Annotated in this window: 29 protein-coding genes, 1 other RNA gene and 1 CRISPR repeat array; of the genes, 22 read left to right on the top strand and 8 right to left on the bottom strand. The window is 64.0% G+C overall.

The window, feature by feature from the left end:
* The 4 genes from ftsY to BFAL_RS08135 form a co-directional block, all read left to right on the top strand.
* Positions 1-955: signal recognition particle-docking protein FtsY (ftsY, locus tag BFAL_RS08120; RefSeq protein WP_055427901.1), on the top strand; the 955-nt coding region annotated here is incomplete at its 5' end.
* A 199-nt stretch (positions 956-1,154) separates the two neighbouring features.
* Complete coding sequence (locus BFAL_RS08125; RefSeq protein WP_055427902.1) at positions 1,155-2,441, top strand: ammonium transporter; 1,287 nt, start codon at positions 1,155-1,157, stop codon at positions 2,439-2,441.
* A gap of 1 nt (position 2,442) precedes the next feature.
* Positions 2,443-2,781: a P-II family nitrogen regulator gene (locus BFAL_RS08130; protein WP_034529718.1), complete on the top strand. Its 339-nt coding sequence runs from the start codon at positions 2,443-2,445 to the stop codon at positions 2,779-2,781.
* A 281-nt stretch (positions 2,782-3,062) separates the two neighbouring features.
* Positions 3,063-4,964, top strand: coding sequence for a nucleotidyltransferase domain-containing protein (locus BFAL_RS08135; RefSeq protein ID WP_055427903.1), 1,902 nt, complete (start codon positions 3,063-3,065; stop codon positions 4,962-4,964).
* 62 nt (positions 4,965-5,026) lie between these two features.
* On the opposite strand, the gene BFAL_RS08140 is transcribed toward BFAL_RS08135, so the two are convergent.
* Positions 5,027-6,361: an MATE family efflux transporter gene (locus BFAL_RS08140; protein ID WP_055427904.1), complete on the bottom strand. Its 1,335-nt coding sequence runs from the start codon at positions 6,359-6,361 to the stop codon at positions 5,027-5,029.
* Positions 6,362-7,141: 780 nt separating this feature from the next.
* Between BFAL_RS08140 and BFAL_RS08145 the strand changes: the two genes are divergently transcribed.
* The 5 genes from BFAL_RS08145 to cas2 all read left to right on the top strand — a co-directional run bounded on the left by BFAL_RS08145 (position 7,142) and on the right by cas2 (position 13,525).
* Positions 7,142-7,906, top strand: coding sequence for an aspartate kinase (locus tag BFAL_RS08145; protein WP_055427905.1), 765 nt, complete (start codon positions 7,142-7,144; stop codon positions 7,904-7,906).
* A 72-nt stretch (positions 7,907-7,978) separates the two neighbouring features.
* The gene (locus BFAL_RS08150) at positions 7,979-8,545 is read left to right on the top strand and encodes an ACT domain-containing protein (RefSeq protein WP_055427906.1); all 567 of its coding nucleotides are present in this window, start codon (positions 7,979-7,981) and stop codon (positions 8,543-8,545) included.
* 220 nt (positions 8,546-8,765) lie between these two features.
* The gene (gene cas9 / locus BFAL_RS10725; protein ID WP_174514768.1) at positions 8,766-12,281 is read left to right on the top strand and encodes a type II CRISPR RNA-guided endonuclease Cas9; all 3,516 of its coding nucleotides are present in this window, start codon (positions 8,766-8,768) and stop codon (positions 12,279-12,281) included.
* Positions 12,282-12,290: 9 nt separating this feature from the next.
* Positions 12,291-13,196 (top strand): type II CRISPR-associated endonuclease Cas1, encoded by a 906-nt coding sequence (cas1, locus tag BFAL_RS08155; protein WP_055427907.1) that lies wholly within the window; start codon positions 12,291-12,293, stop codon positions 13,194-13,196.
* Complete coding sequence (gene cas2, locus BFAL_RS08160; RefSeq protein ID WP_055427908.1) at positions 13,193-13,525, top strand: CRISPR-associated endonuclease Cas2; 333 nt, start codon at positions 13,193-13,195, stop codon at positions 13,523-13,525. The genes cas1 and cas2 overlap by 4 nt, the downstream gene beginning before the upstream one ends.
* A 50-nt stretch (positions 13,526-13,575) precedes the next feature.
* A CRISPR array of direct repeats spans positions 13,576-13,996; the repeat unit is 36 nt; unit sequence CAAGCTTATCAAGAGGGGTGAATGCTAATTCCCAAC.
* A gap of 21 nt (positions 13,997-14,017) precedes the next feature.
* Here cas2 and BFAL_RS08165 read toward each other — a convergent pair.
* A complete protein-coding gene (locus BFAL_RS08165; RefSeq protein ID WP_082440474.1) occupies positions 14,018-15,235 on the bottom strand; it encodes an ATP-binding protein in 1,218 nt (405 codons plus the stop codon).
* A gap of 713 nt (positions 15,236-15,948) precedes the next feature.
* Entirely contained in the window at positions 15,949-17,043 is a 1,095-nt protein-coding gene (gene asd / locus BFAL_RS08170; protein ID WP_055427910.1) for an aspartate-semialdehyde dehydrogenase, read from the bottom strand.
* 180 nt (positions 17,044-17,223) lie between these two features.
* On the opposite strand from asd, the gene BFAL_RS08175 reads away from it, so the two are divergent.
* Together BFAL_RS08175 and BFAL_RS08180 are read left to right on the top strand one after the other, a co-directional pair.
* Complete coding sequence (locus tag BFAL_RS08175) at positions 17,224-17,844, top strand: DUF5701 family protein (RefSeq protein WP_055427911.1); 621 nt, start codon at positions 17,224-17,226, stop codon at positions 17,842-17,844.
* Between the two features lie 309 nt (positions 17,845-18,153).
* Positions 18,154-18,420, top strand: a complete 267-nt coding sequence (locus BFAL_RS08180) for a hypothetical protein (protein ID WP_055427912.1) — start codon at positions 18,154-18,156, stop codon at positions 18,418-18,420.
* A gap of 368 nt (positions 18,421-18,788) precedes the next feature.
* Here the strand turns inward: BFAL_RS08180 and BFAL_RS08185 are convergent, their stop codons facing one another.
* The gene (locus BFAL_RS08185; RefSeq protein WP_055427913.1) at positions 18,789-20,186 is read right to left on the bottom strand and encodes a metallophosphoesterase family protein; all 1,398 of its coding nucleotides are present in this window, start codon (positions 20,184-20,186) and stop codon (positions 18,789-18,791) included.
* A gap of 225 nt (positions 20,187-20,411) precedes the next feature.
* On the opposite strand from BFAL_RS08185, the gene leuA reads away from it, so the two are divergent.
* On the top strand, positions 20,412-22,331 hold the full coding sequence (gene leuA, locus BFAL_RS08190; protein ID WP_055427914.1) for a 2-isopropylmalate synthase: 1,920 nt from the start codon (positions 20,412-20,414) through the stop codon (positions 22,329-22,331).
* A gap of 218 nt (positions 22,332-22,549) precedes the next feature.
* Here the strand turns inward: leuA and BFAL_RS08195 are convergent, their stop codons facing one another.
* The gene (locus tag BFAL_RS08195; RefSeq protein ID WP_082440475.1) at positions 22,550-24,916 is read right to left on the bottom strand and encodes a transglycosylase domain-containing protein; all 2,367 of its coding nucleotides are present in this window, start codon (positions 24,914-24,916) and stop codon (positions 22,550-22,552) included.
* Positions 24,917-25,126: 210 nt separating this feature from the next.
* Here BFAL_RS08195 and ffs point away from each other — a divergent pair.
* From ffs to BFAL_RS08215, 5 genes are all read left to right on the top strand, one after another.
* Positions 25,127-25,223: signal recognition particle sRNA small type (gene ffs / locus BFAL_RS10730), an RNA gene on the top strand.
* 47 nt (positions 25,224-25,270) lie between these two features.
* Entirely contained in the window at positions 25,271-26,521 is a 1,251-nt protein-coding gene (locus BFAL_RS08200; protein WP_055427915.1) for a phosphatase PAP2 family protein, read from the top strand.
* 158 nt (positions 26,522-26,679) lie between these two features.
* Positions 26,680-29,814 (top strand): type I DNA topoisomerase, encoded by a 3,135-nt coding sequence (gene topA / locus BFAL_RS08205; RefSeq protein WP_055427916.1) that lies wholly within the window; start codon positions 26,680-26,682, stop codon positions 29,812-29,814.
* A 126-nt stretch (positions 29,815-29,940) separates the two neighbouring features.
* Positions 29,941-30,645, top strand: coding sequence for a dTMP kinase (gene tmk / locus BFAL_RS08210; RefSeq protein ID WP_055427917.1), 705 nt, complete (start codon positions 29,941-29,943; stop codon positions 30,643-30,645).
* On the top strand, positions 30,642-31,793 hold the full coding sequence (locus BFAL_RS08215; protein ID WP_055427918.1) for a DNA polymerase III subunit delta': 1,152 nt from the start codon (positions 30,642-30,644) through the stop codon (positions 31,791-31,793). The genes tmk and BFAL_RS08215 overlap by 4 nt, the downstream gene beginning before the upstream one ends.
* 133 nt (positions 31,794-31,926) lie before the next feature.
* Here the strand turns inward: BFAL_RS08215 and BFAL_RS08220 are convergent, their stop codons facing one another.
* Together BFAL_RS08220 and BFAL_RS08225 are read right to left on the bottom strand one after the other, a co-directional pair.
* Complete coding sequence (locus tag BFAL_RS08220; RefSeq protein WP_055427919.1) at positions 31,927-32,937, bottom strand: LacI family DNA-binding transcriptional regulator; 1,011 nt, start codon at positions 32,935-32,937, stop codon at positions 31,927-31,929.
* Between the two features lie 211 nt (positions 32,938-33,148).
* Positions 33,149-33,412: an HPr family phosphocarrier protein gene (locus BFAL_RS08225; protein ID WP_055427920.1), complete on the bottom strand. Its 264-nt coding sequence runs from the start codon at positions 33,410-33,412 to the stop codon at positions 33,149-33,151.
* 250 nt (positions 33,413-33,662) lie between these two features.
* On the opposite strand from BFAL_RS08225, the gene ptsP reads away from it, so the two are divergent.
* The 4 genes from ptsP to BFAL_RS08245 all read left to right on the top strand — a co-directional run bounded on the left by ptsP (position 33,663) and on the right by BFAL_RS08245 (position 39,603).
* Positions 33,663-35,318, top strand: a complete 1,656-nt coding sequence (gene ptsP, locus BFAL_RS08230) for a phosphoenolpyruvate--protein phosphotransferase (RefSeq protein WP_055427926.1) — start codon at positions 33,663-33,665, stop codon at positions 35,316-35,318.
* 268 nt (positions 35,319-35,586) lie between these two features.
* Entirely contained in the window at positions 35,587-36,141 is a 555-nt protein-coding gene (locus tag BFAL_RS08235; RefSeq protein WP_055427921.1) for a YbhB/YbcL family Raf kinase inhibitor-like protein, read from the top strand.
* Positions 36,142-36,336: 195 nt separating this feature from the next.
* Entirely contained in the window at positions 36,337-37,956 is a 1,620-nt protein-coding gene (locus BFAL_RS08240; protein WP_055427922.1) for a C69 family dipeptidase, read from the top strand.
* Positions 37,957-38,085: 129 nt separating this feature from the next.
* On the top strand, positions 38,086-39,603 hold the full coding sequence (locus BFAL_RS08245; protein WP_055427923.1) for a formate--tetrahydrofolate ligase: 1,518 nt from the start codon (positions 38,086-38,088) through the stop codon (positions 39,601-39,603).
* A gap of 261 nt (positions 39,604-39,864) precedes the next feature.
* Here the strand turns inward: BFAL_RS08245 and BFAL_RS08250 are convergent, their stop codons facing one another.
* Positions 39,865-40,215 (bottom strand): phenylpyruvate tautomerase MIF-related protein, encoded by a 351-nt coding sequence (locus BFAL_RS08250; RefSeq protein ID WP_055427924.1) that lies wholly within the window; start codon positions 40,213-40,215, stop codon positions 39,865-39,867.
* A 266-nt stretch (positions 40,216-40,481) separates the two neighbouring features.
* Between BFAL_RS08250 and BFAL_RS08255 the strand changes: the two genes are divergently transcribed.
* Positions 40,482-41,018 (top strand): GtrA family protein, encoded by a 537-nt coding sequence (locus tag BFAL_RS08255; RefSeq protein ID WP_055427925.1) that lies wholly within the window; start codon positions 40,482-40,484, stop codon positions 41,016-41,018.
* Positions 41,019-41,120 lie beyond the last annotated feature (102 nt).

The following is a 41,120-nucleotide window of genomic DNA, read 5'->3' on the forward strand; positions in this document are numbered from 1 at the left end:
CCCCCCCCCCCCGGCCGTCGAGAAGCCGGAACCCATCGGCGGTCGACTCACCCGCCTCAAGGCGAAACTCGCCAAGTCGAACAATCCGTTCGGCAAGGCCCTGTTCAACATCCTCGCCAAGGACAACCTCTCCGAAGCGGACTGGGAGGATGTCGAAGACACGCTCCTGCTCGCCGACGTCGGCGCCGAGGCGTCCGAACAGCTCGTCGACGATCTGCGCACCGACGCGCGCGTCACCGGCAAGGCCGACCCGGCCGAGGTACGCGCCGCCCTCAAGGAGAAGCTGCTCGACCTGGTCGGGCGCGACACGGACCGTCGCCTCAACGCGGACAAGCCGGGCGCGAACACGCCGGGCGTCATCATCATGGTGGGCGTGAACGGCACCGGCAAGACCACCACCGCCGGCAAGCTCGCCCGCCTGTTCGTCTCCGAGAACAAGAAGGTCGTCATGGGCGCGGCGGACACGTTCCGCGCCGCGGCCGCAGACCAGCTCGAAACGTGGGGCGCGAAGGTGAACGTGCCCGTCGTCCGCTCCGACAAGGACGGCGCCGACCCGGCGTCGGTCGCGTTCGAGGCGAGCGCCAAGGCCAAGGAGGCGAACGCCGACGTGCTCATCATCGACACGGCCGGCCGCCTGCAGAACAAGGCGAACCTCATGGACGAGCTCGGCAAGATCCGCCGCGTCACCGAGAAGAACCTGCCCGTCGACGAGGTGCTGCTCGTGCTTGACGCCACCACCGGCCAGAACGGCATGACCCAGGCGAAGGTGTTCGCCGAGGCGATCGGCATCACCGGCGTGGTGCTCTCCAAGCTCGACGGTTCCGCGAAGGGCGGCATCGTGATTTCCGTGCAGAAGGAGCTCGGCGTGCCGGTCAAGCTCGTCGGCCTCGGCGAAGGCCCGGACGATCTCGCGCCGTTCGATCCGGAAAGCTTCGTGGACGGGATTCTCGCCTGACCCCGATGCCTGCTCCCAGGCGGTTTCGCGGGCCGTTTCGCGGGCCGCGATTAACAATCGCGTAACCTGCCGTAACGCAATCAAAACCATCCGGGCGTTCACTATCGAACCGTTAGCCCCCATGAGGGGGACGACGAACGGAACAGAGCCGGGCTGCTCCCAGCGGCCCGGCATAGATGTGAAAGAGAGGGAGGTAGACATGGATTCCGGAAACACCGCATGGATATTGACTTCCGCGTCCCTGGTTTTCCTCATGACACCCGGTGTCGCGTTCTTCTATGGTGGCATGGTCCGTGCGAAGGCCGTGTTGAACATGCTGATGCTCGAGGCGGCCGCGCTGTCGGTCACGATGGTCATCTGGACCCTGTGGGGCTGGTCCATCGCCTACGCCGGCTCTGACGTCGCCGGCATCTTCGGCGATCCGGCCTCCGGCTTCCTGCTGAAGGATTCGATGGTCGCCAAGGACGGCGTGTTCACCACGACCGGCCTGAACGCCAACAACTACCCGGTCTCCGTGGACGTGGCCTTCCAGGTCGCCTTCGCGATGATCACCGTCGGCCTGATCTGCGGCGCCATCGCCGAGCGCGTCAAGTACAGCACGTGGATGATCTTCGTGGCGCTGTGGCTCACCTTCGACTACGCTCCGCTGGCGCACATGGTCTGGAACAAGGGTCTGCTGTCCGGCACGGGCGCGATCTCCACCGCCATCGGCGCGGCCGCGCATGACTTCGCAGGCGGCACCGTCGTCCACATCAACGCCGCAGTCGCCGCGCTGGTGATCGTGCTCATCATCGGCAAGCGCAAGGGCTTCGCCACGCAGCCGTTCCGCCCGCACAACATCCCGTTCGTGATGCTCGGCGCGTTCCTGCTGTGGTTCGGCTGGTTCGGCTTCAACGCCGGTTCCGCGTTCGCCGCTAACGGCACCGCCGGCTACGCGTGGGTCTCCACCTCTGCCGCTGCTGCCGCCGCCATGCTCTCCTGGGGCTTCACCGAGAAGATCCGCTCCGGCCACTACACCGCGATGGGTGCCGCCTCCGGTATCGTCGCCGGTCTGGTCGCCATCACTCCGGCCGCCGATGTCGTCTCCCCGCTGTGGTCCATCGTGCTCGGCGCGATCGCCGGTGTCCTGACCTGCCTCGCCTGCGGCCTGAAGTTCAAGTTCGGCTACGATGACTCCCTCGACGTCGTCGGCGTCCACGGCGTCGGTGGCTTCACCGGCACCGTGCTCATCGGCTTCTTCGGCGAAGGCACCGGCCTGTTCGCCGGCGGCGACTGGAAGCAGCTCGTCGTGCAGGTCCTGATCGCGCTGTGCGCCATCGTCTACTCCGCCGTGATCACCGGCATCATCGCCTTCGCGCTGGAGAAGACCATCGGCTGGCGCGTCACCGAGGCCCAGGAGGTCGGCGGCATCGACCTCGCCGATCAGGGTGAGCGCGCATACGATTTCGCTGGCACCGCCAGCTCCGTCCTCAAGGAGGTGAGGTGAGATGAAGCTCATCACCGCAATCATTCAGCCCCATAAGCTCGACGACGTCAAGGAGGCCCTCGCGGCCGCCGGCGTGCACGGCCTGACCGTGTCCGAGGCGAACGGCTACGGCCGTCAGCGCGGCCACACCGAGGTCTACCGCGGTGCCGAATACACCGTCGACCTGATTCCGAAGATCCGCGTCGAGGTGCTGAGCGACGACGCCGACGCCGAAACGCTCGTCGGCGTGATCGTCAAGGCCGCCGGCACCGGCACCATCGGCGACGGCAAGGTCTGGGTGGCCCCGCTCGACTCGGTGACGCGCGTGCGCACCGGCGAGTCCGGTTCCGCCGCGATCTGACCGGTACCGTCGGTCCGATCGGAACCGACGGTTCGCTCGGACCCGACGGCCGGATCCGATGACAGACGTCCCTCCTTCACCGGTGTGTGTCGCATTGCCGGGAAGGTCGGGCCATCAATAGAGCCAGGTCCCCGCACGCCGCCCTCGTGGCCGTGCGGGGACCTGTCGTATAAGGCTCGTCATGCGGTTTTCGGGGAGCCGACCGCGGTTGACGTTTCACGGAACGCACGGCTGCACACACCACATCACATCACACTCCCGCAACAGAAAAGGATGGCGGCATGGCCAGCGCGGTCGATGGTTTGAAACAACGGTTCATGGCGATGAGCCAGCCGGACGCGGACGGCGTCTACCGCGACGGTGCGGGCAAACGCAAGGCGCGCACCGCACTCGCGATGGACTGCCTCACCCGCCTGTGGGGCGAGGCGAAGAGCGGCGTCGACTTCACCGTGCCCGACCACGGCATCGGGCTGGCCGCCGTCGGCTCGCTCGCCCGCGGGCAGATCGGCCCCAGCTCCGACCTCGACCTCGTGCTCATCTACGACCCGCATGCGCTGAACGACCAGCAGCTCAACGCGTTCGCCAACAAACTCTGGTACCCGCTGTGGGATTCCGGTCTCGACCTCGACCATTCCGTGCGCACCCGCCAGCAATGCGAATCCGTCACCGACCATGACCTGCCCGCCGCGATGGGATGGCTCGACGTGGAGCCCGTCGCCGGCGACATCGACCTCATCCGCGCCACCGCCGACTCCATCCTCGAACGTTGGCGCAAAGCCGCGCGCAAGCGGCTGCCCGAACTGCTCGCATCCGCCACGAGCCGACTCGACGAGTTCGGCCGTCTCCAATACATCAACCAGCCCGACATCAAGGAGTCGCGCGGCGGCCTGCGCGATTCCGTGCTCATCTCCGCGCTCGCCGTGTCGTGGCTCGCGGACCGCCCGCACGGCGCGTACGACGACGCCGTCGAACGTCTGCTCGACGTGCGCGACTGCATCCACCTCGTCGCGAACAAAGACACGAACCTGCTCCTCACCCCCTATCAGGACAAGGTCGCCGCGATGCTCGGCCTCGCCGACCCGACACTGCCGTCCGGCGGCGAACGCGAGGCGAAATCCATCGACGACATGCAGACGCTGCTCGCGCGCATCGGCCGCCGCATCGCGTTCTCGCTCGACTCGACCGCCTCGCGCGCCGAGCATTCGCTCACGCACGAGCGCCCTCGTTTCGCGTTCTTCCAGATGATGTCGCAGCGCGCCGGCGGCCATCGCGAGGCGCCGAAGTTCGAGACGGTCGCGCCGGGCGTCGCCGTACACGAGCGTGAGATCGTGCTCGCGCCGGGCGCCGATCCGTCGCGCGACGCCGCGCTCGCGCTGCGCGTCGCGCTCGCCTCGGCGCAGCGCGCGCTGCCGATCAACCCCGGTACGTTGGAGAGTCTGCGCCGCTGCCCGATCCACAGCAACCGGTGGGACGCCACGACGCGCGACCTGTTCGTGCGGCTGCTCGCGTCCGGCCCGGAGCTCATCCGCGTGTGGGAGGAGATCGATTTCGTCGACATTCCGGGCAAATGGATGCCGGAATGGTTGGGCATCCGCAATCGTCCGTCGGTTTCGGCCGCGCACCGCTACACCATCGACCGTCATTCCGTGGAGGTCGTGTCGCGGCTGACGCGCGAGATCGGATTCCCGTCGCGCGCCGACCGCGACGCGGCCGCGGGGGCCGCGCGCGGTGCCGGCGTCGCCGCGGACGGTTCCGGCGTGCCGCGGTATGACGACACGCATTTCACGGCGCTGCTGCTCGCCGGCATCCTGCATGACATCGGCAAACGTTCCGGCGTGGCCGATCACGCCGCGGAGGGCGCACGGCACGCGCCGGTGATCCTCAAACGCATGGGCTACGACGCGGATATCGTGCGCATGGTGACATTGCTCGTGCGCGAGCATCTGACGTTGAGCGAGTTCGCGACCGGCCGCAATCCGAACGATCCGAACACCGGTTCCGATTTGGCGAACCAGTTGCGCCATGATCCGATGCTGCTTGACATGCTCTATGATTTGACGCGCGCCGACGGTTCGTCGCTGGGCGCCACTTCGGAGGAGGCCATCACGAAGAAGTACGGGTGGAGCACGTGGCGAGAGACGCTGGTCAAACAGATGGTCGCCGCGACCCGCTACCACATGTGAGCCGCCGCGTGCGGACCGTGGATTGGGCCGCACGCGGCGGCTCGGGAGGGAATCGTGGTGGTTCAGGAACGAACCGTGATCCACGCGTCGCCGTGGGCGCGCAGGGCGTTGAACAGGGCGCGCAGACCGATGAACACCACGTTGAGCACCACCCACAGGGCGATCATGCGCGCGGCGGGCGTGGTGAGCACGGCGCCGTCCAGCGCGTTCACGCCGACGAGCGCGAGCAGGTACGCGCAGGCGGTCGTGCAGCAGGCGCCGGCGAGGTAGCGGTAGTCGCCCGCGCCGATGAGGATGCCGTCGAGCGCCCACATCCACCCGCACAACGGCAGGAACACGGCCTGCGTGGCCATGCCGATCGTGATGAGCGTCTGCACGTCGGCGCTGGGGGAGAACAACGGCGCAGCCACGAAGCCCGCCACGGCCATCCCCACGCCGATCATCACGCCGCATGCCGCGCCGGCACGCCCCGCCGCCGCGGTCATCGCGCGCGCCTCGCGGAACCGCCGCGCGCCGATTTCGGTGGCGACGAGCGCCTGCCCGGCGACGCCGATCGCGTCCAGCATGTTCAATACGAAATTCCATGACGCGTTCACCGCCTGATACGCGGCGAGCACCGTGACGCCCATGCGCGCCGCGAGCATGACCGTCGCCACGAGGCAGACGCGCAGGGCGAGCGTGCGCACGAACAGCGGCAGGCCGTCGCCCGCGCTGGTGAGGATGCCGGCGAGGCGCGGACGCACCGACGCGCCTTCCGCGCGCGACCACAGGATCGCCGGAACCGTCAGGAAGACGCCCATGAACCATTGCGCGATCAGCGTGGCCGCGCCCGAACCGGTGATGCCCCAGCCGAATCCGATGACGAACAGCAGTTCCAGCACCGTGTTCACGATTGCGCCGGCGATGGCTGCGGTCAGGGTGATGCGCACCTTCTGCAGGCCGCGGAAGATGCCGTTCGCCGCGTAGACGAGCAGCATGCCGGGCAATCCGAACACGACGGCTTCGAGGTAGCGTTGCGCCTGGTCGAGCACCGGCCCGCTCGCGCCGAGCGCCGCGCACAACGGCCGTGCGGCGGCGAACAGCGTGGCCGATACGACGACGCCGATGATGAGCGCCAGCCACATGCCGTCGATGCCCGCTTCGAGGCCTTCGCGGCGGCGGTTCGCGCCGATGAGCCGCGCCACCTGCGAAGTGGTGCCGTAGGCGAGAAAGACGCACAGGCCGACGGTGGTGAGGATGATGGTCGATCCGATGGACAGTCCCGCCAATGCCGCGTCGCCGATATGGCCGACGACGGCCGTGTCGATGAGGATGAACGTGGGTTCGGCGATGAGCTGGCCGAACGTGGGGAGCGCCAACGCGGCGATTCGCGCGTAGGTGCTGCGGCTGTTGCTCATGTGGCGCTCCGTTTCCTTGGTTTCCGTGGTTGTTAACCTGCCGTTCAGATGCGATTACCACGGTGTTACGTGTTGCGCAAGTCGGTGTCCATGGTGGAAAAAGTAATCCACAGGTTATCCCCAACTTATCCACCGAGTTATCCCCATAGTGTGGATAACTTGGTGGATTTTCGGGCGTTTTCGGGGGTGAAAATGTGGATAACTTTTTCTTATCCACATCGGTTTCGGCGTGTCGTAAGGCTTTAGGGGGTGTTTGTGGATAACAGTGTGGATAACTTTGGGCTATCCACATATCTAGTTTTCCACAGCGCGCGGCGACCGTATATCTGTGGTGCCGGGTCGATGTGGATAACCGGGCGCGTGTGTTGGACGTTACGTGTTGTTCACCGTGTGGATGGTCGTGTGGGTCGGCGTGTGGGTCGTCGCGTGCCGCGCGGTCGTGGTGCGTGTGGCGTATGACGCCGTGGCGGCATCGTGATGCGTGCGTGGCGTGGCGGCGTCACGGCGTGCGCGTGTGGTGCGCGCGATTATCGTGCGCGACGTGTCGGACCGTCGTGCGGCGCGGCGTGCGTGTGTGGTGCGGGCGCGTGGTGCGGTTGACGTGCGCGACGGGCGCGGCTCTTCCCGCGCGTACGCTCACGTCCACCGCGTGTCCGCATGGTGGCGCTGCCTCGCTGGGGCACCACGCCCATTCCTTATAATCGTTGCGTTTACGTAGAATATGCGGCAAACACTCCCGCAACAGAGAAACGGGAGGCATCGGAAGAAGATTGGATAGCAGTGGCTCTCATCGTGCAGAAGTACGGCGGCTCGTCGGTCGCCGATACCGATTCGATCAAACGTGTGGCCAAACGCGTCGTCGAAACGAAGAAAAAAGGCAATAAGGTCGCCGTCGTCGTCTCCGCGATGGGCGACACCACCGACGATCTCATCGACCAGGCGCTCAGCATCGACTCCAACCCGCCCGAGCGCGAGATGGACATGCTCATGACCGCCGGCGAACGCATCTCCATGAGCCTGCTCGCCATGGCCATCCACGCGGAAGGCAGCCGCGCGCACTCCTTCACCGGCCAGCAGGCCGGCTTCTTCACCGACGCCCGCTACGGCGCAGCGCACATCAAGGCCGTCAAGCCGGAACGCGTGAAGAACGCGCTCTCCATCGGCGACGTCGCCATCGTCGCCGGCTTCCAGGGCATCAACGCGAAGGGCGACGCCACCACGCTCGGCCGCGGCGGCTCTGACACGTCCGCCGTCGCGCTCGCCGTCGCGCTCGGCGCCGACATCTGCGAGATCTACACCGACGTGGACGGCATCTTCACCGCCGACCCGCGCATCGTGCCCACCGCGCGCCGCATCCCCGCAATCGGATACGATTCGATCCTCGAAATGGCGTCCTGCGGGTCGAAGGTGCTCGCGCTGCGCTGCGTCGAATACGCGCAGCGGTTCAACATGCCGCTGCACGTGCGCTCCTCCTTCTCGCACCGGCCGGGCACGCTCGTCGTGCCGGACGGCGTCGACCCGCGCACCCTGCCGAACCTCGACTGAACCCGCCGGGCGAACCCGCGACCAACCCTTGCACTTGTGCACTCTTTGCACTGAACCGAAAGCGACATACCAATGAGCAACAACAACGAACAATCCATGGGCGACCTGTTCCCGGACCTCGGCCCCGAGGCGCCGGTCATCTCCGGCATCGCGCACGACCGCAGCGAGGCGCTCGCCACCGTGCGCGGCGTGCCGAACGAGCCCGGCATGGCGGCGAAGGTGTTCGCCGAACTCGCCACCGCCGGCATCAACGTCGACATGATTGTGCAGGCAGGCTCCTCCGCCGGCACCGCGGACATCTCCTTCACCGTGCCGGAAGCGTCCGTCAAGGCCGTCGAGAACGCGCTGATTGACAACCATGACGTGCTCGACTACAAGTCCTTCGACGTGGACACGAACGTCGGCAAGGTCGCGGTCGTGGGCGTCGGCATGAAGACCCACTCCGGTCTCGCCGCCAAGTTCTTCCAGGCGCTGAGCGACAAGGGCATCAACGTGCTGATGATCTCCACCTCCGAGATCCGCATCGCCGCCCTCGTGCCGCTCAACCAGCTCAACGACGCCGTCAAGGCCCTCCACACCGCCTACGGCCTCGACGCCGACAAGGTGGAAGCCGTCGTCTACGGCGGCACCGGCCGCTGAATCAGGCGCGGTGGTGACGAGCGTGTATGCTCACCACGCCCGCGTGTTCTGCCTAGATGAGCGTTACACTTGACAGTGCTAATTCTCAATAAGAGCGGACATGTTAGCCGCTTTGATTGCTCAGCAGTCTTCGTGCTGTTAGGGGCGGGGTCATACCCGCCCCGTTTTCTTTATTTCGGTAGTATTGCTCATTAACGTTGTTCTCAGAGAAGAGGGTGAAATGGGTGCGAAACACTACCGTGTTGGCATTGACGTGGGCTTGAATTCGGTCGGTTTGGCCGCTATCGAGGTCGATGACGACGGCATGCCGGTGAAGATTCTCAATGCGCAATCGGTTATTCATGACGGCGGCGTGGACCCGAATCAGTCGAGCAATGCCACAGGGGAAGGTAGTTTGGTTAGTCGATCAAGTTCATCCCGGAAAGATATTGCCGGGCGAACGGGTAGTCAAACGCGTAAACGGAATGCGGGAATTGCAAGAAGAGTACGCCGGACGCTTCGCAATCGTTCCAAACGGCTCAAGGAATTGGACAGGAAACTGCAACAATCGGGGTATCCGATTGTGGTCCCTGAATCGTTGAATGCCCATGATGAGTGGACGATTCGGGCAGAGCTTGCTACCGCGTTCATCGAGGATGAGTCTACGCGCAAGGAGAACGTTTCTATTGCGTTGCGTCATATCGCGCGTCATCGTGGATGGCGTAATTCATTCCATGGCGTGGAGTCGTTGCTGACCAGCAATCCATATTCGGAATTGTATGACGTTCTGAGGAAGCGCGCTGAGGAGCGGATCGGTCGCCCTCTGAAGACAGAGGTAACTCCGGCGCAGTTGATTGTTGCTGTGAGTGCATGCACGGATGGAGTCATGACGCGGATAAGAACAACGCGGAAGAAGGGGAAAATACGGGTAGGACTTCTGCAAGGTAAATTGATGCAGGAGGATTATGCCAATGAGCTGAAGTGCATTTTTGAAATGCAGCATGTTCCCCGCTCAGAATGGGAGCCGTTGTTCAAAGAGGTTTTCCATGTGGAATCTCCTAGGGGATCCAGTAAACGACTAGTCGGGAAAGACCCGTTTGATGACGGCCAGTATCGGGCATTGAAAGCTTCTCTGGTATTCCAACAGTACCGTATCGCAGCAGTGCTGGTAAATCTCCGTATCGGTGACAATCGCCGGAACAGACCATTGACTGTAGCTGAAAAACGTAAGGCGTTTGAACTGCTTGTTGCCGATTCACATACTGAAATCAGTTGGGCAGACGTGGCCGAGTGCCTGGGATATGCGAAGAGTCAGCTTGTCGGTGTGGGTAAAACTATCGATGACGATATGGATCGCATCTCCAGTGACCCTCCTCGAATAGTGACGCTGCAGCGGATTCGTGAAGCCAAAGGGTCCATCGCCGATTCATTACGGATGTGGTGGAAAAGCGTTTCAGAAGAGTCGCGCGAAGCGATGATTGAATTGCTGTCTAACGCTGAGGGTTTTGAAGATATTCATGATGATGCGGTGATCAGTTTTGTTGACTCTTTGAGCATGGATGAGCTGGCTGGCTTGGACTCCATTGGCCTGCCGATTGGTAGAGCGGCTTATGGGGCTGAAACATTAAGGAAGTTGACTGATCGGATGCTGATGACCGATGAGGACTTATATCAAGCGCGGAAGTCACTGTTCGGCGTTACTGATTATTGGCGCCCGCCGGCAACCCATATCGGCGCTCCGATTGGCAACCCCTCTGCGGATAGGGTAGTTAAGATCGTCAACCAATGGTTGATGAGGTGTGAAGAGCGTTGGGGCAAGCCGGAGTCCGTGCAGATTGAACATGTGCGTTCGGGATTTGCTTCTATTGCTGCCACGCGCGAATATGAGCGTGGCATAAAGAAACAGAGTAAACGTCGTTCCGAGCTCGCTGAAGAATTGCGGACAGGCGGGTATATCGATAGCAGGAGCAATATTCGCAAGCTTGAAGCGTTGAAGCGGCAAAAGAATATGGATGATCGACGTCAACATATACAGCGCCAGAATAGTCAGTGCTTGTACTGTGGGTGTGAGATTACGTTTGACACTTGTGAAATGGACCATATTGTTTCGAGGAAAAGTGCTGGTGCTTCTAATATCAAAGCGAATTTGGCGGCTGTCTGTAGAGAATGCAATATCTCAAAATCGGACATTCCGTTTGCCAAATGGGCTGAGTCGGAAGTTGCTCGGCGTCCAGAGGTTAGTTTGGGGAAAGCGCTTGCTCGTGTTGATAATATGTTACCTGATTGTACTGGCAAGGCATGGGACAATTTTATAAAGGAAATAAAGAGACGACTGAGACAAACCGAAGAGGATGAACCGATTGATGATCGTTCCATCGAATCGGTGGCATGGATGGCCCGTGAATTGCGTAGTCGAATCGACTGGCATTATAACGCTGCACGATATCAAGCGAAAACTGAGGAGGAGCTTCCCGAAGTCTCTGTCACGGTTCGAGTATTCTCTGGTAATATCACTGCTTCCGCACGTCGGGTTGACGGCTGGGGGAAAAAGATTCATTTCTTCGGACCGAGAGGCAAGACGCGTCTGGATCGTCGTCATCACGCGGTTGACGCGACGGTTATCGCTTTGATGCGGCCATCAGTTGCTCGAGTACTGGCAATACGCGATTCGTGGTGTGATGCCCAAAGGGTGGAGAGCCGTTTGAATGTAGGTGAGCGGCCAGGAGAAGACTATCCGTACCAAGGGGATGACGGCTATGAACTGTTTCAACAATGGTGCATCGGTATGGAAACTCTATTGAATCTATTGAATGACGCCCTTGACCATAACCGTGTGGTTGTTCGTCAGCAGATGCGTTTGAAGTTGGGTAATTCCATTGCACATGATGCTAAGGTCAATGCATTGCGGCGTGTGCGCCTTGGCGAAGCGATGGATTCCGACTTGATTTACAGGGCTTCCACGCCGGCGTTGTGGTGTGCGCTTACGCGTCTGCCTGATTTCGATGCGGCGAAGGGACTTCCAGCGAATAGTGCACGGCATATCGTTGTGCATGGTGTCGAATACGCCGCCGACGACGAGATAGGATTCTTTAAAAAGACTGCGGCACAGAAAAAGACTGCGGCACAGGTTGCAGTTCGTGGCGGTTCGGCGAAAATCCGTTCGGCGATTCACCATGCGCGCGTCTATCGTTGGTGGGAGCAGAATACGAAGGGCGGACGCAAATATTGGTATGGCATGATTCGTGTATTTCAAGTGGATTTGCTGCGGTACCAACGTGAGGATTTGTTCTCTGTACCATTGCCTCCTCAATCGGTTTCGATGCGATGGGGCGAGCAGCGTACCGTGCAGGCGGTACAGGCAGGTAACGCCGAGTATCTTGGATGGCTTGTTGCTGGAGATGAAATCCGCGTTGATTATTCAGCATTATCTGATGATAGTGCTTTGAAACAATTCTCCGATTGGTGTGCGTGCTTTGATTCTTCAACTATTGCATGTACCTCATGGGTTGTAACTGGTTTTGAGGATCCCAGCAGAATTGTACTTCGTCCAAGGATTCTGTCATCTGAAGGTTTGGAATCCTTCGGCGGGTCGTTACCTCCTGAGATTACTAAGTTAATTAGCGGAAAGGGTTGGAGAGCTACCATCAATAAAATCGGGAATAATAATGCTCCTGTAGTGATTCGTCGTAATGCTTTGGGCGAACCGCGTTGGCACTCGAAATCGGGATTGCCATGTTCGTGGCGCTGGGCCGAGTAGGGAATCATCATGCAAAGCCAGTGGCGGGTCATCGATTGCACGGAGATGGCAGGGCGTATCTCCTACACGCGTGGCAATATGCGTGTGAAGCGGGATGATGCCGATGAAACGGTTGATGTTCCGCTGGCGCAGACGGCCGTGGTGTTGCTTGGTCTGAAGGTGTCATGCTCTGCGGCTGTGCTGCATGAGATGGCGCGTTATGGCGTATCGGTCATGTTGTGCGACTGGCGTGGAGTGTCGGATGCGGCGCTCCACGCTTGGACCGATACTCCGACTACGGTCACCCAGAGGCAACTTGCCCAAACAGATATGACGTTGCCACGCAGGAAAAACGCTTGGGGTCGTATCGTCCAAGCCAAGATTCGTGGGCAGGCAGCTTGTCTGGATGGTCTGGGTCTTGATGGAGGCGGATTATTGCGTAGCATAGCTGCCTCGGTGAGGTCCGGGGACCCAACCAATCGCGAGGGACATGCGGCGCGTGAGTACTGGAAACGCGTGTTCCCCTCCGATGAAGGATTCAGACGAATTCCCGGCGAAGGCGTGGGCAGGAACGCGCAACTTGACTACGCCTATATGGTATTGCGCGGATTCGCGGTGAAAGCCGTGATTTCTGCGGGCCTGATTCCCTCATTGGGGATGCACCATCATAACCGTGGTAACTACTTCTGCTTGGCGGATGACATTCTGGAGCCGTACCGTCCGGCGATTGACCGGCGCGTGGCTGAGCTGCGTGCCGATGACGCTTTGTCCGATGGCGGCGTGAAACGTCGTCTTGTGGAAGCGGTCAACCAGCAGCTCAATGGTGCTGGGCTGACGATTCCCAGCTCGCTGAATGATTTCGCCCAACAATATGGCTTGTATTGCGAGGGTCGTATCGACAGATTACCGGTGCCCGAGTATGCGGGTAGCATATGAAGACGGATGAGGACAGTGGCGGCATGTGGTGCCTGGTGATGTTTGATTTGCCGGTGAAGACCAAGCAGCAGCGCAGTGCGGCCACCGAGTTCAGAAACATGCTGTTGGACATGGGATACTCCATGGTGCAGTATTCGGTCTATGCGCGTTACACGCCTACGCAGGCAGGTAATCGTGCGACGGTGAAAGCGATCAAAGCCGCGTTACCGGAGCGCGGGTATGTCCGTGTGCTGCATATCAGTGACCACCAGTGGGCGTCGGCGTTGCGTTACGCCAATCTGGAACCGGAGGATGAGGTGGAGACACCGGAGCTGTTCACGCTTTTTTGAAGGTGAAAAGTGCCGAAAGCGGCAGAAAATAGCCCCTCTTGAACGGCTATCAAGCTTATCAAGAGGGGTGAATGCTAATTCCCAACCGACTGGAACGACTGGGTTGACCACTCCCAAGCTTATCAAGAGGGGCGAATGCTAATTCCCAACATGATTTCGTGCAGGCGCAGGGGCGTTCCAAGCTTATCAAGAGGGGCGAATGCTAATTCCCAACATGATTTCGTGCAGGCGCAGGGGCGTTCCAAGCTTATCAAGAGGGGTGAATGCTAATTCCCAACGAATCCGTTCATTGGTGGTGTCTCCTTGTCAAGCTTATCAAGAGGGGTGAATGCTAATTCCCAACTGAGTTTGTCCATCTGCTGCCAGAACTCCAAGCTTATCAAGAGGGGTGAATGCTAATTCCCAACGGGAATTGGACCGTCCGACCATGCGCCGCAAGCTTATCAAGAGGGGTGAATGCTAATTCCCAACCGACAGCTGCTGCGCCGTCCGTCACCAATCCTCGGCGAGGAGGAATTCGTCGATGCGGCGGTGCTCGATGCCGTCGCGCGGGCGCAGGATCGGATCCATCGAGACCACGGTCTTCGGATAGTTGTCCGGAATGTCCCTGAACACTCCGAACTCGCGTTCCGCGGTCTTGTCGCTGTCGATGAGATACGTCACCTGCACGTACCTGCGTCGTTCGCCTTTGTCGAAGACGAAATCGACCTCCTTGCCGTTGACGGCGCCGACGGTGACGGCATACCCCCTACGCAACCCCTCCATGGCGATGATGTTCTCCAATACCCCTTGGATCTGGGCGAGCCCGTCGCCGACAATCGCGCCGCGTAGCCCATGGTCGGCCACATAGTATTTCTGCAGCGTCTTCAGCACCTGCTTGCCTGTCAGGTCGGTGCGGTTCATGCGCTCCAACAGGAATGCTTCCCGACAGTATTCCAGATAGTTGATGACCGTTTGCGCGCTGACGTCGAGGCGCTCCGCTTTGAGATATGACGCGATGGCATTCGCGGATATCATGTTGCCGGTGTTCTGCATCGCGAACATGACGATGCGTTCCAGCAATGCCACGTCGCGGATCCGATGACGGCGGACCACGTCGCGAAGCACTACGGAACGGTAGATATCCGTCAGATACGTTCGGCGACTCTCCTCATTCCAGCTGCCGGTGACGATGAACGGCATGCCTCCTTCCGTGAGGAACGCCTGGAATGAGGAGTCTGTTCCGAGTCGCTTTTTCGCCTCGACGAATTCGGCGTATCCGAAGGGGAATACCTCGAACTGCACGTATCGGCCGCCCAGATACGTGGCGAGTTCGCCGGACAGCAATGTGGAATTCGATCCGGTGATGGTGACGTCAGCATTCGTGGTCGCGCGTAGGGAATTGACCACTTTTTCGAATCCGTGCACTTCCTGCACCTCATCAAGGAACACGTACGGCTTGCCGTCGATGGAGTTGATACGTTCCATGAGATATGCGTGGAGCTTGTCGGGATTATGGTATTTGGCGAGCGAGTAATCCTCGAAGTTCATCGAAATGAACTGTTCCGCCCGGCAGCCTTCGGCCACGAGCCGGCGTTGGATGAGTCGCAGCATGTCCGACTTGCCGCTGCGTCGCAGACCGACAAGTACCTTGATGACATCGGTGTCGACAAACGGCATGATGCGGTCGAGATACCGCGGCCGATCAACTAAGGCTCTGGTTTCTTGCATGCAAGAAATTCTATCAGGTTTTCCAGAGTTCTTCTTCTATGGAAGAAGAACTCTGGAAAATGATGTGAATTTCTTCTGTGAAAGAAGAAATGTCTGAACCGATTAGGTCGGTTGCTGACTCACGGTGATCAATTCGTCGATTTCGAGTAGTCGGCGAGGTGCTGCACGCGCTCCAGACTGTGCCACAAATGCTGTCTGTGCGGGAGTGTGGAGAGAGAGCGCTCCACACTCCCTGTGAGGGCGATGTCTATGCGCTTGTGTGGAGCGTTTGCTCCACACGGCATGCAATCGCCGTTCTCAAGCCGTTGTGTGGAGCATCGTCGCTCCACACAAGCGTTCGTGAGCCTCGATGTGGAGCACGTGGCGTGCGGGAGCAGTGCGTGGGTGACTTACGCGGGGCAGATAGTGGGTTAACGCAAGGGCTCAAACACCCGAAATCGTGGATTTACAGCGCCAAATGGACGAAATGGAGGCTTCCAAACGGGTGTTTGGCGCTGTAAATCCGGAATAACGGTGTAAAGGACCGGGGAATCGGGAATAGCTGGGGATTATCAGGACGGGGATAGTGCCCAGTCATGTCACCCAGTCCCATCAGCCCCGCCGCAGACTCAACCCGCAGCTCGTCACACCCACTGTTACGGGGAATCGGAGACGGGCTAAGTACAGTCCGTCTCCGATTCCCGATCAAGCCAAGCCGTCAAGCAGCAAGCACGCTACTTCTTGGTGATGTAGCCGAGCGCCTTGAGCATTTCGGCGCATTCGAGCGCGCCACCGGCGGCGCCGCGCAGCGTGTTGTGCGCAAGACCCACGAACTTCCAATCGAAGATGGAATCCTCGCGCAGACGCCCGATCGACACGCCCATGCCGCCCTCGTAGTCCACGTCGAGCTTGACCTGCGGGCGGTCGTCCTCGGTGAGGTACTGGATGAAGTGCTTCGGCGCATGCGGCAGACCCAACTCGGCGGCACGCGACGTGTAGTTCACCAGGCGGTCGACCAGTTCCTCCTTCGTCGCCTTCTTGCCGAAGTTGATGAACACGGTCGCGGTGTGGCCGTCGAGCACGGGAACGCGGATGCACTGCGAGGTGATGCGCAGCGGTCCGTCGAACGGCACGATCTCGCCCTTGGCGTCGTCCACGTGGCCGAACACCTTGAGCGGTTCCTTCTCGCTCTTCGCCTCCTCGCCGGAGATGAACGGGATGATGTTGCCCACCATCTCGGGCCAGTCCTTGAACGTCTTGCCCGCGCCGGAGATCGCCTGATAGGTGCTCACCACCACCTCGTGCGGCTCGAACTCCTTCCATGCGGCCAGCGCCGGCGTGTACGCCTGGATCGAGCAGTTCGGCTTGACGGCGATGAATCCGCGCGTGGTGCCGAGACGCTTGCGCTGGTGTTCGATCACCGCGAAATGCTCCGGGTTGATCTCCGGCACGACCATCGGCACGTCCGGGGTCCAACGGTGCGCGCTGTTGTTCGACACGACCGGCGTCTCCGTCTTCGCGTAACGCTCCTCGATCGCGCGGATCTGGTCCTTCGGCATGTTCACGGCGGAGAACATGAAGTCCACGCCCGCGGCGACCTTCTCGGCCTCGTCGCCGTCGACCACGGTCATGTGCTTGACGTATTCGGGCATCGGCGTCGACATCTTCCAACGGTCGCCGACGGCCTCCTCATACGTCTTGCCGGCGGAATGCGCGGAGGCGGCGAGCGTCGTCACCTCGAACCACGGATGATTCTCCAGCAGCGTGATGAAACGCTGGCCGACCATGCCGGTCGCGCCGAGCACGCCGACCTTCAGTTTTTCGGACATATCGAACCTCGTTGGTGTAGATGGACGGGATTGCACACGTATCGTTCAATCCTACGGAATCGCGGCCCGCGCGGCGTGTGCGCTTCCAAATGATGGCCGACGCGCGGACGGTACACCGCCGTCGCGCCGCGCTTGCGCACGTTTGCGCGAACGTGCGGACGGCGCGGTAGTCTGGGAGACATGTCGATAGCATCACAGGAAGCGCGCAGGCAACTCGACCGGATCGTGGCGTTGGGGTACCCGGATGTGGCGGACATGAGCGCCGCCGCGTTCCGCGCGCTCGCCAACCCGCTCATCACGGCGTTGCAGGATTCCGATCTCGGCGCGAACATCCTGCTGGTGCCGACGCGCGAGCTCGTCTCGCCGGAATCGTTGATCGCGCGAACGTCCATCTACCGTATGGCCGGATTCACGACGATGCCTCCGCGCGACATCGCGAGTTTCCTGCCGCAGGACGGTTTCGAGCCGCCGGAGGGCCCGTTCTATCTGGTCGTGGACCCGCATACCGGCACGTGCTACGTGAACCGTGAGCCGGATGTGGCGCGCAAGCTCATCGACTCCGACGAACGTCTGCCGCTCACGTTGGAGGAAGGGCTTGCCATCGCCACGCAGCATCCGGAATGGCTGTTGGAGAAGAACGGTTTCAATCTGCTCGGATCGCGTTCGGCGGACGGCCGCGTGCCGAGCATCTGGATGAGCCAGAACGCGCCGCGTCTTGGTGCGGTCTGGCCGAATTCGCGCCACACGTGGCTGGGGAACGCGTACTGCATCGCCCGTCGCGGCGTGAGCCTGTTCATCTGACGCGCGATTCCCGGTATCCCGGAATGCTTACCGCTGATATGCGCCGCGGGTAGACTGAAGTGCGGATGATCGTTCATCCGTAAGAGTAAGAGCGAAGATGATCTGCACGAGATGCGGTGCCGTCAATGAGGGCGGTTACAGGTTTTGTTCGGAGGACACACGACGGAGGGCGGCGCGGCCGACCGTCTTGTCACCAGGGATTGGGGCATGTTCGATTTTGGCGCGGGAGGTGAAGGCGCCACCTGCGGCGTGGGCATCTCCGCGGCCGAACGAGGCGGAATACTTTGACACGGACTCGTTCAAGGCGGCTTGGAAGCAGAAGAAGGCGGATGCCAACGCCCGTACGTTCTCTACCGTAATCCGACGCTGTATGACAAGACGTCGGTGAAGGTGACGACGGCGAATGACAAAGACAATCCGTTCGTGCCGTCATCAGGCGAGGATGGCGATGACGGCGATGTGAGTTTCAAGCCGGCGCCGAGCGACGCGAATGCGTACTATTTTGTCGAATCCACCGACGGATTCGACTGGTCGTCCTTGCCTGACGCGCAGGTCGACACCGGGTCGGAGCAGTAGGATTCGTGAGCCCGTATAACCCCGGCGGTTCGGTCTCAACCTGTGCGAATCAGACGGCTATCTGCGCAATTCGGGTACGAACCTGCGCAGTTCGGGTACGAACCTGCGCAGTTCGCATATGAACCTGCGCAGTGGGTTGCTGAAGAGCGGCTGTCCGCACCGGTTCGTGGATTTCCACATTGTTGGAATTCCAACGTTTCCGCATCGGCAATCCAGCTGCTCCGACGGCTCTTTCAGCACCCCACTGCGCAGATTCGCGTCCAAACCGCGCAGGTTCGCCCGGATACTGCGCAGGTTCGCCCTCAAACCGCGCAAGTTCACTCTCAAACCGCGCAAGTTCGCCCATCCTACCCGGTTAAGGCAACCCCCTACCGGCGGAACGCCTTGCGTGCGGCGGCGAACAGCCCGTATCCGGCGGCGCCCAATGTGGCGGTGAGGCCGAGCAGCACCGGCGGGCGGCGCAGCTCGTTGCGCAGGCTCGCGCCATCCGTCACGCAATGGTCCTCGAACCATACGCGCAGCTCGTTGCCCGAATAACGCCCGACCAGATCGCCCCATGTGAGCATGTGCGTCACATAATCGGCCGGATCCTCCTCGTGGAACTCGAACAGGCGGATACCGCGGTAGCGTGACTTCGGCCCGTAGCATTCGAACCCACAGGTCGGCGCATACCCCAGATCGATGCCGTCCTCATGGCCCACGAACGCGTTCTTATGGTCATGCCCGCAGAACAGCGCGAAATATCCGCCCGCCTCGCGCATCGCGGCCACTTCGCCCACATTCTCGTCGGCGCAGCCGATTGCCTCGCCCAACCGCGAGCCGGGGCGGCACTTCTCCTCGTCGAGCACATAGCAACGCTCCGCATGCGTGCGGGCGCCCTCCACCGCGTTCGGCGTCCATGCGGGCACTTCGCGCAGCACGTCATAGAACTCCTGCGGCGGAATGTGCTGGAATGCTATGGACGGCACCGGGCGCCCGTCGCCGTTGCGCGCGGCGAGTTCGCGTTGCACGTCGCCCAGCCAAGCGATCGCCTCGGGGGAGGGGGTGCCGTAACCGTCGGAGTCGGCCAGGTCGAGCCGACGCGGGTTCGTGGCGTACAGCGGGTATTGCGCATCGCGTTCGGCGGGCGTGTTCTTGTCCGCGTAGTCGCCGGAATTGATCATCGTCACGCTCATCGCGACATGCCCCGAGCCGTCCGAGGCCTCGATCGGCAGCGCGAACGTGCCCGGTTCGAGCGCGAGCGCGTCGGAACCGGCCTGCGGGTTGAGGCAGCCGGGGAATTCGCGGTAGATGTCGTCCTGTTCGTCGGCGAGGATGCCGCATTGGAAGTCGTGGTTGCCGTAGGTGGCGGCGAACGGCACGCCCGCGTTCGTCATCGGGCCGAGGAACGCGGCGAACGTGTCGCGCACTTTGGTGCGCGTGTCGTCCATGAGTTCGTCGAGCGTGACCACGTCGTCGACGGGCGGCATGTCGGGGTTGCGGCGTTGCGCCATGCGCCGGCGCACGCCCTGCAGTTTCGCCTCGATCTCCGTGATGACGCGGACGCGCGCGCCCGGCTCCTCGCCGCGGCGGCGCAGGAACGTGTCGATGTATGCGGGATCGTAGCCGCGGATTTGGTCGCCGGTGAGGACGACGAGATCGGGATCGGCGACGTGGATCGCCTCTTCGATGAGACGGATCGTGTCTTTGTCGACATCGGGCTTGTCCTGGATGTCGGCCATCTGCAGCACGCGGAACGTGCCGTTCTTGCGGAATCGCAGTGTCATGGCTCCCAGTCTAGTCGTGGTGAGGTGAAGACAGGTGGAGAACCCGGGGGAGCCCGGGGCGCCCGCGAAGCGCCGCTACATGGTGAGACCGGCGAGGCGTTGGGGCGCGGCGTAGCTAGGATGGGAAGTTGCGCATGTTACATGTGCGTAAACGGATACGTCGCCGGAATATTCGGCGTGGAATGGCCGCCGGGAGACGGCCACGCATCAAGCAAAGGAGGAACGATGGGTCAGGATCAATCATCGGTATTCGATCTCGCGGCTGTGGCCGCGGCGTCCAACGGAGGGAACAACGACCCGCTGCTGCCTCCCGCACGCTTCATCGGCGAGCCGCAGAAGCCGAGCAAGATGCCGTACACCAAGTACGTCGCCTACGACAAGCAGGTACCGTTCGACTTCCCGGAGCGCACCTGGCCGGAGAAGAAGCTGCGCCGCGCGCCGCGCTGGTGCTCGGTCGATCTGCGCGACGGCAACCAGGCGCTCGTCAACCCGATGGATTCCGAGCGCAAGCTGCGTTTCTGGAACCTGCTCATGTCCATGGGCTTCAAGGAGGTGGAGGTCGGTTTCCCGTCCGCCTCCGAAACGGACTTCGACTTCATCCGCATGCTCATCGAACGTGAGCTGATTCCGGACGACGTCACCATCGTCGTGCTCACCCAGTGCCGCGAGCACCTGATCCGCCGCACCTACGAGGCGCTCAAGGGCGCCAAGCGCGCGATCGTGCACTTCTACAACTCCACGTCCGTGCTGCAGCGCGAGGTCGTCTTCCGCAAGGACAAGGAGGACATCAAGAAGCTCGCCACCGACGCGGCCGAACTGTGCAAGAGCCTCGAATCGGAGGCCAAGGGCATCGACCTGTACTACGAGTACAGCCCCGAATCGTTCACCGGCACCGAGCCGGAGTACGCCGTCGAGGTGTGCGACGCGGTGACCGACGTCATCAAGCCGACGCCCGACCATCCGATGATCATCAACCTGCCGGCCACGGTCGAGATGACCACGCCGAACGTGTTCGCCGACGAGGTGGAGTACGTCTCCACGCATCTGAAGAACCGCGATTCCATCGTGCTGTCGCTCCACCCGCACAACGACGAGGGCATGGGCGTGGCCGCCACCGAGCTGGCCGTGCTCGCCGGCGCGGACCGCGTCGAGGGCTGCCTGCTCGGCAACGGCGAGCGCACCGGCAACGTCGACCTCGTCACGCTCGGCCTCAACCTGCTCACGCAGGGCGTCGACCCGCAGATCGACCTGTCGAACGTGCCGGAGATCCGCAAGACCGTCGAGTACTGCAACCAGATCAAGATCTCCGAGCGTCACCCGTACGCGGGCAACTTCGTGTTCACCGCGTTCTCCGGTTCGCATCAGGACGCCATCAAGAAGGGTCTCGAGGCCCGTCAGGTGGCGGCGGACCGTGCCGGCGCCGATCTTGACAAGTTCGTCTGGCTCGTGCCGTACCTGCCGATCGATCCGAAGGACATCGGCCGCACGTACGAGGCGATCATCCGCGTGAACTCTCAGTCCGGCAAGGGCGGCATGGCGTACCTGCTCAAGACGAACCACAACCTCGACCTGCCGAAGCGCCTGCAGGTGGAGTTCGACAAGATCGTCCAGAAGTACGCGGATGAGACGAAGAAGGAAGTCAAGGACGAGGACATCTGGCGTCTGTTCAAGGACGAGTATCTGCCGGTCGAGCAGTCGGGCATGACGGCCGCCGGCGTGGTCGTCGGCGACACGCACGACGCGACGCTCGCCCCGTGGGGCCGCCTGAAGCTGCTCAAGGTGGCGGTCTCGTCCGGCGAGGATGGTTCCGACACCGTGCTCAAGGCGCGCGTGCTCGACCGCGGAGTGAACGTCGGCGCGGACGAGCCTCGCGAGCGTGAGATCTCCGGCATCGGCAACGGCCCGATCGCCGCGTTCCTCAACGCGCTGTCGGGCATCGGCATCGACGCGTCCGTGATGGACTATGTCGAGCACACGATGTCCGTCGGCACGGACGCGATGGCCGCCTCCTATGTCGAGGCGCAGGTCGGCGAGGATGCGGACGCGCAGATCATCTGGGGTGTCGGCATCGATTCGTCGATCATCACGAGCTCGCTGAAGGCGATCATCTCCGCGATCAACCGCGCGAACGCCGGTCGCCACTGAGTCTGAGCCGCGGGCGGCGTCGGGTGCGCCACCCGTCCGCGTGACTGTCTGACGGCACGTTGCGCGCAGACGGATGGCGCCGGTCTGCGGCACTACACCGAACAGGGGGTGCGGCATCACCATTCACGGTGATGCCGCACCCCCTGTCGTGTTGTGCGCGGGTGTTGTGCGCTGCGCGCGTGACGCGGCGGACAACACCCGCGCGGAACTTCAGCGGACTACTGCCCGTTGCCGCTTTCTCCTCCGGAGCCGGTTCCGCCGCTTCCGCTGTTGCCGTTGCCGCCGCCGCTTTCTGCGCCGCCGCTTTCGCCGCCGGATTCACCGTTGCTGCCGGAGCCGGTTCCGCTGTTGCCGCCTGTTCCGCTGTTGCCGCCGCCGCCAGTTTCGCCTCCGGAACCGCTGTCGCCGCCGGTCTCGGTACCGGTTTCGCTGCCGGAACCGCCGCCGGTCGTGGTGTCGCCGCCCGTGGAGCCGCCGGCGCACGTGCCGGAGGCTGCGCACTGGTCGGTGCCGGTCGTGCCGTTCTGCGTGGTCGAGGACCACCGCTTCGACGTGCCGCCGCCGGTGCCCCACGTGCCGTCGGAGCCGCCGATCTTGCCGTTGTCCTTCGCGGTGGGGAACGTTTCGTTCGTGGTGCCTTCGAGCGCCTGCGTCATGTATTCGGTGAACAGGTGCACCGGATAGTCGGAGCCGCCCGTCCACTGGCCGAACGTGGGGATTTCCTGCGGATTGCCGTTCGCGTCCGGATACCACATCGCGAACGTGGACACCACGGACGGCGTGTATCCGATGAAGCTCGCCGCATACGAGTTGTTCGACGTTCCGGACTTGCCGGCGATGGTGTGGCCTGTCGACCTCGCTTCGGTGGCGGTGCCGTATTGGACCACGTCGGTCAGCGCCTTGGTCACGAGGTTCGCATCGTTCGCGGTGAAGACCTGTTCGGTGCTGGTCGGCGCCTGGTAGAGGTCCTTGCCGTTGCCGTCCTTCACGCTGGCGACGATGTGCAAGGTCGGTCTGCCGCCCTGATTGGCGAGCGTCGCGTAGGCGTTGGTCATGTCACGTACGCTCAACGCGTTGTTGCCGAGCACGGTGAACGGTTCGGACCCGTCCAGCGAGGAGTTCTCCACGCCCGCGGTGCGCGCCGTTTCGGCGATCTTCTTCGCGCCGAGCTTGGTCTGCAGATCCATGTAGACGGTGTTCGAGGAGTACGCGGTGGCGCGGTACAGGTTGATGTAGCCGTAGTTCTGGTTGGCGAAGTTGCTCACCGTGTTGCTGATGCCGGGGAACGTGCGGTACGAGTTGCCGTTGAACGTGGTGTTGAGGCTCACGCCCGCCTCCACGGTGGCGAGCAGTGCGAACGGCTTCATCGTGGAACCGACCTCGTACTGCGCCTGCGTGGCGTTGTTGAGCTGTTTCGTCAGATAATCGTCGCCCGCGTACAGGGAGATGATCGAGCCGTCCTTCGGGTTCGCGCTCATCGCGCCGAACTGCATGCCGTCGGGCACGACGCCCTGCATGCCGTTCTTCGACGGGCTCACCACCTGCTGCATGAGGTCTTGTTTGGACTTGTCGATCGTGGTGACGATCTTGTAGCCGCCCGTGTCGAGCTCGTCCTTGGTGAACGCCTTGCGGCTTTCCAGTTCGCTGCGCACCATCTGCAGCAGGTAGCCGTTCGTCCCCTGGTAGACGTCGTTCGTGCTGTTCTGCACGGTTTGCGGCATGGCGGCCTCGCTCGCCTGTTGCGCCGTGATGTAGCCGTCCTCGCGCATGATGCCGATGACGCGTTTGAATCGCTGCGTCGCCATCTTCGGGTTCTCCGCCGGATCCCACGTGGAGGGCGCGGGGATGATGCCGGCCAGCGCCGCCGCCTCGGAGACGGTCAGGTCCTTCGCGTCCTTGCCGTAGTAGGCTTGGGCGGCCGCCTGGATGCCGTACGCGCCGCGGCCCAGATAGATGGTGTTGAGATAGTTGCACAGCACCTGGCTTTTATCCTGCGTCTGTGCGATCTTCAACGCGAGGATCGCTTCGCGCACCTTGCCGCTGTACGACGTGGTTTCGCCGAGATAATAGCGTTCCGCATACTGCTGGGTGATGGTGGAGCCGCCCTGGCGCGTGCCTTTGGTCACGTTGTTGACGAGCGCGCGTCCGATGCCGCGCAGGTCGATGCCCTTGTCCGTGTAGAACGTGCGGTTCTCCGAGGCGACGACCGCGTTGCCCACGTAGTCGGGCAGTATGGCGCAGTCGATGATGTCGCGGTTCTGTTCGGAGAACGTGCCCATTTCGGTGGTGCCGTCGTTGAAGTAGACGATGGTGTTCTCCGCCAGGGCGATCTTCTCCGGGGAGGGGACCTCGGTGGTGATGTACAGGTAGGCGAACAGGCCGATGCCTGCGGCGAGCCCCGCCGCGATCAGGCCGAGGATCCATTTGAGGACGAGATGCCTGCTGCGGCCTTTGATTTTCGGGCCTTTGCCGCCCCTGACGCGATGATTGCCGCCCCGATAATGGCGGGCGGCGGGTTTGCGCTCCGCCGTGCTTCTGACGTGCCCGCGGGCGCGCCCTCTGCCGTTACGAGAATGTGAAACCATGGTCACCACCGTAGCCACACGCCCTGAAAAAGGCGTGGGGAGTCGTCGTGGTGCTCGTTGCGGTGCCGGTCGGCGTACGTTTTCGACGACATGTTCCGGGGTGCCGTCGCAAACGTATGCATATTCCGGCGGTGACGTATCTCGGGGGTGGCGCGCGTCAGGTGCCCTCCTCGGGGCGACACCCGGCCGTCCGGGGATGGTGTATAGTGGTCTGAGCCTCCGCACGGCGTTATGTCGCCCAACTCCCCCAGGGCAGGAATGCAGCAAGGGTAAGCGGCCTCTGACGGGTGTGCGGAGGTTTTTCTATGCCGTTTTCGGGCCATCGGGGCGGGGCTGTGGGCTAGTGTGGGTGGCATGAGTGACGAACAGCGACCCACGACCCCGGAAAGCCCGCAGATCCGCGACCCCCACGCGCCGGTGAACCTGCTGCGCGACTTCGAACCGCTGGACTTCCCCAGCACGTCCGGTACATCCGCCGGCCGGCCGGGCGCCGCCGCCTCTGCGACCAGCCCCCGCTCCCTGTCCGAGGTCGCCGACCTCGACTTCTCCGACACGCAGGACGGCCTCGACATCTCCGGCGCATCCGGCCAGGGCCCATCGTCGAAACGGAACATCCCCGGCGCCGCGCGCATCGACCTACGCGCCGCCCCCACCGGACCCACCACCTCCGACGGCCCCCGCTCCGACGACGAGCGCCTCGTCGCCCGCCCGCGCACCTCGTCGCGCGTGCTGTGCGTCGTCCTCGCGCTGCTGCTGTTCGCCGCCGCGGCCGGCGCATACTGGTTCGGCGTGCGCACGGAAACCGGCCAGGCGTTCGACGACATGGTCGAAACGAACCTCGCCGCCAACCTTCCCGGCTCCCTCGGCACGCTCCTCGCCGCCGTCACGCACCTGGCCGTCGTCGCCGGTTCCGTCGCGTTCGCCGTCGTCGCCGCCATCGTCGTCATCGTGCGCCGACGCTGGTGGCTGCTCGGCCAGCTCGTCGCGTTCGGTCTGCTGTGCTTCGCCGCGTCGTTCCTCAAGGACGTGCTGCCGCGCCCGTTCATCATCCACACGCAGATCGACGCCGCCAACTCCGCGCCCAGCGGCCACACGCTGCTCGCCGTGGCCGCGTCGCTCGCGCTCGCGCTCGTCGTCTCGCGCGGGTGGCGGTGGGTCGCCGCGCTCGCCGGCGGCCTGTGGAGCGCGTTCGTCGCGTTGTCCGTCGTGGCCGGAAAGTGGCATCGTCCGTCCGATGTGGTGATGGCGCTCGCGCTCGCCGGCGGCGCGGCGCTGCTCACGCTCGCGTTCACGCGCGCCTCCGGCATGGACGCGACCGGCACGCGCCGCTCCTCCGCGGGCGTGCAGGTCGTCGGTTCCATTGCGATCACCGCGGGCGCGTTCGCGTGCCTGTACGCCGCGTACGTGATCTGGCAGGTCGTGCCCGGATTGCTGATGAGCGCGCAGTGGGCGCGTTCCGGCTCGACCCTGGCCGCGACGATCCTCATCGTCGGCACGGTGGCGCTCGTATTCGGTCTCGTGCTCGCGATGCGTCAGGTCACCGCCGCGCCGTTGACGAAACTCGGTCTGGTCGGCGCGCCTCCGGCCCCGCCGAAGCGCCGCTAGACCGGCGTGCGAACGGCGGGAACACACGGATGGCCACCGCTGGTGAGTATGATGACAGCACGACGGCACCATATGGCAGTCGGCGCCGTGAGGATTGACGACATTCGTCGGGCGGCGTGTCCGGCGTGATACGACGAGAGAGGTCCGAAGGAGAGGTCATGGCAGCACGCACCGCGAACGGCACCAAGCTGGTGATCGTGGAGTCTCCCACCAAGGCCCGCAAAATCAGCGGATATCTGGGCGACGGCTACACCGTGATGGCATCGGTGGGTCACATCCGCGATCTCGCCCAGCCCAGTCAGGTGCCTGCGGCCGACAAGGCGAAGTACGGCAAGTTCGGCGTCGACGTGGACGACGGATTCAAGCCCTACTACATCGTCGACGGCGATAAGAAACGCACCGTGTCCGAACTGAAATCCGCGTTGAAGAAGGCCGACGAGCTCTACCTCGCCACCGATGAGGATCGCGAGGGCGAGGCCATCGCGTGGCATCTGGTCGAAACGCTCAAACCCAAGGTGCCGGTCAAGCGCATGGTGTTCCACGAAATCACGAAGAACGCCATCGAGAAGTCGCTCACCCAGACGCGCTCCGTCGACGCCGACATGGTCGACGCGCAGGAGACGCGGCGCATCCTCGACCGTCTCTACGGCTACGAGCTGTCGCCGGTATTGTGGCGCAAGGTGGGGCCGGGACTGTCCGCCGGACGCGTGCAGTCCGTCGCCACGCGTCTCATCGTCGAGCGCGAGCGCGAGCGCATGGCGTTCGTCCGCGCGCCCTACTGGGATTTGACGGCCACGCTCGCCGCGCCGGACGCCGCCGGTGAGATGACCGCGTTCGATGCGCGCATGGTCGCGTTGGGCGGCAGGCGTCTCGCCACGTCGAAGGATTTCAGTGCGGACGGCAAGCTCACGCCGGAAGGATTCGCGAGCAGCGTGCGCCAGCTCGACGAGGCTTCGGCGAACGCGCTCGCGCAGCGGCTCAGGGACGCCGCGTTCACCGTCGTGTCGATGGAGTCGAAACCGTACCGTCGCCGCCCGCTGCCGCCGTTCACGACGTCCACGCTGCAGCAGACCGCCGGCAACCGTCTCGGCATGAGCTCGCGCGCCACGATGCGCGCCGCGCAGGGCCTGTACGAGAACGGCTACATCACGTATATGCGTACCGATTCGGTCACGCTCTCGCAGGAGGCGATCGCCGCCGCGCGCAATGCCGTCGAATCCCATTTCGGCAAGGCGTTCCTGTCCGACGCGCCGAAGCAGTATGCGACGAAGACCGCGGGCGCGCAGGAGGCGCACGAGTGCATCCGCCCCGCCGGCGCGCGATTCCGCGATCCGGACGAGCTGACGGGCAAGGTGCCCGCTGACCAGCTGCGGCTGTACCGGCTCATCTGGCAGCGTACGCTCGCCTCGCAGATGGCCGACGCGACCGGCTCCACCGCCACGGTGAAACTGTCCGCGCCGGCAGGCGTGGGGGAGTCCGGCATGGCGGAGGACGCCCTGTTCCAGGCTTCCGGCACGGTGATTGAATTCCCCGGCTTCATGAGGGCGACCGGTGAGGGCCGGCATGCCGCCGCGTCCGCCGCGAAGGCCGTGGCGGAGGTCGCCGCGGGTGCGGGCGACGGCGCTGCGGCGGGCAAGGTGAAGGCGAAATCGGCCGAGGAGAACGTCTCCCTGCCGCCGATGCGCGAAGGCCAGACGCTCGGCGCCTCCGACGTTCGCGCTGACGGGCATGAGACGCAGCCGCCGGCGCGTTACACCGAAGCCTCGCTCGTCAAGACGCTGGAGGCCAAGGAGATCGGCCGCCCGTCCACCTACGCGTCGATCATCTCCACGATCATCGACCGTGGCTACGTGTACGAGCGTGGGCGCGCGCTCATCCCCTCGTGGCTGGCGTTCGCCGTCACCAAGCTGCTCGAGACGAAGTTCCCGAAGCTAGTCGACTACCAGTTCACTGCGGACATGGAGAACGGACTCGACCAGATCGCGCACGGCAAGGAGACCGGGCGTGACTGGCTCACCCGCTTCTACTTCGGTTCCGGCGCGGGTGCCGCGCAGAACGCGGACGAGGCGCATGAGGGTCTGCAGCAGCAGGTCGCGCAACTCGGCGAGATTGACGCACGCGCCATCAACACCATCGACATCGGCGACGGGCTGCACGTGCGCGTCGGGCGTTTCGGCCCGTATCTGGAGGATATGGCGCATCTCGACGATGACGGCAATCCGAAGCGCGCTTCCCTGCCCGACACGATCGCGCCCGACGAGCTCACCGTCGACGTGGCGCACGACCTCATCGAAAACCATTCCGGCGGGCCGCGCGTGCTCGGCACCGACCCGGCCACCGGCGGCACCGTCGAAGTGCGCAACGGGCGTTTCGGACCGTACGTCGCGCTGATCACGCCCGAAGCGGCCGCCGCCGAGGCCGCCGCGAGGCAGGCCGCGAAGGAGGCGGAGGAGGCCGGCAAGCCGGCGCCGCGCCGTTCGCGCAAGTCGGATGCGCCGCGGCCGAAGATGGCGAGCCTGTTCAAGACGATGAGCCCCGAATCGTTGACGTTGGACGACGCGCTGAAGCTGCTGAGCCTACCGCGCGAAGTCGGCTCCTATGAGGAGACGAACGCCGAGACCGGCGAGACGGCGCTGGTGACCGTGGCCGCGAACAACGGCCGTTACGGCCCGTATCTCACCAAGACGAAGGCGGACGGGACGAGCGAGACCAGGTCGCTGAACTCGGAGGAGGAGATCTTCACCGTCACCATCGACCAGGCGAAGGACCTGTTCGCGCAGCCGAAGTATCGTGGCCGCGGGCGCGGCGCGGCGAAACCGCCGGTGCGCACGCTCGGCAACGATCCGGAAAGCGGCAAGCCGGTCGTCATCAAGGAAGGCCGCTTCGGCATGTACCTGACGGACGGCGAGACGAACCGCACGCTGCCACGCCAGTACGATCCGGCGACGATTGCCCCGGAGGACGCCTACCGCATCCTCGCGGAGAAGCGCGCGATGGGCCCGGCGACGAAGCGCGGCGGGCGCGGCGGGCGCGCCGGCGCGGGCAAGGCCGGTGCCTCCGGGCGTGCCGGCAAGTCCGCGAAGGCCGCGCCGAAGACGAGCGCGGTCGAAGCGAAACGCGCCGAACGCCGCGCCGAGGTGAGGAAACTCGCGGCGAAGGGATGGGCGAATACGCGTATCGCGGAGAAGATCGGCTCGACCGCCGCCACCGTGAAGGCGGACGTGGATTGGCTCGCCGCGAACGAGGGCTTCGTGCGCCCGCCGGTCGTCGCCGCCAAACCGAAGCGTTCCTGAACCGCGGTTCGTGGCCCGCAATCGCATGTCTTCGCGGGAAGGTCACTGGCAAACGAAGGACGCCCGTCCGGCCGCCGTCAGACGGGCGTTTGCCGTACACGCGTTCGTGCGGATAAGGTGGACGGCATGACTGGATTGTTCATCTCGTTCGAAGGCGTCGACGGCGTCGGCAAGACCACGCAGGTCGAACGGCTGCGCGCGTATCTGGAATCGTGCGGGCATACCGTTGTGACGACCCGCGAGCCGGGCGGGACCGCGTTGGGGAGGGCCATCCGCCGGGTGTTGCTGTACGGCATGGACGCTGGGAACGGCGTGGTCGATGAACACGACGGTGACGCTGCGGACATCGCGCCGCGCGCGGAGGCGCTGCTGTTCGCCGCCGACCGTGCGCAGCATGTCGCCGAGGTCATCCGACCGGCGCTCGGGCGCGGCGAGGCGGTGATCACCGACCGGTATCTCGACTCGTCGTTGGCGTATCAGGCCGGCGGACGCGAACTGACCGCCGCCGAAATCCGGGAATTGAGCATGTGGGGCACGGGCGGCCTGCTGCCGGATCGCACGTATCTGCTCGACATGGACCCGGCATTGTCGCATGCGCGCCTGACCCATGCCGAGGACCGCATGGAATCGGCCGGCAACGCGTTCCAGCGGCGCACGCGCGAGGCGTTCCTCGCGCTCGCCGCCGCCGAGCCGGAACGGTTCCGCGTGATCGACGCCGCACAGTCGATCGATGCGGTGTGGGCATCGATCCGCGCGGATATCGACGCGCTGTTGCGTGGTGATGTGCACGGTGGAACGCGGGACGAGACGCGGAGCGGGGAGTCGGCATGAGCGTATGGGATGCCATCATCGGGCAGGAGCCCGTCGTCGAACGGCTCAAGGCCATCGCATCCGGCGACGTCACGCACATCGCGCAGTCATGGCTGATCTGCGGGCCTCCCGGATCGGGCCGGTCGGTGCTTGCGAAGGCGTTCGCCGCCGCGCTCGAAAGCCCGGACCACGGTCTCGGCGACGAACCGACGAAGACCACGCGGCAGGTGCTCGCCGGCACGCACCCGGACGTGAGCGTGCTCGCCACGGACAAGGTGACCATCGGCATCGACGAGGTGCGCGAGCTCATCGGTGTCTCCGAGCAGATGCCGAGCACCGCGCCGTGGCGCATCATCATCATCGAGGACGTGGACCGCATGCTCGAACGCACCACGAACGTGTTGCTGAAGGAGATCGAGGAGCCGGCGGAGCATTGCATCTGGCTGCTGTGCGCGCCGAGCGCGCAGGACGTGCTGCCCACGATCCGTTCGCGCACGCGCATCGTGAACCTCGCCGTGCCGCCGACCGCCGCCGTCGCCGCATGGTTGGAACGGGAGGTCGGCGCGGAGCCGAAAATCGCGAAACGTGCGGCACGGCTTGCGGAAGGGCATATCGGCATCGCGAAACTGTACGCGCAGAACGAACGCGTGATGACCGACCGCGACGAGCTCGTCGTCGGGGTGCTGGAACTCGCGAAGGCCTCCGACGCGGTGCTGCTCGCAGGTCGGCTCATCGCGAACGCGAAGGCGCAGGCCGAGGCGCAGGTCGAGGTGGACGCGGCGAAGGCGGAGAGGAATTTCCGCCGTGTCAACGGGCTCGGCGCGGACGACCGCATCCCGCCGAAACTGCGCGGCGCGTTCAACGCGATCGGCAAGAAGGACGAGCTGAAGCGCCGCGCCACGCGACTGAGCCGCGACGTGCTCGACCGCGCGCTCAACTCGATCGCCTCGGTCTACCGTGACATCGCCGTGCTGCAGAACGACGCGGAGGATTCGGTCGGGCTCATCAATCTGGAGAACCGCGCCGCGATCACCGAACTGGCCGCGCGCATGCCGCGAGCCGCTGCCGTGGCGCGTCTGGACGAGGTCGCCGTGGCGCGCCGCCGGCTCATGGGCAACGGCAATCCCACGCTCGTATTCGAGGCGCTGTTCTGCGCGCTGCTGCCGTGACGATGCGCATGTCTTCATGTCTGGTTCCGCGACGGCTTCCGCGACGCAGGGCGGTTACGGTGCGGGTTCGCCCGGCTCGGCGGTCCCGCTACCCCAGCCGCCGTATCCGCGCCGCTAGCGACCGGCGGACGGTCTAACGCTTCGTGCTGGAGGCGCGCACGATGAGTTCGGGCGGCAGCGAGACGTGGCTCGGGTGCCCCGGCCCCGCCTCGATGAGCCGCAGCGTCTCCTCCACGATGCGGTGGTACGGCGGGCGCACCGACGTCATCGTCGGCAGCGACGCGGCGGCGATGGGGGAGTCGTTGTAGCCGACCACTTTGATGTCTTCCGGCACGTTCATGCCGAGCGCGTGCAGTGCCATCATCACGCCGAACGCGATCGTGTCGTCGGCGCAGACGATCGCATCCGGGTGGCCGCGCTCGCCGAACAGGCGGATCGTGCAGTCGAATCCACGCTGCACGGTGGAATCGCCGAAGCGGTTCCAGTCGCTGTCCGTGGCGAGTCCCGCCGCACGCACCTGCGTGTGGAACATCGCGAACAGTTCCGCCGACTCGAACGAGACCTCCTTGCCGGCCAGATACGCGACGGAGCGCACGCCCTGCCCGGCCAGATGCCGGATGATCGCCTCCATCGCGGTGTTCTCGTCGATGGAGACCATGTTCGTGCGGAACGAACGCTGCCTGCCGCCCACCTGCACGATGGGGATTTCGTCGGCGTATTTGTCGAATACCGTGGACAGGTCGGCACCTGCGGAGGTGACCGCGATGAGGCCGTCGACCTTGCGTGAGCACAATGCGTCGATGCGGTCGGTCTGCATGGCCTCGTCGGCGCCGATGCCGAGCAGCAGCTGGCGGCTGCCGCCGTCGATCGTGGGTTCCAGCTCGTCGAGCAGACCGGCGGAGAAGCTGTCCGTCGCGGAGGGGATGACCAGTCCGATGGTGTTCGTCACGTCGCTGCGCAGGGCGCTGGCCGCGTAGTTCACCGAATAGTCGAGGTCGGCGGCGGCGCGGCGCACGCGTCGCGCGATGTCGTCGTCCTTGGTGCGTCGGCCGGAGAGCACGCGAGAGACCGTAGCCGTCGAGACCTGCGCCAATGTGGCGACCTCGAGGATGGAACTGGGGGATTTCGACGCCCGCTTGGCCATGGTGCTGTGCTCTTTCGTTGCTGTACGTGTTTGCGGTGTGTTCCCGTTCGGTTGCTACGCGCCTTGTACGTTGCCGTACGTGCGGCCGTACGTGTCGCTGTATATGGTGCCGCGCGAAGCCGCGCATCGGGTGGAAACAAAAACGCCGTCCGGCACAGCATATTACCGTGCGGGCGGCGAATTCGTCTTGCAATAGGGGAAAAGGAGGGGATCAGGCCTTGGTCAGCGTGGCGACGAGAGAGTCCGCCACGTTGTCTGCGTCGTCGCCTTCGACGGTCAGGGTGACGGTGTCGCCCTGCTTGACGCCCAGACCCATGACGGACAGAATCGAGCCGGCCGGAACGGCGTCGCCGTCGCCCTTGGCGATGGTCACGGTGCAGCCGGAGGCGGTGACGGCCTGCGCGAACTCGGCGGCCGGACGGGCGTGGATGCCGACGGGGTCGTTGATGACGGTGGAACGGGTGGCGGTTGCCATGGAGCACTCCTTTGGTCGTACGGTTTTCCTTCGCGCGCGTCACGCATTGACGTGTGCTGGTAAGCACTATAGCACATTTTCGCGCGACACGCAGAAAACGATTACCGGTGTTGCGGCAATGGTTTTCTGTGTATACTGACGACTGTCGGTAAATGGATTACCCACCTGTGGAACAGTGTGGATGGTTGCTGCGGAACGAACCGCAGGCATGCCGGCGGTGAAACGCTACAGACATGAAGGAGTGCTCAAGATGGTTATCACCGGAAGCGGAATCGGACGTGGAGTCGCGGTCGGCAAGGTCATTCGCATGGCGCCGCCGCTGGAGGAGCCGGCGGATGTGCGTCGTGACGCGTCGATCAGCGCCGTCGTGGAGAACGAGCGCGTCGCCGCGGCCTTGGCAAGCGTCAACGCCGAGCTGAACCGCCGCGCCGAAGAGGCTCGCAACGGCGACGAGGGCGCGAAGAAGGCCGCCCCGATCCTCGAGGCCATCGCCATGTTCGCCTCCGACCCTTCGCTGGCCACGTCCATCCAGAACCTCGTCAACGGCGGCAAGACCGGTGAACGCGCCGTGCTGGAGGGATTCGCCCAGGTCGAGGAGATGTTCAGGATGATCGGCGGCTATCAGGCCGAGCGCGCCGCCGACCTGCATGACGTGGGCCAGCGTGTCATCGCGGAGCTGCGCGGCGTGCCCGCTCCGGGCGTGCCGGACTCCGAGGAGCCGTTCGTGCTCGTCGCCGAGGACCTGTCTCCCGCGGACACTTCCGGGCTGGACCTGACCAAGGTCCTCGCCGTCGTCACTTCGCAGGGTGGCCCCACCTCGCACACCGCCATCCTGGCGCGCCAGCGCGGCATCACCGCGGTCGTCTCCGCCGCCGGCGCCGACGACCTCAAGACCGGCGATACCGTGATCGTCAACGCCGCCAAGGGCGAGGTCGTTTCCGACCCGACCGAGGAGCAGGTCGAGCATGCCGAGCATGCCAAGGCCAAGGCCGCGCGCGCCAAGGAGCTGCGTGGTCAGGCCGGCGGCACCAAGGACGGCCATCACGTGCCGCTGCTCGCCAACCTCGGCAAGCCCGCGGATGGCGAGAAGGCTCTCGAGTATGGCGCGGAGGGCGTGGGCCTGTTTCGCTCCGAGTTCCTGTTCATCGGCAACGCCGAGCCGCCGAGTGTGGAGGAGCAGACCAAGGCGTACGCCGAGCTGCTCGCCCAGTTCCCCGGCAAGAAGGTCGTGATCCGCATGCTGGACGCCGGTGCCGACAAGCCGCTGCCGTTCCTCACTCCGGAGGACGAGCCGAACCCGGCCCTCGGCCTGCGTGGCCTTCGTACGCTGCGCGTGCACAAGGAGGTCCTCGAAGGCCAGCTCAAAGCCCTCGCCGCCGCGGACGCCCAGACCGACGCCGACCTGTGGGTCATGGCCCCGATGGTCGCCGACGAGCATGAGGCCGCCTACTTCGTCAAGCTTGGCAAGAGCTTCGGTCTGAAGAAGGTGGGCGTCATGGCCGAGGTGCCGTCCATCGCCCTGATGGCGGACAAGGTCGCCGAGGTCGCGGACTTCGTTTCCATCGGCACCAACGATCTGACCCAGTACACGATGGCCGCGGACCGCATCCTCGGCTCCGTCGCCAACTACCAGACCGCATGGCATCCGGCCGTGCTGCGTGCCATCAAGCTCATCGCGGACGCGGGCAACGCCCACGGCATGCCGGTGGGCGTGTGTGGCGAGGCCGCCGCCGACCCGGATCTCGCGGTGGTGTTGACCGGTCTCGGCGTCAACTCGCTGTCCATGACCCCGGTGGCGTTGGACGACGTGCGCGCCCAGCTCGCCGAAGTCACCTTCGAGGAGGCCAAGGCCAAGGCCGAGGCCGCCCTGAACGGCGACTTCTACAAGCCGGCCTGGGGCGACTGAGCCCACGCCCGATTCCCGTCTGACGGTGCGGTAGCAACCCTGAACGCGGTGCACTATCAGGCGATGAACCACTGATTGTGGTTCGGTTACCCTTCGCCGGACCACCACTGTCAGCCCGGCCCGTGCCTATAGGAATGAGCACTCCCTATTGGCACGGGCCGGGCTTTTTCCGTCTTCGATCCGATGAATCTCGGATGAATCGCGGATGGGTCGTTTTCATGCATCCCGTTTTTCCACGCATCACGTGGTACGCGATACACTGGAGGTCATGAAGATTTCCGCTGATTTCACCGTGATTCCGGACGACTTCGCCAAGGCGGCGGCGCCCGAATACTACGCGGGCGGCGTGCCCGTCATCTCCTTCCCGTTCTACGTGGACGACGTGGATTCCGAAGCCCGCTACCTGCACTGGACGTTCACCGATCCCGATTCCATTCCGGTCTGCGGATTCGAATGGATCCACTGGACGGTCGCGAACCTGCCCATCGACGCGCTGATGTTCGATTTCAACGATTCGCATGCCCTCTCCGTCCCGCCGGACTTCTCCCGCCAGATGCCGGCCATGATCCCCGAAGCCGTGCAGGGCCGCAACTCTTCGGCCTCCAAGCTCGTGGGCCGCGACAACGACCCGGCCGTCACCATGCGCTACAACGGCCCGCAGCCGCCGGACCGGGACCACGACTACTACCTGCACGTGTACGCCACCAAGGAGCCGCTGCCCGGCCTCAACCAGGGCTTCTGGATGAACGAGCTGCTGCACAAGCTGCGCGAATCCGGCGAGCACGCCGACCAGGCCGGCATCTTCCTCACCGGCAAAGCCTAACCCCACCCCACATTCACCCACCCCACCCACTCCCCACACCATCACCCACCTCACCCGCACTCACCCCACCCGCACTACTCCCATGGTGCGGTAAAGTCGCCATGGTGCGGTGTCGCAAAACGGCGGAATCCCGCCAATATGTAGATTATGTGTTACCGCACCATGGGAAACTAGCGAAAGGACACACACCCGATCATGGCCTGCACCACGATTCTGGTCGGCAAGGACGCGAGCTACGACGGCTCCACCATCATCGCCCGCAACGAGGATTCCGCCAACGGCGAGTTCAACCCCAAGCAGTTCCTCGTCATCAAGCCGGAAGACCAGCCGCGCCACTACCGTTCCGTCATCTCCCACGTCGAAATCGACCTGCCGGACGATCCGCTGCAGTACACGTCCGTGCCGAACGCGGACCGCAAGGAAGGCATCTGGGGCGAGGCCGGCGTCAACGAGGCCAACGTGGCGATGAGCGCCACCGAAACCCTCACCACCAACGAGCGTGTGCTCGGCGCCGACCCGTTCGTCGAACTCGTCCCCGCCAAAGGCAAGCCCGACGAGGACGGCTACGAGCCGGAAGTGCCCGGTGGCATCGGCGAAGAGGACTTCCTCACCATCGTCCTGCCGTACGTGAAGACCGCGCGCGAAGGCGTCGAACGCCTCGGCGCGCTGCTCGAGGAATACGGCACGTACGAGATGAACGGCACCGCATTCTCCGACGCGGACGAGATCTGGTGGATGGAGACCGTCGGCGGCCACCACTGGATCGCCAAGCGCGTGCCCGACGAGGCATACGTGACCATGCCGAACCAGCTCGGCGTCGACGAATTCGACCTCGACGACGCGCTCGGTGACCAGAACGACCATATGTGCTCCGCCGACCTTGCCGAATTCATCGAACGCAACCACCTCGACCTCGCCGTCGAGAACACCACGCCGTTCAACCCGCGCGACGCGTTCGGCTCCCACTCCGACTCCGACCACGTGTACAACACGCCGCGCGCGTGGTGGATGCAGCGCTTCCTCAACCCGTACGACGAGGTGTGGGACGGCCCGGACGCCGACCACGGCCCGGAGAACAACGACATCCCGTGGGCCCGCCAGCCCGAGCGCAAAGTGACCATCGAGGACATCAAGTACGTGCTCTCCGGCCACTACCAGGGAACCCCGTACGATCCGTACGGCAAGCTCGGTGACGAGCACACGCGCCACATGTACCGTCCGATCGGCATCAACCGCCAGAGCCAGCTCGCCGTCATGCAGATCCGCCCGTATCGCCCGCAGGCCAACCGTGCGATCCAATGGATGGCATACGGCTCCAACCCGTTCAACACGCTGGTGCCGTTCTACCCGAACGTCGATTCCACGCCCGCCTACCTCGCGGACACCACCACGCGCGTCACCACCGAGAACTTCTACTGGGCCAACCGCGTGATCGCCGCCCTGTGCGACGGCGCGTTCGCCGGCACCGCGAACGCCGTCGAACGCTACCAGCAGAAGACGCTCGCCGCCGGCCACCGCCTCGTCGCCGCCACCGACGAGCAGGTGGCGCGTCTGGGCTTGACGGCCGCGGAAGCCGCGGACGAATCCGCCGCCGAGGAGGAGTTCGAGGCCGACAACGTGGACGGCGACGTGCAGCCGATGGAGCCGGAGGAGATCATCGAGGCCGTGCGCGACGCGGAGGTGCGCGAGATCCTCGCCGCCGCCAACCAGACCATGGCCGACCAGCTCAAGGCGGAAACTGAGCGGCTGCTCGACTCCGTGCTGTTCACCCGGTCCATGGCCATGAAGAACGGCTTCCACATGTCCGACTTCTGACGTGTGCGCTTCACGTCGTGCGTCGTGCGCCGGTGCCGGTAGCATCGCGTTTACCTGCGTCGGCTATATCTCTGTCAGTGTTTTCAACGGCCGTCGTCACGGCCGCCATAACGGAAAGGTATGCATCCAATGACCACCATCGCGGACTTCACCAGCCAGTACGGTCTGGTCGAGAAGATCGACGCCTTCGGCTACCTCGACTATCTCAAGAACAACCCGGACGCCCCGCGCAAGCACGGCAAGGTCGTGCTCGTCACCGCGGACACCCCGCTCAAGGCGTCGCGCGGCGAAGGCAAGACCACTACGACCATCGCCCTGATCGACGCGCTCAACAAGCGCGGCATCGACGCGGCCGCCGTGCTGCGCCAGCCGAGCATGGGCATCACCGCCGCCGGTTCCAAGGGCGGCGCGTCCGGCGGCGGCAAGGCCTCCCTGACCCACCCGGAGCTCATCGACTGGGGGCTGTGCGGCGAGATGGGCGCCATCGAGGCGGCCCAGAACCTGCTCGTCTCCTTCGCGGAGAAGGCCGTCGACGAAGGCAAGCTCGACACGATTCTCGTGCCGCGCGTCTCCGAAGTGCCGTCCCGCTCCCTGCGTTCCATCGCCGTGGACTACGGCAAGGGGAACGTCAAGGAGAAGGTCGTGCTCACGCCGACCTGCGAGCTCATGCAGATCGTGGTGCTGTCTCGTTCCATGGACGAGATCGGCCAGCGCGTCGCCAAGATGATCGCCGGCACCAAGGACGGCAAGGCCGTCACCTTCGGCGAGTTCATCGACCTGTGGCGCATCACCGGCATCCTCGCCGACGCGGTCAAGCCCGCGAAGACGGAGACCGTGAACGGCTCCCCGGTGTACGTGCACGGCGGTCCGTTCGCGAACGTGTCCATCGGCATCCCCACGCTCGTCTCCGTGGAGATGGCGTGCGCGCTGCACGACGTCGTCATCGTCGAAGCCGGCTACGGCACCGACGCTGGCGCGCAGAAGTGGCTTGACATCGCCTGCCGCGAATTCGGCGCGCAGTGGCCGTCCGCCGCGATCGTCGTGACCCGCGCCTCCACGTGGCGCGACGACCCGGAGCTCGCGTGGCGCTACCCGTTCCACGTGAACCGCCTTGAAGGGCTCGACATCCCCACCTTCCCGCTCATCAACCTGTGGGACGGCGAGGACGACCAGATCCCGTCCCTCAAAGAGACCGCCGCGAAGCTCGAGTTCCGCGATCCGATCATCGGCAACCTGTACCGTGACGGCGGCGAGGCGCTCGCCCCGCAGCTCGACGGATTCGTCGACGCGCTCACGAACGGCTCCATGCCGGCCCGCCCGCACAGCCACAAGGGCATGTCCGTCATCGAGAACGTGAAGTGGGTGGCCGAGAACGCCTACGGCGTGCCGGCCGAGCGCGTCAAGCTCAAGGATGGGTTCATCGCCTCGCGCGACGAAGCCGTGAAGCTGTGCGAATCCGCCGGATTCTCGCTGTCCGATCTGGCGCTGGTGGCGGTCAAGTCGCCGGCCACGATGACCGACGACGACCGTGCCCCCGAGGATGAGCGCACCGTGACCCTGAAGAAGGTGGAGGTGCACGCCGGCGCCGGGCTGGTCCACGTGAACCTCACCACCTCGCTCACCACCCCGATGCCGAAGATCGTGTGATATTCGGCCGGCTGTCGCCTGGTGCGGAGGATGTCCCCGAGGTATCTCGGGGACATCTTGCTTTCGAGGGGTGCTTTTGCGTCATTGCGGGCATCCAACTGCGTTGCAAGGGGTGCCCAACATGGGAGAAACGGCCCGGAAACGGCTTGACCGCATTGCGGCTGAGCCGTTTCCGGGCCGTTATACCTGCGGTGGGTACCCCGCGTAACACAGATAGGTGTTCGCAACCGCCCCGAAGTACCCCTTATAGCGCAGATGACGTCAGAAGTTGCCGCCGTTCCAGCCCCAATCGGAGGTGGCTGTGTAGCGGATGTACGTGCGGTCCTCGGGGATGCCCAGCTCGCTGTTGAGCGCGGCCATGATCTGCTGGGTGAGCTTCTCCCAGGCGGAGCCGGGGATGGCGCCGCGGCCGAAGACGTTGACCTCCACGTAGGCGGCCGGCTGGTCGTCGGAGCCGCCGAAGTAGATCGGCATGTCATCCTCGAACGGGCACATGAGCCAGCCTTCGGACTTGCCGGGCACTGCGGTGATCGCCTTGCCGTACGCGGCCTTCAGGGCCTCGCGCTGCTCCTTGGTGGTCTTGACGGAAACGTGGGTGTGGATGACGGGCATGGTTCCTCCTTGCCGGGAGCCGATTGATGGCCGATGGCTCCGGTCGGCCCCCGATGGGTTTCATCGGACTTGGTCGCTTCCCAGTCTAATGTCCCGCGCTGCCAGGCGTCGGCCTCCGGGGACGGGACCGACGGCAGCGGCGCGAAAAAGACCGTGGGAAACGTACGGCGAATGGGGAGATTGCTGGCGGGAATCCGCTCCGCAGCCGTAGCCGTCAGCCCGGTGGTGTTGAATGACCCCTTGTGAGAAAACTGATCGCACAGCTAATGAAATTCGGCATCGTCGGCGTGGTCGCCTTCATCATCGACTGGGGCATCCTCAACATCCTGGTCGGCGTGTTCCACATGCATAATGTGATCGCCGCCACCATCTCGTTCATCATCTCGCTGATCTTCAACTACTTGGCGAGCATGAAGTTCGTGTTCAAGCATCGCGACGACATGGCCCGCTGGATGGAGATCGTCATCTTCGTGGCCGGCGCCGTCGTCGGTCTGCTCATGAACGACGCGATCATCTGGATCTCCACCTACGGCATGAACCGTGACGCGTTCGTCACGCAGCACGCCGAATATTTGCTGCGCACGAACGTCGGCAAGCTCGTCGCCACCGCCGTGGTGATGGTGTGGAACTTCCTGATCCGCAAGTGGCTGCTCGACGACACGCACACGCACGCGATGAACCGCCTCCGCTCGGCGGAGAACAAGCTCACGGCCGAAGAGCTCGAAGCTAGGTGGCAGAACAGCTTCTCCCACAAGCTCGGCGTCTGGTCCCTGGAGCACACCCCCAAAGGCTGGCCCAAGTAAGGCCTCAAGGTGCCTTAAACGTCCCAAATGCAAGGCTGGCGTCTCCCGATTTCGGATTGATGAAAATCGGGGGACGCCGGCCTTGTCCATATGGACATGAAG

The organism is Bifidobacterium aesculapii, from assembly GCF_001417815.1.
Lineage (GTDB): Bacteria > Actinomycetota > Actinomycetes > Actinomycetales > Bifidobacteriaceae > Bifidobacterium > Bifidobacterium aesculapii.

Bases quoted from the DNA above. Each gene is read 5' to 3' on its own strand.
- BFAL_RS08125 (WP_055427902.1), top strand. From the start codon at position 1,155: ATGGATTCCGGAAACACCGCATGGATATTGACTTCCGCGTCCCTGGTT.
- BFAL_RS08130 (WP_034529718.1), top strand. From the start codon at position 2,443: ATGAAGCTCATCACCGCAATCATTCAGCCCCATAAGCTCGACGACGTC.
- BFAL_RS08135 (WP_055427903.1), top strand. From the start codon at position 3,063: ATGGCCAGCGCGGTCGATGGTTTGAAACAACGGTTCATGGCGATGAGC.
- BFAL_RS08140 (WP_055427904.1), bottom strand. From the start codon at position 6,361: ATGAGCAACAGCCGCAGCACCTACGCGCGAATCGCCGCGTTGGCGCTC.
- BFAL_RS08150 (WP_055427906.1), top strand. From the start codon at position 7,979: ATGAGCAACAACAACGAACAATCCATGGGCGACCTGTTCCCGGACCTC.
- cas9 (WP_174514768.1), top strand. From the start codon at position 8,766: ATGGGTGCGAAACACTACCGTGTTGGCATTGACGTGGGCTTGAATTCG.
- cas1 (WP_055427907.1), top strand. From the start codon at position 12,291: ATGCAAAGCCAGTGGCGGGTCATCGATTGCACGGAGATGGCAGGGCGT.
- cas2 (WP_055427908.1), top strand. From the start codon at position 13,193: ATGAAGACGGATGAGGACAGTGGCGGCATGTGGTGCCTGGTGATGTTT.
- BFAL_RS08165 (WP_082440474.1), bottom strand. From the start codon at position 15,235: ATGCAAGAAACCAGAGCCTTAGTTGATCGGCCGCGGTATCTCGACCGC.
- asd (WP_055427910.1), bottom strand. From the start codon at position 17,043: ATGTCCGAAAAACTGAAGGTCGGCGTGCTCGGCGCGACCGGCATGGTC.
- BFAL_RS08175 (WP_055427911.1), top strand. From the start codon at position 17,224: ATGTCGATAGCATCACAGGAAGCGCGCAGGCAACTCGACCGGATCGTG.
- BFAL_RS08185 (WP_055427913.1), bottom strand. From the start codon at position 20,186: ATGACACTGCGATTCCGCAAGAACGGCACGTTCCGCGTGCTGCAGATG.
- leuA (WP_055427914.1), top strand. From the start codon at position 20,412: ATGGGTCAGGATCAATCATCGGTATTCGATCTCGCGGCTGTGGCCGCG.
- BFAL_RS08195 (WP_082440475.1), bottom strand. From the start codon at position 24,916: ATGGTTTCACATTCTCGTAACGGCAGAGGGCGCGCCCGCGGGCACGTC.
- BFAL_RS08200 (WP_055427915.1), top strand. From the start codon at position 25,271: ATGAGTGACGAACAGCGACCCACGACCCCGGAAAGCCCGCAGATCCGC.
- topA (WP_055427916.1), top strand. From the start codon at position 26,680: ATGGCAGCACGCACCGCGAACGGCACCAAGCTGGTGATCGTGGAGTCT.
- tmk (WP_055427917.1), top strand. From the start codon at position 29,941: ATGACTGGATTGTTCATCTCGTTCGAAGGCGTCGACGGCGTCGGCAAG.
- BFAL_RS08215 (WP_055427918.1), top strand. From the start codon at position 30,642: ATGAGCGTATGGGATGCCATCATCGGGCAGGAGCCCGTCGTCGAACGG.
- BFAL_RS08220 (WP_055427919.1), bottom strand. From the start codon at position 32,937: ATGGCCAAGCGGGCGTCGAAATCCCCCAGTTCCATCCTCGAGGTCGCC.
- BFAL_RS08225 (WP_055427920.1), bottom strand. From the start codon at position 33,412: ATGGCAACCGCCACCCGTTCCACCGTCATCAACGACCCCGTCGGCATC.
- ptsP (WP_055427926.1), top strand. From the start codon at position 33,663: ATGGTTATCACCGGAAGCGGAATCGGACGTGGAGTCGCGGTCGGCAAG.
- BFAL_RS08235 (WP_055427921.1), top strand. From the start codon at position 35,587: ATGAAGATTTCCGCTGATTTCACCGTGATTCCGGACGACTTCGCCAAG.
- BFAL_RS08240 (WP_055427922.1), top strand. From the start codon at position 36,337: ATGGCCTGCACCACGATTCTGGTCGGCAAGGACGCGAGCTACGACGGC.
- BFAL_RS08245 (WP_055427923.1), top strand. From the start codon at position 38,086: ATGACCACCATCGCGGACTTCACCAGCCAGTACGGTCTGGTCGAGAAG.
- BFAL_RS08250 (WP_055427924.1), bottom strand. From the start codon at position 40,215: ATGCCCGTCATCCACACCCACGTTTCCGTCAAGACCACCAAGGAGCAG.
- BFAL_RS08255 (WP_055427925.1), top strand. From the start codon at position 40,482: ATGAAATTCGGCATCGTCGGCGTGGTCGCCTTCATCATCGACTGGGGC.